48 protein-coding genes (2 of these 48 cut by a window edge) are annotated in these 57,671 nt (G+C 43.3%); 18 read left to right on the top strand and 30 right to left on the bottom strand.

The window, feature by feature from the left end:
- Nucleotides 1–89, top strand: the end of a protein-coding gene (locus JMX07_RS05175; protein ID WP_197707684.1) for a LysR family transcriptional regulator. The gene continues 817 nt to the left of window position 1, outside the view; 89 of the gene's 906 nt are visible here — the last part of the coding sequence; its start codon lies off the left edge, out of view; its stop codon occupies nucleotides 87–89.
- A 644-nt stretch (nucleotides 90–733) separates the two neighbouring features.
- Here JMX07_RS05175 and JMX07_RS05170 read toward each other — a convergent pair.
- From JMX07_RS05170 to JMX07_RS05155, 4 genes are all read right to left on the bottom strand, one after another.
- Nucleotides 734–1,828, bottom strand: coding sequence for an NADH:flavin oxidoreductase/NADH oxidase (locus JMX07_RS05170; RefSeq protein ID WP_201606693.1), 1,095 nt, complete (start codon nucleotides 1,826–1,828; stop codon nucleotides 734–736).
- A gap of 133 nt (nucleotides 1,829–1,961) precedes the next feature.
- The gene (locus JMX07_RS05165) at nucleotides 1,962–2,807 is read right to left on the bottom strand and encodes an IclR family transcriptional regulator (protein WP_102090618.1); all 846 of its coding nucleotides are present in this window, start codon (nucleotides 2,805–2,807) and stop codon (nucleotides 1,962–1,964) included.
- Between the two features lie 220 nt (nucleotides 2,808–3,027).
- Nucleotides 3,028–4,260 carry an MFS transporter gene (locus JMX07_RS05160; RefSeq protein WP_227511232.1) on the bottom strand — a complete coding sequence of 411 codons (1,233 nt, stop codon included), beginning with the start codon at nucleotides 4,258–4,260 and terminating at the stop codon, nucleotides 3,028–3,030.
- A gap of 161 nt (nucleotides 4,261–4,421) precedes the next feature.
- On the bottom strand, nucleotides 4,422–5,576 hold the full coding sequence (locus tag JMX07_RS05155) for an acyl-CoA dehydrogenase family protein (protein WP_101204502.1): 1,155 nt from the start codon (nucleotides 5,574–5,576) through the stop codon (nucleotides 4,422–4,424).
- 329 nt (nucleotides 5,577–5,905) lie between these two features.
- Between JMX07_RS05155 and JMX07_RS05150 the strand changes: the two genes are divergently transcribed.
- From JMX07_RS05150 to JMX07_RS05125, 6 genes are all read left to right on the top strand, one after another.
- The gene (locus tag JMX07_RS05150) at nucleotides 5,906–6,682 is read left to right on the top strand and encodes an enoyl-CoA hydratase (RefSeq protein ID WP_057759956.1); all 777 of its coding nucleotides are present in this window, start codon (nucleotides 5,906–5,908) and stop codon (nucleotides 6,680–6,682) included.
- A 131-nt stretch (nucleotides 6,683–6,813) separates the two neighbouring features.
- Nucleotides 6,814–8,379, top strand: a complete 1,566-nt coding sequence (locus JMX07_RS05145) for a 3-hydroxyacyl-CoA dehydrogenase (RefSeq protein WP_101204503.1) — start codon at nucleotides 6,814–6,816, stop codon at nucleotides 8,377–8,379.
- A 73-nt stretch (nucleotides 8,380–8,452) separates the two neighbouring features.
- Nucleotides 8,453–9,655: a 3-oxoadipyl-CoA thiolase gene (locus JMX07_RS05140; RefSeq protein WP_101204504.1), complete on the top strand. Its 1,203-nt coding sequence runs from the start codon at nucleotides 8,453–8,455 to the stop codon at nucleotides 9,653–9,655.
- 169 nt (nucleotides 9,656–9,824) lie between these two features.
- Nucleotides 9,825–11,513, top strand: coding sequence for a fatty acid--CoA ligase (locus tag JMX07_RS05135; protein WP_101204505.1), 1,689 nt, complete (start codon nucleotides 9,825–9,827; stop codon nucleotides 11,511–11,513).
- A 166-nt stretch (nucleotides 11,514–11,679) separates the two neighbouring features.
- On the top strand, nucleotides 11,680–12,159 hold the full coding sequence (locus tag JMX07_RS05130; protein ID WP_101204506.1) for an acyl-CoA thioesterase: 480 nt from the start codon (nucleotides 11,680–11,682) through the stop codon (nucleotides 12,157–12,159).
- Between the two features lie 204 nt (nucleotides 12,160–12,363).
- Nucleotides 12,364–13,359 (top strand): hypothetical protein, encoded by a 996-nt coding sequence (locus tag JMX07_RS05125; protein WP_227522873.1) that lies wholly within the window; start codon nucleotides 12,364–12,366, stop codon nucleotides 13,357–13,359.
- Nucleotides 13,360–13,620: 261 nt separating this feature from the next.
- Here JMX07_RS05125 and JMX07_RS05120 read toward each other — a convergent pair whose 3' ends face one another.
- From JMX07_RS05120 to JMX07_RS05060, 13 genes are all read right to left on the bottom strand, one after another.
- The gene (locus JMX07_RS05120; protein WP_101204507.1) at nucleotides 13,621–14,982 is read right to left on the bottom strand and encodes an MFS transporter; all 1,362 of its coding nucleotides are present in this window, start codon (nucleotides 14,980–14,982) and stop codon (nucleotides 13,621–13,623) included.
- A 392-nt stretch (nucleotides 14,983–15,374) separates the two neighbouring features.
- Nucleotides 15,375–16,151 (bottom strand): 3-oxoadipate enol-lactonase, encoded by a 777-nt coding sequence (gene pcaD / locus JMX07_RS05115; RefSeq protein ID WP_201606692.1) that lies wholly within the window; start codon nucleotides 16,149–16,151, stop codon nucleotides 15,375–15,377.
- 91 nt (nucleotides 16,152–16,242) lie between these two features.
- Entirely contained in the window at nucleotides 16,243–17,463 is a 1,221-nt protein-coding gene (gene pcaF / locus JMX07_RS05110; RefSeq protein ID WP_102092707.1) for a 3-oxoadipyl-CoA thiolase, read from the bottom strand.
- Nucleotides 17,464–17,483: 20 nt separating this feature from the next.
- Nucleotides 17,484–18,149 carry a 3-oxoacid CoA-transferase subunit B gene (locus JMX07_RS05105; protein ID WP_101204510.1) on the bottom strand — a complete coding sequence of 222 codons (666 nt, stop codon included), beginning with the start codon at nucleotides 18,147–18,149 and terminating at the stop codon, nucleotides 17,484–17,486.
- Nucleotides 18,150–18,175: 26 nt separating this feature from the next.
- Nucleotides 18,176–18,898, bottom strand: a complete 723-nt coding sequence (locus JMX07_RS05100) for a 3-oxoacid CoA-transferase subunit A (protein ID WP_101204511.1) — start codon at nucleotides 18,896–18,898, stop codon at nucleotides 18,176–18,178.
- 112 nt (nucleotides 18,899–19,010) lie between these two features.
- A complete protein-coding gene (gene benE / locus JMX07_RS05095) occupies nucleotides 19,011–20,240 on the bottom strand; it encodes a benzoate/H(+) symporter BenE (RefSeq protein WP_201606691.1) in 1,230 nt (409 codons plus the stop codon).
- A 75-nt stretch (nucleotides 20,241–20,315) separates the two neighbouring features.
- Complete coding sequence (locus tag JMX07_RS05090; RefSeq protein WP_101204513.1) at nucleotides 20,316–21,095, bottom strand: 1,6-dihydroxycyclohexa-2,4-diene-1-carboxylate dehydrogenase; 780 nt, start codon at nucleotides 21,093–21,095, stop codon at nucleotides 20,316–20,318.
- 59 nt (nucleotides 21,096–21,154) lie between these two features.
- Entirely contained in the window at nucleotides 21,155–22,171 is a 1,017-nt protein-coding gene (gene benC / locus JMX07_RS05085; protein WP_025643602.1) for a benzoate 1,2-dioxygenase electron transfer component BenC, read from the bottom strand.
- Nucleotides 22,172–22,236: 65 nt separating this feature from the next.
- The gene (gene benB, locus JMX07_RS05080) at nucleotides 22,237–22,734 is read right to left on the bottom strand and encodes a benzoate 1,2-dioxygenase small subunit (protein WP_025643600.1); all 498 of its coding nucleotides are present in this window, start codon (nucleotides 22,732–22,734) and stop codon (nucleotides 22,237–22,239) included.
- Nucleotides 22,735–22,795: 61 nt separating this feature from the next.
- Complete coding sequence (gene benA / locus JMX07_RS05075) at nucleotides 22,796–24,181, bottom strand: benzoate 1,2-dioxygenase large subunit (protein WP_025643599.1); 1,386 nt, start codon at nucleotides 24,179–24,181, stop codon at nucleotides 22,796–22,798.
- Between the two features lie 132 nt (nucleotides 24,182–24,313).
- Nucleotides 24,314–25,237 carry a catechol 1,2-dioxygenase gene (catA, locus tag JMX07_RS05070; protein ID WP_025643597.1) on the bottom strand — a complete coding sequence of 308 codons (924 nt, stop codon included), beginning with the start codon at nucleotides 25,235–25,237 and terminating at the stop codon, nucleotides 24,314–24,316.
- A gap of 99 nt (nucleotides 25,238–25,336) precedes the next feature.
- Entirely contained in the window at nucleotides 25,337–25,627 is a 291-nt protein-coding gene (catC, locus tag JMX07_RS05065) for a muconolactone Delta-isomerase (RefSeq protein WP_101204514.1), read from the bottom strand.
- Nucleotides 25,628–25,702: 75 nt separating this feature from the next.
- Nucleotides 25,703–26,842: a muconate/chloromuconate family cycloisomerase gene (locus JMX07_RS05060; protein ID WP_101204515.1), complete on the bottom strand. Its 1,140-nt coding sequence runs from the start codon at nucleotides 26,840–26,842 to the stop codon at nucleotides 25,703–25,705.
- A 244-nt stretch (nucleotides 26,843–27,086) separates the two neighbouring features.
- Here JMX07_RS05060 and JMX07_RS05055 point away from each other — a divergent pair, with 244 nt between their 5' ends.
- Together JMX07_RS05055 and JMX07_RS05050 are read left to right on the top strand one after the other, a co-directional pair.
- Nucleotides 27,087–28,004 carry a LysR family transcriptional regulator gene (locus JMX07_RS05055; protein WP_101204516.1) on the top strand — a complete coding sequence of 306 codons (918 nt, stop codon included), beginning with the start codon at nucleotides 27,087–27,089 and terminating at the stop codon, nucleotides 28,002–28,004.
- A 132-nt stretch (nucleotides 28,005–28,136) separates the two neighbouring features.
- Nucleotides 28,137–28,964, top strand: a complete 828-nt coding sequence (locus JMX07_RS05050) for a hypothetical protein (RefSeq protein ID WP_102092706.1) — start codon at nucleotides 28,137–28,139, stop codon at nucleotides 28,962–28,964.
- A gap of 47 nt (nucleotides 28,965–29,011) precedes the next feature.
- Here the strand turns inward: JMX07_RS05050 and JMX07_RS05045 are convergent, their stop codons facing one another.
- From JMX07_RS05045 to JMX07_RS05010, 8 genes are all read right to left on the bottom strand, one after another.
- Nucleotides 29,012–29,956, bottom strand: a complete 945-nt coding sequence (locus JMX07_RS05045; protein ID WP_201606689.1) for a glycosyltransferase family 2 protein — start codon at nucleotides 29,954–29,956, stop codon at nucleotides 29,012–29,014.
- Between the two features lie 112 nt (nucleotides 29,957–30,068).
- Nucleotides 30,069–31,367, bottom strand: coding sequence for a hypothetical protein (locus JMX07_RS05040; RefSeq protein WP_201606688.1), 1,299 nt, complete (start codon nucleotides 31,365–31,367; stop codon nucleotides 30,069–30,071).
- 2 nt (nucleotides 31,368–31,369) lie between these two features.
- Entirely contained in the window at nucleotides 31,370–32,683 is a 1,314-nt protein-coding gene (locus JMX07_RS05035) for a glycosyltransferase (RefSeq protein WP_201606687.1), read from the bottom strand.
- Between the two features lie 190 nt (nucleotides 32,684–32,873).
- The gene (locus JMX07_RS05030; protein WP_201606686.1) at nucleotides 32,874–34,385 is read right to left on the bottom strand and encodes a glycosyltransferase family 2 protein; all 1,512 of its coding nucleotides are present in this window, start codon (nucleotides 34,383–34,385) and stop codon (nucleotides 32,874–32,876) included.
- A 978-nt stretch (nucleotides 34,386–35,363) separates the two neighbouring features.
- Entirely contained in the window at nucleotides 35,364–36,689 is a 1,326-nt protein-coding gene (locus tag JMX07_RS05025; RefSeq protein WP_201606685.1) for a basic amino acid/polyamine antiporter, read from the bottom strand.
- Nucleotides 36,690–36,699: 10 nt separating this feature from the next.
- Nucleotides 36,700–37,626: a homocysteine S-methyltransferase family protein gene (locus JMX07_RS05020; RefSeq protein ID WP_265088345.1), complete on the bottom strand. Its 927-nt coding sequence runs from the start codon at nucleotides 37,624–37,626 to the stop codon at nucleotides 36,700–36,702.
- A gap of 442 nt (nucleotides 37,627–38,068) precedes the next feature.
- Nucleotides 38,069–39,196 (bottom strand): zinc-binding dehydrogenase, encoded by a 1,128-nt coding sequence (locus JMX07_RS05015; RefSeq protein ID WP_201606683.1) that lies wholly within the window; start codon nucleotides 39,194–39,196, stop codon nucleotides 38,069–38,071.
- A 127-nt stretch (nucleotides 39,197–39,323) separates the two neighbouring features.
- Nucleotides 39,324–40,001 (bottom strand): glutathione S-transferase family protein, encoded by a 678-nt coding sequence (locus JMX07_RS05010; RefSeq protein ID WP_201606681.1) that lies wholly within the window; start codon nucleotides 39,999–40,001, stop codon nucleotides 39,324–39,326.
- Between the two features lie 464 nt (nucleotides 40,002–40,465).
- Between JMX07_RS05010 and JMX07_RS05005 the strand changes: the two genes are divergently transcribed.
- From JMX07_RS05005 to JMX07_RS04995, 3 genes are all read left to right on the top strand, one after another.
- The gene (locus JMX07_RS05005; RefSeq protein WP_101204528.1) at nucleotides 40,466–41,377 is read left to right on the top strand and encodes a LysR family transcriptional regulator; all 912 of its coding nucleotides are present in this window, start codon (nucleotides 40,466–40,468) and stop codon (nucleotides 41,375–41,377) included.
- Between the two features lie 315 nt (nucleotides 41,378–41,692).
- Nucleotides 41,693–42,001 carry a DUF1272 domain-containing protein gene (locus tag JMX07_RS05000; RefSeq protein WP_101204529.1) on the top strand — a complete coding sequence of 103 codons (309 nt, stop codon included), beginning with the start codon at nucleotides 41,693–41,695 and terminating at the stop codon, nucleotides 41,999–42,001.
- A 123-nt stretch (nucleotides 42,002–42,124) separates the two neighbouring features.
- Nucleotides 42,125–42,706 (top strand): hypothetical protein, encoded by a 582-nt coding sequence (locus tag JMX07_RS04995; protein WP_101204530.1) that lies wholly within the window; start codon nucleotides 42,125–42,127, stop codon nucleotides 42,704–42,706.
- Nucleotides 42,707–42,933: 227 nt separating this feature from the next.
- On the opposite strand, the gene cueR is transcribed toward JMX07_RS04995, so the two are convergent.
- A complete protein-coding gene (gene cueR / locus JMX07_RS04990) occupies nucleotides 42,934–43,326 on the bottom strand; it encodes a Cu(I)-responsive transcriptional regulator (RefSeq protein WP_101204531.1) in 393 nt (130 codons plus the stop codon).
- Between the two features lie 106 nt (nucleotides 43,327–43,432).
- Complete coding sequence (locus tag JMX07_RS04985) at nucleotides 43,433–45,895, bottom strand: heavy metal translocating P-type ATPase (protein ID WP_101204532.1); 2,463 nt, start codon at nucleotides 45,893–45,895, stop codon at nucleotides 43,433–43,435.
- Nucleotides 45,896–46,331: 436 nt separating this feature from the next.
- On the opposite strand from JMX07_RS04985, the gene JMX07_RS04980 reads away from it, so the two are divergent.
- Nucleotides 46,332–47,045, top strand: a complete 714-nt coding sequence (locus JMX07_RS04980) for a DUF6977 family protein (protein WP_101204533.1) — start codon at nucleotides 46,332–46,334, stop codon at nucleotides 47,043–47,045.
- A gap of 87 nt (nucleotides 47,046–47,132) precedes the next feature.
- On the opposite strand, the gene JMX07_RS04975 is transcribed toward JMX07_RS04980, so the two are convergent.
- Nucleotides 47,133–48,041: a LysR family transcriptional regulator gene (locus JMX07_RS04975; protein WP_201606679.1), complete on the bottom strand. Its 909-nt coding sequence runs from the start codon at nucleotides 48,039–48,041 to the stop codon at nucleotides 47,133–47,135.
- A 161-nt stretch (nucleotides 48,042–48,202) separates the two neighbouring features.
- Between JMX07_RS04975 and JMX07_RS04970 the strand changes: the two genes are divergently transcribed.
- Both JMX07_RS04970 and JMX07_RS04965 read left to right on the top strand, forming a co-directional pair.
- Nucleotides 48,203–48,649: a DoxX family protein gene (locus JMX07_RS04970; protein ID WP_101204535.1), complete on the top strand. Its 447-nt coding sequence runs from the start codon at nucleotides 48,203–48,205 to the stop codon at nucleotides 48,647–48,649.
- 88 nt (nucleotides 48,650–48,737) lie between these two features.
- Nucleotides 48,738–49,565, top strand: a complete 828-nt coding sequence (locus JMX07_RS04965) for a DODA-type extradiol aromatic ring-opening family dioxygenase (protein WP_101204536.1) — start codon at nucleotides 48,738–48,740, stop codon at nucleotides 49,563–49,565.
- A gap of 139 nt (nucleotides 49,566–49,704) precedes the next feature.
- Here JMX07_RS04965 and nirD read toward each other — a convergent pair whose 3' ends face one another.
- Both nirD and nirB read right to left on the bottom strand, forming a co-directional pair.
- Nucleotides 49,705–50,055: a nitrite reductase small subunit NirD gene (gene nirD / locus JMX07_RS04960; protein WP_101204537.1), complete on the bottom strand. Its 351-nt coding sequence runs from the start codon at nucleotides 50,053–50,055 to the stop codon at nucleotides 49,705–49,707.
- Nucleotides 50,056–50,234: 179 nt separating this feature from the next.
- Nucleotides 50,235–52,835, bottom strand: coding sequence for a nitrite reductase large subunit NirB (gene nirB, locus JMX07_RS04955; RefSeq protein WP_201606677.1), 2,601 nt, complete (start codon nucleotides 52,833–52,835; stop codon nucleotides 50,235–50,237).
- A 641-nt stretch (nucleotides 52,836–53,476) separates the two neighbouring features.
- Between nirB and JMX07_RS04950 the strand changes: the two genes are divergently transcribed.
- The 3 genes in view from JMX07_RS04950 to JMX07_RS04940 are tightly spaced (at most 52 nt apart) and all read left to right on the top strand, a layout consistent with a single transcriptional unit that may run on beyond the window.
- Nucleotides 53,477–54,985 (top strand): NarK family nitrate/nitrite MFS transporter, encoded by a 1,509-nt coding sequence (locus JMX07_RS04950; protein WP_102094138.1) that lies wholly within the window; start codon nucleotides 53,477–53,479, stop codon nucleotides 54,983–54,985.
- Between the two features lie 16 nt (nucleotides 54,986–55,001).
- Nucleotides 55,002–57,212, top strand: coding sequence for a protein kinase domain-containing protein (locus JMX07_RS04945; protein WP_320157999.1), 2,211 nt, complete (start codon nucleotides 55,002–55,004; stop codon nucleotides 57,210–57,212).
- Between the two features lie 52 nt (nucleotides 57,213–57,264).
- Nucleotides 57,265–57,671, top strand: the start of a protein-coding gene (locus JMX07_RS04940; protein ID WP_227522874.1) for an NAD(P)/FAD-dependent oxidoreductase. The gene runs 1,072 nt beyond the window's last position; only the first 407 of its 1,479 coding nucleotides appear in the window; the start codon lies at nucleotides 57,265–57,267; the stop codon falls past the right edge of the window.

The raw sequence follows: 57,671 nt of genomic DNA, 5'->3' as shown, positions 1-57,671 counted from the left end.
GGATTTATTTGGTGTATCCGCCCACTAGCCGTAATGTGGTAAAAATTGGCGTGTTGGTGAATTTTTTAGCACAGCGTTTGATAGGTTAAACTGTAGATGGTGATATTGTGAAAAGCAGTAGAATATTATGCGTATCTAATTTAGGAAAGGCTTTCTTCATCATACTATTCTGATTTAAGTAACTGAACAAATTTAAATTATAAAAAACCGTTCGTGGTGAGCTTGTCGAACCATAACGGTTTTCCTACTCTTCAACAGGCTCAGGGTGAACGGAAAACCATATATAATTTTGTTTCATTACTTACTAGAATAATAGCTTAATACTTTTGTTTGTGCGGTGTGTAGTGGTCATATCTTCTCTCCAGTCTTGGTGATAGTATAACCTCTTATCTACTGTCCTATTTCATTATGCCACTACAATGACACCTGCTGAGTACAGGCAGGTGGCTTAATTATTCTACGATGATGTTGTGTTAAGAATGGGGTATTTACAATGAGGTAATTCCGCTTATGGAACATTTAGCAGGCCTAACAAGACCATAAGTTGACCTCCCTGCGCTACACTTCAGCCGGTAAATTATGGCAGCGTTGATATCACTACCACTTGTCAAGTTGAATACACTGATGACTATCTAACTTTTAAGCCATAATTACTTTAGTTTGAATTAAAGTGAGTTAATGCATAGACTGAAGCAAGTAATGTCTTCAGTCTATGTTCGTAGTTCGATTACACTTATTCTATCGGAGACGGCTTGCCATGTGGGCTTGAGCGCAGATATTGTTTAGGCGCTTTGACGGTTGCGCCAAGCTCGGCCGCCGCGTGCCACGGCCAGTGCGGGTCGTAAAGTATGCCGCGTGCCAATGCAACCGCGTCCGCTTGCTGCTCGGTGATGATGCTTTCTGCCTGCTCGGCCTCGGTGATTAGGCCCACGGCAATGACAGGTATATTGACCGCTTCTTTTATCGCGGCAGCAAAAGGCACTTGATAGCTCGCTTCCACAGGGATTTGCTGCTCTGGGCTCAGTCCTGCGGTGCTCACATGGATATAATCACAGCCTAACGCCTCCAATGCTTTAGCCAGCTCGATCGTTTGGGTAAGGTCCCAGCCGCCTTCGACCCAATCGGTTGCAGAAACCCGCACGCCCACTGGCTTGTCACTTGAAAACTCAGCCCGAACCGCTGTAAACACGTCAAGTAACAAGCGCATTCTGTTTTCAAGACTGCCGCCGTATTGATCATCACGCTTGTTAGAAAGCGGCGATAAAAACTGATGCAATAGATAGCCGTGCGCACCATGAAGCTCAATCAGGTCAAGACCCAGCGCATCGGCACGTCTTGCCGCATCGACAAAATCGCTGATGAGCGAATCAATGTTTTTTTGGTCCATGGCTGTGGGTACAGTAGAGTTTTCGTCATACGCAAGCGCTGATGGTGCCACCGTTTGCCACCCATTTACCTCATCAGGGGCAATCGAACCGCCGCCGTCCCATGGCTTTTCGGTTGACGCTTTACGTCCAGCATGGGCCAGTTGTAGGCCTATTGGCATAGGACTGTACTGTCTGATTGCTGTTAGCGTTTTATCTAGTGCAGCTTGAGTCCTGTCATCCCATAAACCTAAATCAGCATAGCTGATACGTCCTTGTGGATTGACCGCTGTTGCTTCTAAAATAAGTAGTCCTGCGCCGCTCAAACTCATTTGGCCCAAATGGATCATATGCCAATCACTTGCCGCTCCATCGTTGGCAGAGTATTGGCACATGGGTGCGATGATAATACGGTTATCTAATGTGAGTTGCCCAAGTTTCAAAGGCGAAAAAAGCTGGCTCATGGTGAATCCTCAAAAAACACGGCTAAAGGCACTGAAAATAAAATGCCAAAACGATATGAATGACTTATATGACTATCGCTTGAATAGTTGGTGGAGATGAATCGTTATTTTCATGGGGCACACTTAAGTGATGCTAGCTAATATATAGATTACTCTCAATCATATTTTTCATATGTAGTAGGCGAGGGGCAATATCTTCTTCTAGTTTGGTACGACTAAGGATAAAACTTGGTGCGCCGCAGTTAAAAGTGAGCAAGCCTTCTGTGGGGTGCATCAGCGCAATGGCTACCGCGTTGACATCCTTTTGCCATTCACTAATTGAAAAACAATAACCGTAGTCTTCATAGTCTTGAAAGGCTTTATCTAATCCTCGTCTAATCTTTAGCCAATCATCTTTATACTTACTACGAATGGCATTAAGGATAAACTCTTGCTCAGCAGGTGGCATACTTGCCAAGCAAGCTCTCCCCATCGAACTTAAATGAATAGGTAGATAAGAGCCGACATTGCGTTGCATAGTCGTAGTTCCTTGGCCTTGCACAACGTTGAGATACACCATCATTAGTCGATCACGAGTAGCCATGGCAACGGCACTATTGGCATAGTCTGCCAGCTCTTCCATATAAGGAGTCGCAAGGTTATTGATAGAGATATTAGTCATCATCGTATAACCAAAACTTAGTACCCCTGTCGAAAGCTGGTACTTACTACTATTGGTCGATTGTTTTAAATATCCCAATTTGACCAACGTATAGGTCAGACGAGTAATGGTGCCTTTAGGAAGTCCTGTCAGCTGACTTAGATCTTGGTTGCCTAGATAAGGCCGCTGCGGGGTAAAACAACGCAGCAGCTCTAACCCTCGAGCCAATGCTGTGACAAACTGTCTGTCGTTTTTATCTCTCATCTCTGCAATGGGTTCTAACAATTCAATATGCATCTCGTTGTTAGCGTCTTCATCGGCAAGGGTATCATTAGTCATATGTCGTCTATTATCCCCAATCAAATTCATACAAGCGTTATAAAATCACAAAACTTTATTATTCATAGCATTCTGTGAGCTAATATCAGCCCACAGTTACGCACTGTCTCTTTAACTATATTATATCAACTTACTTTCATATTCTCAGCATAGCATAACGAGAAACTATTGTTTCGCTATGCGGTATGAACGGTAGCGATAGTCGTTATAAGAGGTATGGTTAGGCTTCTTGTGGATCATACTGCTTTTCTTTAATGAATAAAGTAGGAATAAGACCACATAAGAAGTATGCACCTGCCATAAGTAATAAACCTGCGCCGATAGAATTATGCATGGCCATATAACCAATGGCAACAGGAGCAATCACAGAGCCAAGCCGTCCAATATTAAATGCACCACCAATCGCAGTACCTCGGATAGCAGTAGGGAAACTTTCGGTTAGATAGGTGGCATTAATGGCATAGGGAATACCATATAAGAAACCAAAGGTGATCATTAACCAACCAATATTTTCTGGAGTGTGCATATACACTAGAATGGGAATAAACAATGCGGTACCCATCGTACCAAAAGCAAATACTATTTTGCGTCCGATTTTGTCAGCCATGAATCCAGCCACGACTTTGGCAAACATCATAGTCAGGTACGTTCCCGCCATATACAGTGCCATTTCTTTGAACTTGATACCCAATTCAGTTTCTAGATAAGAAGGTAGCCAGTTGCTGACACCAAAATAGCCGAATAACAAAAGTCCTGAGCTCATTGACCATAGGATAAACATAATACGGTGTTTCGGATTTTCCATTATCGCTTTGTATGGGTTCTCTGCTTTTTTGAGAGTATCTAGTGCGCCGCTCAGTTTTAGTGCTCGAGCGTCTTTCCAAGACTGGGGTTCGGGGACTAAAAAGTACATAGATACTGCCAAAAGTATCGGCAAAAACGTCAGTAGATATAGTGTACGCCAACCATAGCTAGGGATAATCCAAGCGGATACACTGGTGATAACCAATGAGCCTAAAGTAAATCCAGTCATTAATGCAGCAAGTACAGTGGTTCGATGCTTGGTAGGTACCATCTCTGACATAAGCGTATTGGTAGCGATATAAAGACTACCAAGCCCCAAGCAGGCAATAACCCGTAGCGTGACAAACTGCTCATAGCTCTGCACCAATCCACTAAAACCAGACAATATAGAGAACATGCCAGTCGCAAGAACGATGACACGTACTCGGCCAAAGCGATCGCAAGCCCAACCACCAAAAAACCCACCGATTGCCATCCCAAATAACGACCAACTGCCTAGAGCGCCAGCTTGTACATTGGTCAGTGCAAACTCTAGTTTTAGGCTGGATAAGGTAAAGGCAAGAATACCGATATCAGCCCCATCACATAGTAAAACTAAAAAACAAAAAACAAAGGCCAGTTTCCAAGGTTGTTTTTGGGTGGAGCTCATACTTGGATCTGCAGTTATAGCGACACTTTTCACAATTTATATCCTTAACGTTGTGAGAATGAAAAACTAATTTGATGCGTAGTGGTAAAAATAGAGGGGAACGGTATCAGCATCCTAGCAAATACCGCCGTGCATTCTGGTGGATAAAAAAGTGGTAGGGATTACTCGCTGGCTTCTTTAATCATATTGCGGGCAATGATGACTTGCTGAATTTGTGTGGTACCTTCATACAAACGATATAGACGTACATCACGATAAAAACGCTCAATACCGTAGTCTGCGATATAACCGGCACCGCCATGGATTTGTACCGCTCTATCAGCAACACGGCCACACATCTCAGTGGCAAACATTTTAGCGCATGAGGATTCAGTAACGACGTCTTTGCCTTCGTCACGCAGACGTGCAGCGTCTAGCACCATGGATTTGGCGGCATAGATTTCTGCTTTTGAGTCAGCGAGCATGCCTTGAATCAGCTGAAAACTGGCAATCGGTTGACCAAATTGCTTACGCTCGACAGCATAGTTCAGTGCATCGTTCAGCATGCGAGTGGCGGCTCCAGTACTGGCTGCTGCAATATGCAAGCGCCCTTTATCAAGAACTTTCATGGCCGTTTTAAAGCCAACACCCTCAACACCGCCGATGAGAGCGTCCGCTGGTACGACGCAATTATCAAAGATCACATCACAGGTATGCGCGCCTTTTTGACCCATTTTTTTATCAATTTTGCCCAGAGTAATACCAGGCGTGTCGCTTTCGACAATAAATGCTGAAATACCGCCAGAGCGTTTGTTTTGTGGGTCAGTACGTGCCATGACAGTGAATACACCAGCCTGCGGGGCGTTGGTGATATAGCGCTTGGTACCATTGATGATATAAGTATCACCATCCTTAATAGCCGTCGTTTTCAATGAGGCGGCATCTGATCCTGACTCCGGCTCGGTCAAACAGAATGAACCGATGATTTCACCACTGGCCAACCGAGGTAGGTACTTCTGCTTTTGTGCTTCAGTGCCATCAATCACTAGGCCAGATGAGCCAATACCATTATTTGTCCCTATTAATGAGCGAAACGCAGGGGAGGTACGTCCTAACTCAAATGCCAGCGTGACCTCTTCTTCCATAGTGACACCAAGTCCGCCGTACTCTTCAGGTATGGTCAATCCGAAGAGCCCTAATTCTCGCATTTGCTCAATGATCTCTTCTGGAAGGCGGTCATTTTCGGCAACCCAATGTTCCATAGGGATAAGTTGATCATTAACGAAGTTACGAATAGTCTGAGTGATGTGGTCGAGGGTCTCTTTATCTCTAATCATATGAATCTTCCTTGTTTGATTGATGCCTGATATCAATATCGGCACTGTGACAGTACTAAATAATGTGACGTCCTTGGATAAACAGCATAATCGATGAATTATTAAATTACAATAGTTTTGGTTTAAAAAACCGCATTGCGGTATTTATATAATTTAATACAACCTTTTATCCCGATTTTATTCTAAATTATCTATTTTTTCTACTTCACAAACCAAAATAAACAGTATATATTGATATTAAATACCGCATAGCGATATTTAATATTTAAAATAAATGCTTTGCTAGAGTGTTTGTACTTTATACAAAAATGATGTTTAAGGAGTCGATCATGGAAGAGCCGCTCATTATTTGTGAGAAAAAAGGAGAGGGCGTGAGTGTCGTTAGACTTAATCGCCCCAAAGTGCGCAATGCACTAAACAGTGAGCTACGCCAACAAATGGCAGACCTGTTCATTCAATTAAATGATGACTCACAAACCAAAGCGATCGTCCTTACTGGTGGTGACAAGGTGTTTGCCGCTGGTGCGGATATCAACGATTTTTTGACTACTAGCACAGTGGATATGTACTTGCGTCATAGTGAACGCTATTGGAATGCCATCACTAACTGCCGAAAGCCTATTATTGCTGCCGTCAATGGTTACGCTCTGGGCGGTGGCTGTGAGTTGGCCATGCATGCTGACATCATCATCGCAGGTAAGTCTGCCAAATTTGGTCAACCCGAAATCAAGATAGGACTCATGCCAGGTGCTGGCGGAACGCAGCGTTTGTTTCGCGCGATTGGCAAACATAAGGCCATGAAAATGGTACTAACGGGCGATATGATCAGCGCTGATGAGGCGGACACAATGGGGCTGGTATCTGAAGTCGTTGAAGATGAGGCTACTATCACACGCGCCATTGAGATTGCTGAGCAGCTATCACATTACTCTCCCATTGCCTTAGCGCAAATCAAAGAAGTGGCAAATCTAGGTGTTGATATGCCCTTAGAAGGTGCATTGGCTTTAGAGCGTAAGGCTTTCCAGATTTTGTTCAATACTCACGACCAAAAAGAAGGCGCTAAAGCCTTCTTAGAAAAGCGTCCTGCGGAGTACAAAGGGCATTAATCCCTAGCCGCGTTAATTCATAAGCACGTGAATTCATAGGCACGTGAATTCAGAGCCACATTGTGATTGCTTTTGAAGCAAGTTATCACCTTTGAACCAAAATTTCATAGCACACTATGTAGAGAGTTATTATGACTGTGAACACAATTGCCATTATCGGCACTGGTATTATGGGCATGGGTATTGCTCAAATTGCTGCTCAAGCTGGCATCCAAGTACTCTTGTATGACGCTAAGTCAGGCGCTGCTGAACAAGGACGACAATCCTTGCAAAGTACCCTAGAAAAACTAACTGCTAAAGGTAAGTTTACCGATGCGCAGTTACAGGATACTTTAAGTAATTTGACGGTACTACAGGAGCTTAACCAAATTGCGACTGCTGAGATAGTGGTTGAAGCCATTATCGAAAATCTAGACATCAAAAAACAGCTTTTTGCCCAGTTAGAAGGTGTGGTCACTGCCGATACTATTTTGGCGACCAATACCTCATCCTTATCAGTGACCGCAATTGCTGCTGACTGTGATCATCCGGAGCGCGTGGCAGGATTTCACTTCTTTAATCCAGTCCCCTTAATGAAAATTGTAGAGGTCATTCCAGGTCTGTCTACTCAGCAATCAGTGATTGACGTTCTCTCCGATTTGGCCAAACGTATGGGTCATCTAGGTGTGGTAGCAAAAGACACACCGGGTTTTATCGTCAATCATGGCGGTAGAGCGTACGGCACAGAAGCGTTAAAAATATTGGGTGAAGGGGTAACCACGTTTGAGAATATTGACCAAATTTTGCGTGAAGGCGCAGGATTTCGCATGGGGCCGTTTGAGCTATTAGACCTCACTGGTATCGATGTATCGCACCCCGTGATGGAGTCGATTTACAACCAGTTCTATCACGAAGCGCGTTATCGCCCGCATCCATTGACCCGTCAAATGCTAGTAGGTAAAAAGCTTGGTCGTAAGGTTGGTGCAGGGTTCTATCACTATGAAAACGGTCAGAAGTTGTCAGCAGCTACTGCTCAAGATCGGTCGTCCGAAGCACTCATATCTGATGCCGTTATTACCTCAGTTTGGGTTGGCGCTGATCTGGCAGAAGACAAAACTCAACTGGTCGATTACCTAAAGTCTCAGGGTGTCGCGATCGATGACAACGACAAGCCAAACCCTGATAGTTTGGTGCTGCTCGCACCCTATGGCGAAGATACGACCAATGCTGCCATTCGTTATCAAGTTAATCCTAAGCAAGCCGTTGCCATTGATATGCTCACTGGACTAGCAAAGCATCGTACTTTGATGCCAAGTCTCGTCACGCAGGAAACATTTATCGCACAAGCTTATGCATTATTCAGTAAGGGCTTGGATGACAGTGAAGCAACCACGCAATCCGCTGTCGGTGCCACGCTAATTACAGAAAGCATCGGCTTTGTGGCACAACGTGTGGTCGCTATGGTGATTAACCTTGGTTGTGACATTGCTATGCAAGGGATTGCTTCACCTGAGGACATCGATAATGCTGTCAAGCTTGGGTTAGGTTATCCATATGGTCCTATCTCTTGGGGCGACCATCTTGGGGCCTCGCGTGTGCTGCTTATTTTAGGGCGCATCTACGGGCTGACAGGTGACCCACGTTATCGTCCAAGCTCTTGGCTGCAACGCCGTGCCAAGCTTGACATGTCATTGTTTACTCAGCAAAACACTTACTAATTTGAACGACAAGATATGGTTATTAAACCATAAAACCATTATTTAGAGTTAAAAAATACGACAAGGAAACGTTATGTTAGATGCTTATATTTATGACGGATTAAGAAGTCCATTTGGTCGCTATGTTGGCGCATTAGCAACCGTACGTGCTGATGATTTGGTTGCTACCGTGATGAAAGCATTGGTCGAAAAACACCAACTATCTGCTGATATCTTTGATGAAGTGTTGCTAGGTAGTGCCAACCAAGCAGGCGAGGACTCTCGCAATATCGCGCGTAACGCGGCTCTATTAGCAGGGTTGGATGTAACAACTCCAGGTCAGACAGTAAACCGTCTATGTGCATCAGGTCTGTCTACTGTTGTCGATGCTGCTCGCAGTATTACGTGCAATGAAGGGGATATTATTTTAGCAGGTGGGGTCGAGTCGATGACGCGTGCGCCGTTTGTATTTGCCAAGACAGAACAGCCTTTTAGCCGTGACTTTAAAGTTTTTGATACCACCATTGGTAGCCGTTTTCCCAACCCAAAAATTATTGAGCAGTTCGGCAGTGATACCATGCCGCAGACGGGCGATAATGTCGCGCAGAAGTATGGTATTACGCGCGAGGAAGCCGATAAATTTGCAGCCGCATCGCAAGCCAAGTACCAAGCCGCCAAGCAAGCAGGGTTTTTTGACGATGAGATAACACCTATTACTGTATCCCAAGGTAAGAAATTGCCTGCAAAAGTAGTCATAGATGATGAGCATCCGCGTGCCAGCTCTAATATTGAAGCACTACAAAAACTCAAACCGTTGAATCAAGATGGAGTCGTCACCGCAGGTAATGCGTCTGGCATCAATGATGGTGCTGCCGCGCTCATCATTGGTTCAAAGCAAGCAGAGAAAAAGCTAGGCTTTAAACCGATTGCCAAGATCTTATCATCAGGTGCAATGGGTGTTGAACCCAATATCATGGGCGTGGGTCCTGTTGAAGCGATTAAGCTAGCACTAAAGCGTGCGGATCTGACCCTTGAGGACATGTCTGTCATTGAGATCAATGAAGCTTTTGCCTCACAGGTACTGGGTTGTCTAAAAGGGTTAGATATTGATTTTGATGATAAGCGTGTCAATCCCAATGGTGGGGCCATCGCTGTCGGTCATCCGCTTGGCGCATCAGGTGCCAGAATCGCCTTGAGTACTGCTCGAGAGCTACAGCGTACGGGCGGCAAATATGCCGTGGTCAGCTTGTGTATTGGTATTGGGCAAGGGCTTGCCATGGTGATAGAACGCGTTTGAGACTCAAAAGCATGCTCGCCCCATTATTGATTATAGTTGATTCAGTTTAGAAGAGAGACAAGGCAACCGATCGCAGATGTAACTGTGATACTTCAAGTGAGGGTAACGCTGTCACTCTTTTATAGAGAATTGACTATATCAAGGACAATTTATTATCAAGGAAGATACCATGACAACCATACTCAACGAACACGATAATTACCATCAAGCCGAAGACGCGTATGGTTTCCCATTAATTATCAAACAGCTACTAAACCGCGCCAAGATTGCTTCCACTAACCAAACCATTAGCTATGCCGACAAAGTCACTTATACCTATGCTGAGTTTTTTAAACGTATCAATCGCTTGGCCAATGTATTAAAAAATATGGGCTTGCAGGCAGGTGATGTGGTCGCGGTCATGGACTGGGATAGTCATCGTTACCTTGAGGCCTACTTTGCAGTACCAATGTCGGGCATGATTTTGCAAACCGTTAATGTGCGCCTGTCTGAAGAAAAAGTGCTATATACCGTCAATCATGCTGCGCCAAAAGCCTTATTGTTGAATGCTGAATTTGCGCCGATGATTAAAGATTATCGTGACGATGCGCCTTCTATCGAGCATGTAATGTGGGCTGATGATGAAGATGACAATAAAGCAGAAAGTGATAAAGCTGAGCTGCCAGACTATGTCGATGGCGAATATGAGGCGCTATTAGCAGCTGCTAGTGACGAGTTTGACTTCCCAGATTTTGATGAAAACACTATTGCTACGACATTCTACACCAGTGGCACGACAGGCGATCCAAAAGGGGTTTTCTTTACTCATCGCCAGATCGTACTACAGACGATGGCAAGCACTTTGGCGTCAGCCCTCAATGCCGAAGGTCAAGGTGCGCGCTACAACGATGTCTATATGCCAATGACGCCTTTGTTTCATGTACATGCGTGGTGCTGGCCATATGGCGCAACCATGATAGGGCTCAAGCAAGTATATCCCGGGAGATATCTGGCACCAAAATTGGTCGACTTGATCGAGCAGCATAAAGTCACGCTATCACATGGTGTCCCTGCAATACTACAGATGCTTCTCAAAGAAATGGCAGAACGTGGCCGAAAATTTGAGGATCTTAAACTGTTACTAGGTGGCTCAAAGCTCAATGAGGGCTTAGCCAAAGCGGCAATCGAATGTGGCATAGAATTTATGTCAGGGTTTGGTATGTCAGAATCATGCCCTGTACTGTCTCGAGCAGTATTCGATGACAAAACAGAGTCGATGACGCTAGAGGATAACCTTAACTATCGTTGTCTGTCAGGTTCACCCATTATGTTAGTGTCGATGGAAATTTGGGATGAAAATGGTAAACCACAACCCATGGATGGCAAATCGACAGGTGAGCTTGTGATACGCGCGCCGTGGTTGACCCAAAGCTATTTTAAAAATCCTGACGCAGGTAATGAGTTATGGAAAGGCGGCTGGATGCATACGCAAGACATCGCCTGTATGACTGCTGATGGCACGCTAAGCATTACAGACAGACTCAAAGATGTCATTAAATCCGGCGGCGAATGGGTATCCTCGCTTGAGGTCGAAACCATTTTGTCCTTTCATCCTAGCGTCGCTGATATCGCGGTGATTGGTGTGCCAGATGAGCGTTGGGGTGAGCGTCCCTTGGCGTTGATCGTGCTAAAACCAGACCATGTCGACACAAAAATGGAAGATATTTTGGCATTGGGTCATCAAGCAGTAGAGAGAGGCCATTTGCCAAAATACGGTGTACCAAGTGAAGTGAGGTTTTTGCCAGACATGCCAAAAACCAGCGTCGGTAAACTCGATAAAAAACGCATGCGTTCGATGTACTCAGAAAATCTCATCTAGTCAAACAATCCGGTCACCATCAAATCGACTCTGACAAAAGTGAAAACTTGCATAAACCCTAGTGCTTGACTAAATGCTAGGGATAGGGAGGTGTGTGAGTCACGAGCACCCTGAGTCACATTCATCCTCTATATAACAAAACCTGTCTAATAAAAAGAGAGAAACTATGGAAGCTGCGCCTACGTTCCCAGAAATACAAGAGATTGTCACAAGCGATGAAAATCACCCATTGCATGACTTTACAGTTATCTACCCTCAGCAAGTGGAATGGGGTGATATGGACTCCTTTGGTCATGTCAATAATGTGGTTTATTACGAATATGCTCAAAATGCTCGTATCTACTACAACAGGCGGCTTGGTTTATTTAACGAACAAACGTCTTCGGTGATGGCAGCCTCATCATGTCGTTACCTCAAATCGGTTGCCTATCCCGATGAGTTATGGATTGGCGTCAAGGTCAAAAAAATCGGTAATTCAAGTCTGATTCATGAATATACCTATTACAGTACGGTGCAGAAAACAGTCGTTGCAATCGGTGAGTCGGTGTTGGTATACCTCGATAAATTGAGTGGGCAAAAAAAGCCTATCAGTGAGTCGAAAAAAGAGGCGATTGCTGCGTTAGAGAATATTGACCAAGAAGCGTAACACCCAATATATCGGTCAAATTATGATTGGGGTTTTTAATTGAACAGTAGTTATTAAGTAGCAGTTGGTTTTCATCTAAAAGGATTATTTATTTTTATGGATTAAAGAAAACGTAGTAGCAATTGGGATTGATAAGGATATCAACATAAAACAGGGAAGAAATGAATGATGCTTTATATAAAAAGGCTATCTGTAGGTTTTGCTATGGTTGTAACATGCGTATCTGCACAAGCAATAGATCTTGTGACAACAGGTGACACGACTTTGAGTATCGGTGGTTACATCAAAGCAGAAGGTGCTTTTAACTTTCCTGATGAAGGCGAGTCGGAATTTAAGGGTAATTTACGCCAGTCTCGTATCAATGTGAAAACGACTAAGTCGGTAGATGATAAAAAACTCACGGGGTTTATCGAAGGTGATTTTTATGGCGATTACGCCAAGGGCGGCTCAAATCTGCGTTTGCGTCATGCTTATGTTCAGGTTGATGATTTGACAGTGGGTAAGACTTGGAACGGTCAATTTTTGGCAGTGGCACCTCTGTCTACGGAGCAGCTTGATTTTTGGGGCACTGGTTTGGGCACGGCCTCTGGTGGTGGTTCTTATATTCGTCCAGATTTGACGTTGCACTATACTTATAAGGGGCTACGTTTTACGGCGCAAGACCCTGTTTACGATAATGCGAGCTTACCTGATATGGTGGTAAGCTACAAAGATAAGATATCTAACTTTGACTATAACGTGGCTGTCACGGCTCGTGATGCTGAGAACGGAGATGGTTCAGATGTGGGTATCGGTGTTTCTTTAGCTGGCAAGCTAACATTGGGTAAAGATTCGCTCCATGCCAGTATATATAATGGTAAAGGCATGGGTGCCTATTCTGCCATCTGTGTTGGAGGACCGCTAATTATGAATGGCGGCGTAGACTGTGATGCCGAGGATGGGAAGCTGATCTCGCAAACTGGCTATAGCGTAGGATATAAGCATCAGTTTACCCAAAAGCTGCGTGGCAACTTGCGTTATGGTGAAGTAAATGTAAACGATGCGGCAGACACTTCTGCTAATGTAAAAAGCGCAAACCTTATCTATGAGTATCTACCAGATCTAGATTTGGGTATTGAGTGGAGAAATCAGGACGTAACGACATTCCCATGGATGCCAGCAGGTCAGCAAATTGAAATAATGGCAAAATATGATTTTTGAGTTGAAGTGTTGAGAGGAGTAAGCGATACGATGGCGCATCTTCATAGTTATAGTGGGGATGTATTATCTTGATTAATGATTTTTTATTGATACTTATCATGTTATTCAGGTATTAGAATATATACTAGGAGCTTTTTTATAAATATAACTGACGTTGCAATTGTAAGAATCGAAACGCCAGTTATATTAGTTTATAAAAAGATAAGGTACTATGTGTTTTCTACGGTAACAGAAATACGATTTTTAAAGTCAATATTACTTTTACGCTGCTGAAGTATCTAATCTTGTTGGTTGCAGTTTGCTTTCTTTGCTGTCGACCGCTGCGCTCAGATTTACTAAGAAGATAGCGATGGCTGCGATAATACCTGGTATAGCGATAAATAAGAAGTTCATCTGATGGGTCAGCTCTAAGGTGAGAAGCGCACCAGTTAGGATTGGACCTACGATAGCACCAATACGTCCAATCCCTGACGCCCAACCCATAGCAGTCGTACGTACAGCGGTAGGATAATATTGAGCCACAAAAGTATAGAGCAGAATTTGTGAGCCGATGGTTGTAGCACCTGCAATCGCAATGAGCGTATATAGTACAATCTGAGGACTGTTGTAGCCAAGCAAAATTAATGCTATTGCCCCAGCGACAAACATAATAGTTAGTACAGGTTTTAAATGGAATTTATCAGCTAGGACACCACCGCCAATAGCCCCAATCATCCCACCAATATTAAGTGCAAATAGAAATAACATACTAGCACCTAATGAGTAACCGGCTTGAATCATTAGCTTTGGTAACCAGCTTGCTAAAGCGTAAACCATCAGCAAACACATAAAAAATGCTACCCAAAACATAATAGTAGTGAATCCACGTCTGTTCAGAAATAACGCTTTAATTGGTGCATCATCACCTTTGGTGGGTTCGTCTAGTACTAACGTAGTAGAGGGTGTAACTTTTTCTTGAGGAGCCAATTTTTGAACGATATTTTTAGCTTCGTCTTCTCGCTTTTCTTTGACCAAATACATCAAGGATTCAGGTAGCATCTTCCAGATAATTGGCAATAGCAAAGTAGGGATGCCCGCAATATAAAACATAATTTCCCAGCCAAAATCTAGCACCAAAAAAGATCCTAATAATGCTGACGTCATACCACCAATTGCATAACCGCTGAACATAATAGCGACTAAAGTACTACGCATACGTTTCGGTGCGTATTCAGATGTTAGTGCCACGCAGATTGGCATCACGCCGCCAATACCTAGACCTGCAATGAAGCGCAAAGCCGCAAACTGCATAGGCCCGCTAGCGAAAGCACCAAAAAAAGTAAAGCTACTGAATAGAGCGACACAAATCATAATTGTTTTTTTACGACCGATTTTGTCAGATAAAGTGCCAAAAATCATGGCACCAAACATCATACCGAATAGTGCTGCGCTAGCAAGAAAACCTGCTTGTACCGAAGTCAATGACCACTCCTCCATAAGTAATGGCAGGGCCACGCCGTAAATAATGAGGTCGTAGCCGTCAAAGATAATAATCAGTAAGCACCAAAACAGGACTTTCCAATGAAAAGGTGAAAATTTGGCTTCATCAATAACTTTATTGATGTTTAAGGTTTGAGATTCCATTCATATTCTCCGTTGATGATATCCTTATACGTGCTTTACAAGTTAGGGTTTTACAGGTGCTAAGTCAAAAACTATCTAGGTATCAATCGATACCTAAAAGGTATATTTTTCTATATAACATTCTATTGAAACAATGTTGACTTTTATCTTTATTAGAGTATTCGGTACTCTTATAAAGTATTAGATACGAAGAATGATGCTTGCAGTGAGTGTGTGTAAGACAACTAACGCCAAGAAGTTTCATTAATTTCTATTATGAAAATACTGAATACGCAGAAAATCATCCATATACTAAAAAAATATATAGATGATTAAAAATATAAGATAAATAGATAAAATTAGCCTAATTAATCAACGCTAATGAATGTGTTTTTTAAAAGCATTTATTGGCGTTATTGCAGGTAATATTTAATATACTCATTAAATGCTTCAGGTTGTTCAATATTTGAGATATGCGAGGCATTGATAGTGGCGAGCTTAGCACTAGGAATATGATCGACTATATATTGACCATCGGCAACCGTTGTCACTGGATCCTCGATACCTGCAACTACTGTGACGGGTACACGAATATTTTGTAACTGCTCGCGAGTATCAGCGATAGATAACGCCTCGCAGCAGCTTGCGTAGCCCTCTGCACTGCCAGCCGCAAGAGCGCTAGACAATGCCGCGACTACATCTGGGTAATGATCGATAAAATCTGCTGTAAACCAACGCGGAGCAGCTGTAGCTGCGATAGGCGCTAGACCTTTCTCACGTACCAACCTTGCACGCTCCGTCCATGCTGTTTCGTTACCAATTTTCGCGGCGGTATTACATAACATCAAGTGGTGGAAGCGATCGGGATGATTGATAGCTAACCATTGACCTGTTATGCCGCCCATAGAAATGCCACAAAAAAATGCCTTATCAAGATGCAGGTGATCTAACAAATCAATCACATCTTGCCCCAGCTGGTTTAAATTATAAGGGCCTCTGGGTGCTGATGATTTACCATGACCACGAGTGTCATAGCAGATAATAAAATAATCATCTTGCAAGGTATCGATTTGTGGTTGCCACATACGATAGCTAGTACCTAAAGAGTTGGAAAATATTAGGGCGAGGTTGCTGCTATCACCAAAGGTGGCATAATTTAGCGTTACGTCTTTATTTTCAAATACAGGCATGATGAATGTCCTTATTTTGACTATCGTGTGATTGAAGTATTACTTTTGACCTATTGAGGTGGGTATTATTTATTTTATTTTGAACGATTAATCAGCCTTCAACGCGCTCAATAATCATTGCGATGCCTTGTCCAACACCGATACACATTGAGCAGATTGCATAACGCTTACTCGTTTTTTCAAGTTGATTGAGGGCAGTTAAGATCAAACGGGCACCTGAGGCGCCGAGTGGATGACCAAGGGCAATCGCACCGCCATTAGGATTGACGCGCTCGCTATCATCAGCTAACTCCAAGTCACGCGTACAAGCTAGAGCTTGCGCGGCAAAAGCTTCGTTTAATTCAATGACATCCATCTCATCAAGCGTTAGTCCCGTATGCTCAAGCAATTTTTTCATCGCTGGTGCTGGGGCGAAACCCATAATACGTGGCTCAACGCCTACCGTAGTTGAGGCCACAATACGCGCACGCGGCTTTAGATTAAATTCTCTAACCGCTTGCTCTGACGCTACTAGGAAGGCTGCTGCACCATCATTAATTCCAGAGGCATTACCAGCAGTCACCGTACCATCTGCGGTGACGATAGGACGCAGTTTAGTCAACTTCTCAAGGGTGGTGTCAGCACGAGGATGCTCATCAGTATCGACGGTGACAGGCTCGCCTTTACGCTGCGGGATGACGACAGGGGTCATCTCGTCTTTAAAGAATCCTGACGCTTGCGCCGCTGCGGTACGTTGTTGGCTACGTAGCGCAAATGCATCTTGGTCAGCTCGATTGACATTGAATTGCTCTGCGACATTTTCAGCGGTTTGCGGCATAGTCTCTGTGCCATATAGCTCATCAAGCTTTGGATTGATAAAGCGCCAGCCCATAGTAGTATCTTCCAGCTTTTGACTACGACCAAATGCCTGACCTGATTTGCCCATCACAAATGGCGCACGGCTCATGCTCTCAACACCACCTGCGATAATTAAATTGGCTTCACCAGCTTTAATCGCACGAGCAGCTATCGCTAACGCATCCATCGACGAGCCGCACAAGCGGTTAACAGTTGTCGCAGGCACTTGATAAGGTAGGCCGGCTAGCAATGACGACATACGTCCGACGTTGCGATTGTCTTCGCCGCTTTGGTTGGCACAGCCATAGATGACGTCATCTACTTGTACCCAGTCGACATTAGCATTACGTTCTATTAACGCCTTGATAGGGATAGCGCCTAGGTCGTCTGCACGTACGGGTGCTAGACCGCCGCCGTAGCGTCCAAAAGGGGTGCGAATGGCGTCAATGATATAAGCGTTTGTTAAGTTATCCATTGTAGATATTATCCTTTTTATTATTTTACTGTAGTAGCGTCAGTCAGTGTGGCACCCGTCAAGGCCTGTAAGTCTTCGAAGCTAATGCCATCGACCATTTCGGTGACTACTAAGCCTTTATCGGTGACATTAATGACACATAAATCAGTATAAATGCGATCAACGCAGTTTTTGCCAGTCACAGGATAAGTAAGCTCGCTGACGATTTTAGGGTCGCCCGTCTTGGTGGTATGATTGGTCATGACAAAGACTTTTTTGGCACCGACGGCTAAGTCCATTGCGCCGCCAACGGCAGGTATTGCATCCTCTGCACCGGTACTCCAGTTGGCTAAGTCGCCATTGGCTGCCACTTGAAACGCGCCCAATACGCAAATGTCGATATGACCACCACGCATCATCGCAAAAGAGTCGCCATGATGGAAGAAGCTACCGCCATCGAGCATGGTGACGTATTCTTTGCCGGCATTAATCAGCTCGGGATCCTCTTCACCTTTAGCAGGTGGTGGTCCAAAAGCTAGTAAGCCATTTTCTGAATGTAAAAATACATCTTTATCATCCGGTAGGTATTGGGCAATTTTGGTCGGTAGTCCGATGCCTAAATTGACATAAGCACCATCTGGAATATCTTGTGCAGCGCGCTCGGCAATTTGATCGCGGGTCAAAACGGTGTAGGAAGTATGGCTCATGATGACGATCCTTATAATTGGCAGTATTAAGCGGTGGCTGTCGTTGCTGTGCTAGCATATTCATCACTAGCAGGTTCAGTACTAGTAGGCTGGATTTGCACCACATGCTGCACAAAGATACCCGGTGTAATAACATACTCAGGATCAAGTTCACCAAGATCCACCGTTTCAGAGACTTGGGCGATAGTTACTTCAGCTGCCATTGCCATGATTGGACCAAAGTTGCGTGCAGACTTGCGGTACACCAAGTTGCCCCAGCGATCGCCTTTATTGGCTTTAATTAAGGCAAAATCAGCCTTTATCGGATATTCAAGAACATAGTCTTTACCATCGATATGACGAGTCTCTTTACCTTCTGCGAGTAAAGTGCCAAAGCCTGTTGGCGTATATACTGCGCCGAGTCCCATACCTGCTGCTTGAATACGACAAGCCAAATTACCTTGTGGTACTAGCTCCAGTTCAATCTTGCCAGCATGATAAAGCTCATCAAATACCCAAGAGTCTGATTGACGGGGAAAAGAGCAAATTATCTTACGTACAGCACCTGTTTGTAAGAGTTTGGCAAGGCCATGGTCGCCGTTACCGGCATTATTATTAATGATGACCAAATCTTTTACGCCCAAATTAATAAGCCCGTCAATGAGTTCAGCGGGTTGACCTGCCGTGCCAAAGCCACCAATCATAATGGTGGCGCCATCTTTGATTTGACTAAGTACGTCAGTGATACCTTTATCAGCTTTGTTAATCATGTTTATATCCTATAAAAAGTCATATGAGGTAGTGTCTTTAAAATTAATAAGTGGTACATGGGTTAGACTCATTGCTCTGACACTACTTAAATTTTTTGTAAGAGACTTGCTTTTAATTGGCTTCATTATTAGAGGTCGTTAATGAGATAGATGATGTTGGTAGTAGGCGTTTTTTGGTCAGAATATAGTGAGCAATCATGCCAATAAGAATGCCCCAAAACACAGAGCTTAATCCCAAAAAGCTCATACCCGATGCTGTCGCCAAAAAGGTAATTAACGCTGCATCTCTTTGCTCATCATTTTTCATAGCAATGGTGATATTGGCAGAAATGGCACCGATTAACGCAAGGCCGGCCAGTGCCGCGACAAGCTCTTTTGGAAGCAAGCTAAATACCATCACGATACTGCCAGCAAATAAACCGCCAAATAAATAGAAGATGCCATTAGCGACACCTGCGATATAGCGCTTTTCCTTAAGTTCATGCGCATCTTTGCCAGTACAAAGCGCGGCTGTGATAGCGGCAAGTACGATAGTGATACCACCAACACATGCAACTGCTAAAGAGGCGAGGCTTGTAACACTCACAATAGGCTTGGCTGGCGTGTCATAGCCACTTAGATTTAAAATAGCCATGCCGGGTAAGAATTGACCAGTTAAGCTCACAAGGATGAGTGGTATAGCGAGGTTAAACGTTGAGTTCCACGACCATTCAGGTGCAATAAAATTAGGTATGGTAACGGCTAAATCGAAATGGACAGGGTTCATTTTGCCAAGTAAGACGCTTAAGATAACACCGCATATCAACACCCAGATCATCGTATAGCGCGGCGAAAAGCGTTTGGCTAATAAATAGCAACCGAGCATGCTAAAGACGATAAATGGCATGCTATCAGTGGCTTTAAATAATTCTAAGCCGAACTGAAATAGGATGCCTGCCATCATGCCAGCGGCAATACCGTTAGGAATCCATTTTAATATTTTGTCGAAGTAACCTGTCGCTCCAATAATAAATATGACAATCGCTGAGATGATATAACCGGCAACAGCTTCATTAATACTCATCTGTGGAAATAGGGTAACCAGTAAAGCGGTACCAGGTGCGGACCATGCTGTAATAACCGGTGTTTTATATTTAATAGATAAATAAATACCAGGAATGGCAGCACCAATGGAGACACCCCAAATCCAAGACGCCATCATGGCATCCGATACTTGTGCGGCTTGTGCGGCCTGAAAAAAAATAATCAAAGGACCTGCATAGGAAATAAGAACCGCTAAGAACCCTGCAACCGATGCAGAGAGCGACCAGTCGTTTTTTAAGATTTGGATTACAGAGGCCATATTGCTTCCTTGCAAATTAGCATTCGTTACGGGGTTGCAAATTAAGATGCATGCTACTGATTGACAGATTTATTATTAGCCTTCGTCGCCACCGCCTACAGGAATGGTACTACCAGTAATATAAGAAGACTCATCGGATGCTAAAAACAAGATGGCATTGACTTGCTCATCTATCGTGCCGTAGCGTTTCATAAAGGTGCGATCAATGGTCTGATCAACCACCGCATTCATCCATGATTTTTCATCATCAGTTAATGGTTTGGCGTTACGTGGAATCTTTCTGGGCGGCGCTTCAGTACCGCCAGTTGCCACGGCATTCACACGGATGCCATCGTTTGCATACTCAAAAGCGAGCGATGCGGTCATGGCGTTCACGCCGCCTTTCGCTGTCGAGTAGGGTATGCGGTTGATACCACGAGTAGCGATAGAGGACACATTAACAATAATGCCTGACTGCTGTTTGACCATGGTTGGTAATACCGCATGACAACACCATAATGTTGGAAATAATGAGCGACTGATTTCCTTTTGGATTTCTGCTTCAGAGAAGCAGGTAAAAGGTTTCATCCATATTGCGCCGCCGACATTGTTGACTAATATATCGATACGCCCATAGCTATCAAGTGCCTTATCAATAGCCTCTTTAGCACCTTGACGGGTTTCAAGGTCAGCTTGAATGGTAACGGCTTGTCCACCATTAGCAATGATTTCAGCCAGCACCTCTTCTACTAATGGAGAAAAGTCTGCCATGACGATTTTTCCGCCCTCACTTGCTAAGCGTAATGCGACTCCGCGCCCGATGCCTTGGGCGGCACCAGTAACGATACATACTTTATTATCAAATCTTTTACTCATGACAGTCTCCTAAAAATCTTGCTCATGCTTTGCTAGTAGAGTAATACGGCTAAGCTATGTTATTGTTCACTGGGCGTGAATTTTTCATAGTAAAAATTGCACGGTTTTAGATTACTGCTGTCTAACCAATTACTCACCGCATCCACCATCCCTAACGGACCACACAAGTACACATCGACGTCACCATCGTTCAGCCACTCATTATCAACATGACCGGTAACATAACCTTTACGCTCATGACTACTATCTTCTGTGGCGACACAGGTGCGGTAGTCAAACCAAGGGTGGTTTTGTTTTACTTCTTCTAGTTTCTCGACTTCTATCAGATCAAAATCGTTGGTGACGCCGTAGACCATCCTGACAGGATGATGAGCACCAGACACTTCTAAACTTTTTAGCATCGATAAAAAAGGCGCGATACCGGTACCGCCTGCTAGAAATAGGGTCGGGCGGATTAGAGGGCGCAGGTAAAAGCTACCAAATGGACCCTCAAAATTAATCTCTTGGCCTATAGTTGCAGTATCAGATAAAAAGGTGCTCATTTTGCCGTTAGGAATATTGCGGACGACAAATTCGGCCTGATTGGCACTAGGTATAGAGCTAAATGAATAGGAGCGTGTCTCGTTAGAATCAGGAATACTGACATTGACATACTGGCCTGGCAAAAATACTAGCGCATCTGGATTATCGACTTCGACGCCAAAGTGAATGGTAGACTCAGACAGTACATTCAGCTGCTGTAGTTTGCCTTTGAATACAGACTTGCCAACTTTGCAAGCTTCAGAGGAGGTTGGTACTTTGATCACGCAGTCGCTTTCAGGAATCATCTGACAGGTGAGTACATAACCTTCTTCAGCTTCAGCTTCTGTGAGTGCATCTTCGATATACATATCAGGGTGCATGTCATAGCTGCCAGATTCACAATGGCAACGGCAAGTACCGCAAGCACCATCTAGGCAGTCCACAGGGATATTAAATTTTTGACGATACGCTGCTTCGGCAACTGTTTCGTCGGCTTCACATTTGATGAAGCCCGTGACGCCGTCTTCGAACTGTAGAGCAATATTATATTCCATGAGAAATATCCCTTTTCAACACGTATTAATTAAAAGCTAGTGATTAAGTAATGAGTGAATAATGATTAGACGTGATAGACATCCATGATTTGATGCACATAGTCGTCTTTTAAGACCACATACTTATCCAAAATTTTTGGTTGGTCTTGAGTCATGTCTATTTTGTACTGAGAGTAACCCCAATAGGTATTGGTCTCGTGATAGCGAAAGGACTTGTTGATCCAGTTGAAACGTACCGTCACAATACCGTCATTGTTTTCGAGTAATTCAATATTTGATAAATTGTGCGTGGTACGTGTATCAGGTATGGTCGCTGATGAGCGCTCAGTCTCGATGCGGAAGATACGATCTTCAAGACCACGGCGGTCCGGATAATAAATCAGCGAAATTTCTCGTTGTGGGTCGCTGATGAGCTGACCATCATCATCCCAACTTGGCATCCAGAAAGGGCAGTCTTCATCGTAATAAGTGAGCCATTCTTCCCATTTTTTCTCATCCAATAAACGCGCTTCACGGTATAGAAACTGTCTAATGTCTTCAATGTTAACAGTTGTGTTTTTCATGATTGATATCCTTATTTTTTGTCAGTTCTACAATAAATAGCAGAGTAATAATAAAAATGTATTAGTCGCTATTAGCACCGTGTAGCTGCTGCTCTTGCTCTAGAGCTTTTTTCATCTCTTCATGCCAGTAGCGATGTTGGACGGTATATAGCCCTTCATCTTCAGTCTTAACACCGCTCATTAAAGGTTTTAAGTCAATAGCGGCAGCGCCTTCATCTGCTCCTTGAATCCAGTGCTCGGAGCCTCGGCACATATCATTCCATTCAAGTTTGATACCGTTATAACCTTCTTGGCATGAGCGGAACTCTTCTAAGTCATCAGGTGTTGCCATACCAGTAACGTTAAAGAAATCTTCATACTGACGGATACGGCGTGCACGTGACTCATCGCTTTCGCCTTTTGGTGCGATACACCATATGCTGACTTCAGTTTTGTCAACCGCGATAGGGCGGAGCATACGAATTTGTGAGCTGAACTGATCCATAATGTAGACGTTTGGATATAGGCATAAGTTACGTGAACGTCCAATCATCCAGTCCGCCATTGCTTCACCGTATTTAGCGACATAATCATCGCGATAGGCATAGTTTGGACGGTCCTGTGGGTTTTCCCACTGTGTCCATAACAGCATGTGTCCGTTTTCAAAAGAGTAGAAACCGCCACCTTGACGTCCCCATTTTCCAGCGTTCATGGCTTTGATGTTGTCTTCTTTGACTGCTTCTTGTTCTTTACGACGTGCAGTGGTAGCCGCATAATTCCAATGCACAGCTGATACGTGATAGCCATCAGCACCGTTTTCAGCTTGCAGTTTCCAGTTACCATCAAAAGTATAGGTTGATGTGCCGCGTAGAACTTCTAGACCTTCTGGCGACTGATTGACAATCATGTCAAGAATTTTGGTAGAACCACCAAGCCAGTCTTCAATTGACTGAACATCATCATTTAAGCTAGCAAAGATAAAGCCTTTATAATTGGCCATTTTCACTTGTTTTAGGTCGTGTGAACCTTCTTTATTGAAACATTCTGGGTAGCCGGCGTGTCTTGGGTCTTTAACTTTAAGCAGCTTACCTGAGTTGTTAAAAGTCCAACCGTGAAAAGGGCAAGTGTAAGTGGCTTTATTGCCTTTCTTATGACGGCAGAGCTGTGCACCACGATGTGAGCATGAGTTAATCATGCAATGCAGCTCGCCTTCTTTATTGCGGGCAAGAATCACGGGCTGACGACCGATGTATGAGGTGTAGTAGTCATTGTTATCAGGAACTTGAGACTCATGAGCCAAATAGACCCAGTTGCTCTCAAAGATGTACTTCATCTCAAGCTCGAACAGCTCTTCGTTAGTGAAGGCGCTACGATGCAGACGATAAATCCCTTTTTCACTGTTCTCTTCTAAAAAATCATCAATAGTGATGTCTGATCCTTCAGGTACTAAATTGATACGCTCGCTCATGGCTGCCTTCCTTGTATAATGACGGTATAAAATGAGATTAGAATTTTACGTTTGATACGGCAACTGAGGGCATATCAAACGTAAGTCGCTAGTAGTGATCAATTAATTAATGCTATTTAATATGAGTGCTCATTAACCTTGAGCACGGCGGCGTTCTACTTCGCTGCCTTGTACAGCTTGGTCAATGTCTTTTACTAAATGAAAGTCAAAGTCGATACTTGCGTAAGGCTTATCCAGCGCTTTTTCTTTTAGCTTGTCCGCATCTTCGACCATCGTTACCTCTGGTACCAAACCTTCGCGGCTTGCAAAAGCAAAGTCATCCCATAGGTACTCATCGCCATCGATGTTAATCTGCGTGGTCAGTTTGCGATGACCGTCAGCACTGGCGAAGAAATGAATGTGAGCTGGGCGATGACCATGACGTCCTAGCGCGCCCAATACTTTTTGCGTCATTCCTTCTGGTGGTACCGAGTAACCTAGCGGAACGATGCTGCGGAATGCATAATTGCCGTTCTCATCTGTAATGATGCTACGACGCAAGTTGAAGTGAGACTGTGATTCATCAAAGAAAGAGTAGTTACCTAAGCTGTTGGCATGCCATACTTCTACCTTTGCGTTTGGAAGAGGTTTTCCATTTTCACCATAAACAGTGCCTTGCATAAATAGCACCGTGCCATTATCAATATCTGTACCGTCATCAAGACGTGCAAACCCTTTTTCTTCTGGTGCGCCAGCGACATAGAGAGGGCCTTCAATAGTACGTACAGTCCCGCCATCCAATCCTGCTTCTTTTAAATCTTCTTCAATCATTAAATCCATGAAGTGATCAAAACCAAGACCTGGTGATAACAAACCGGCTTCTTTGCCTAAATCACCAATGAACTCAACCCCAGACCAATACTCATCGGCGGTTATTTTTAAGTCATTAATGGTTTGCATAAGGTCGGTCACAATACGTAATACAATCTCTTGTACACGTGGATTTACTTGTTCAGGGAAGTCGATTTTGCCTTTGATGAACTGAGTGGCTAATGCTTCAATTTGGCTGCGTTCCATGTCTCTCTCCTTGTTGAGGACTGTTTTATTAAGGGGTAACTACAGTGAGTATTCTTACCCACCTTTTATAGATTCTGATTACAGATTTAATGCCTTGATTTAACTGTCATCACTACGAACAGATGATGGGTGACGCAATAACGGTGTCACTTCAACCTTCATGTACGGATAAAGTGGTAATGACATCATAATATCGTGTAGCTCTTCATTACTCTCAACATCAAAGATACTGAAGTTAGAATACTGACCTGCTATACGCCAAATATGACGCCATTTACCTTGCTCTTGCAGCTTCTGTGACAGTGCTTTCTCAGTTGCCTTAAGCTCGTTGACTTTATCGGTATCCATATCTGTTGGGATTAAGACATCCATTCTGACGTGGTATAACATAATTATTTCCTTATACGTGATGAAAGATAATTTGGCTGACTTTTACAGCGTTTCAGTTTGAGCGTTGGTAGAGAATTATGGATTTGATGGTTTAGGTAACGTAGGGACTGCTTGTTTGGCGTAGTGATAGACTTTATCGCTATCTACTTCGATACCAAGGCCTGCGCCCGTAGGTACACTCAATCCAAAATTTTGATAATCAAGAGGCTGTGCTAAAACGTCGTCAGTTAATAACAAAGGACCAAAGAGTTCAGTGTCGAAGTTGAGACTTGGATATGTCGAGAACACATGGGCGGATGCTGCCGTACCGATAGGTCCTTCAAGCATCGTCCCGCCATAAAGCTCGATACCTGCTAGATGTGCCATTTGTCCGATTAAGCATGCAGCTTTTAATCCACCAGCTTGATTGATTTTTACAGCAAAGACATCGGCACAATGATCCGTTGCCAATTGGAACGCATTATGTGGATCTTGCACGACTTCGTCAGCCATAATAGCCACGTCAAAGTGTTCAGTTAAACGCTTTAGCGCTGATTTATTACGCATCGATACTGGTTGCTCGATTAAATCAACACCGCCATTTTGCAACAGACTAATACCTTTCATAGCTTCAAGCTCTGTCCATGCTTGATTAACATCAACGGTGATGCGGCAATCAGGTAAAGCTTGTTTAATAGCTAACACATGGGCGACATCATCAAGGATAGGGTTGCTACCTATTTTTAATTTAAAAATCCGATGCTTTCTCTGTTCAATCATCTGATGAGCTTCAGCGATATCGGTATCAGTATTTCCGCTAGCAAGCGTCCATGCCACTTCGATACGATCACGGACGCGACCACCGATGAGCTCGCTGATAGGTAGATTGAGTCTTTTGCCTTCGATGTCGAGTAGAGCAGTTTCAATCGCGCATTTTGCAAAACGATTGCCGCTGATGTGGGTATTCAATAGCTGCATTGCTTTTGCTGTGCTTGTAGGCTTTTCTTTCATCAAGAGAGGGGTAAAGTAAGTATCGATATTAGTTTTGATACTATGAGGACTTTCTTCAGCATAACTTAAGCCGCCAATCGTCGTTGCTTCGCCCCAACCTTCGTAGCCATCTTCGGTTTGGATATGCACCAGAACCAATACTTGTTCATTCATCACGGTACAAGCCAGTTTATGCGCTCGAATAGTAGGTATTGGTACTAGTAAAGTATTAATTGAACGAATCATATCTATCCTTAGTATAAAATTTTGGCTTCCTTATGCTTAATAAGAACTATAAGTGTTAAATATCGACATGTCTAAGACCTATTTAGTCTTTTTTTAATACTTTTTAGGTATTTTGTCGAAAGGTAGGTGGTATGTTATGTTCTTTAGGTATGGATGTTTTGTATATGAAGTAGGTGATGGATAAAAGGGAAGAAATTAGAACGACTTAGGATAGAAACAATAGGAAGTCAATCAAGGAAGAATAATGGAACTCAGGCATTTACGCTATTTCATAGCCGTGGCAGAAGAAAAAAGCTTCAATAAAGCAGCTGCTCGTTTATACATCTCGCAGCCACCACTTAGCCGGCAGATAAAACAGTTGGAAGAAGAGATTGGCGTTACGCTTATCGATAGGGAGAATCGTCCCTTGAAACTCACTGAGGCTGGCGAATTTTTTTATGATCATGCTATTCAAATTTTAAAAAAATCAGACGATCTGCGTACTATGACTATTCGTAAGGGAAATTTTGATAATTCGCTCTCAATAGGCTTTGTATCATCTATATTGTATGGCATATTGCCGAGAGTAATATCCCGTTTCAGAGAAGTTCATCCGAATATCGAAGTTAAATTGTATGAGCTAAACTCTTGGCAACAAATGCAAGCATTGACAGAAGGTAAGATAGATGTAGGTTTTGGCAGGTTATTATTTGAAGATGCTTCTATTAGGCGAATGGTGCTTAGAGAGGAAGATTTAGTAGTTGCTGTTCCTATCGAACACCCATTATCAAAAGAAAAACGCGACAGTTTAAGCTTGATCGATTTAACAAATGAAAACCTCTTACTTTATCCAACAGCACCGAGGCCCAGTTTCATTGATTACGTATTAGAACTATTTGAAAATCGTAATTTGAAGGCGAATTATTTCATGGAAGTACGTGAATTGCATATTGCCCTAGGGTTAGTAGCAGCAGGAGAAGGGTTGACTATCGTACCAAAGACACTTGAGCATTTACGTCATCAAGAGATAACCTATATCCCATTTGAAGAGGGGATATTAACTTCGCCAATCGTGATGAGTGTTAGACATTTTGATAAGTCTGGATTACTGGAAACGTTATTAGATGTTACTTATCAAATTTATGACGAAGAAGGCTTCATATATAAGCGTGAAAAAATTTGATCAAGTATAAGTTTTAAGGGCTTTACTTATTTAAGGCAAAAGCAATAGGCATACTAACATCGTCAATTTTTCTATAAAAATCGCTAATAATGCTAAAGTAGCAATAAAAAGTTCACATTAACTAAGGTTGCTATGTCTAATATAGAGTCCAATACAGAAAAACCAATATTCAAACAGAGTATCGCGCTGTCAAAGAATAGCGAATATATATCTAATGACATAAATACAGCGCAATCTGCTTTCTTAACACTACCAGTCGTTATACAGACTGCACTAGAGCAAGCTAAACGAGTTGTTCTAATTGCAAATAATCCTGCTGTAACCACGACGCAGCTTGAGATGTTGTTACAGCCCGATGATGTCTTAGTGTTATTTAATCACTTTATTCACGCTGATTTTTTTGCTAGCCATCAGCTAGCTAGTTTACTGCCTAAGCTGTTGTTTTTTCGTCAGATTGGTGACAGTAAACTGCATTTTGGCCTACCGCCTAGAAGCAATCATATATCAGTGGTGGAGCAAATGGCAGAGACCGCGCCATTAGGGATATTGACGAGCAACCAGCCTTATCAGTTTCCAACATTAGCTGATGATCCAAGCCCTAATGACGATCCTATCACTGCTCATCGCATCTTAGATATTCCCTCGAACATGCAAAAACTATTATCAAGCCCTACCTATCACAGTGTGCTATCAGAGCATCATAAAGTCGTTGCTGACTATCCATGCTTTACCGAGATTCATTCGTCAGCACCCTCATCAGGTTTTCTGTTATATCGGCTGATGCTGGTAGCTCGAGCATACTTACACCATATTCAAAAGACAAAACTACCATTAGAGATATTAATGATCGGCTTCAATGACAATGATAAAACTGCTCACTTTTGGCATGGTCATAATTGGGATTTTGAACGTCAGGAAATGAGTCGACTACCTAAAGGAGTGACTATTCATCGGTACTAGAATATTGATTAGCTAAGTTTTCGTTAGCTAAAAATTGCTAGAAATAGTTAAACATAAGGAGCGTCTGGGCAATGAGCGCGCTTTATCTCGTTATCGTCAGGCTCTCGTCGGACGGCTATCAATGATGACTGTTCTTCTTTCCAATCAATCAGATCCATATCGGAAAATTGGGACAGCCATCCTGTCATGGGCCAACAGTGCCATTTTTGATAGAAGCGATTGGCATTGACAATGATACTGTCCAGATGATTAAGAGGTGGCCGGTAGACACTGTGCTGCTGATGATAAGCGATATCAGCAGTAAGGTAAAAATTGATACCTAATCGACGTGCTGTAAAGGCAAAATCGGTATCTTCTGCACCATAACCTGTATATTGGGTGTCAAAACCGCCAATTTTATCAAAAGTCTGCCGCTTGATAGCGAAGCATAGGCTCCAAAATGCACCGTAATCATCAGTTTGTTTGATGGCTGTTTGCTCTGTTTCAGTAGGATATGAGTCAGCTTCATCAAAATTATAACGATAAGGGTTATAGACAGACAGCTCGTCTAAAAGAGACAAAGGCAGATGATTGATTTTTAATTGTGCATTTTCTTCTACTGATAATGGTCGCGTTAGATAGCGCGGTTGACCCATCAAAAGCGCACTAGGATATTGTAGAAGCTTCTTATACATTTGCTCAATAAACGTAGGCGCTACGATACAATCAACATCCAAAAAAATCAGCATATCGTGAGTTGCCTGCAACGCTCCAAGATTGCGATTATGTCCGATATCAAACTCTGTAGTTGTAGTATCACCACCATCATTTACAGCTGATTTAACCGTAGTTGGTAATTTCACGATATTTAGTGAAAATTCAGCTAACCGATTGGGATCGGCATCGTCATTGACGATAATGACTTCGGCTGGCTTTACACTACTATTTTCTAGACTGCTGAGTAGGTTATAGAGATGACGATTACGACCATAGCAAGTCGTAATGACGGTCATCGATACAGTATCAGAAGTCGTACTCGCGTTACTCGTTGGCTGAATGGTGATCGCTTGTCTTTACCTCGTTATCGTATTGCCTGTTACTTTTAATAAATCAGTATTTAATAAGTCAGTATTTAATTGTTGATTCGGGTGTTAAGTTGAGTCGAGGGAGTAACCAGTTTTCAAACCAAAGCTTAGTTGTAGGATAATCAGTGGTGCTATGCATAAACGCTTGAGCAGCTGTTAGCATAGCTATGTTGGTTTCCTCGCTGCTATCTTCCTCACTGTTATTTTTTTCAATGCTATCAACTGAAGTAGTGGGGTGTGGTTTATTTCGGCCATGAATGGTTTGGGCAATAGATTCAGGTTGATCATCATTGACGCGCATTAAGGTTTTAAACTGCTGCCAATTTAGCGCTTTATTTTGAGCGACTAACGCTTCAGCCATGACGGCTTGTTCATTATGTGGTCTGTCATCAGGCACTACTATGAGCGGCGTATCATAATGATACGCTTGCGCAACAGCGTTTAGGCCACAAGCCATCATTAGATAATCGCTATGACAAATAAATGGTGTGACGTCATCTACCTCAGCTGAGATATCGACATAACATCGTTTGTCATCGTCTATAGGCCCGAGAGAGACAATTAATGCATTGGGTAGCAGTGAGCGCAATTCCGGTAATTTTTCGTCAATCGCTTTATGTCCACCATAGCCTTTAATAACGGTGATAATAGGTGTTGTAGTTTCGGACTTGTCTATTAATTTAGCCTCGATAGATAGTAGGTTTGTAGACTTAAGATCAGAAGTTTCATTATCCACGCTCAATTTTGCCAAAATATCTATAAAGTTTTCATAAGTATATGGCTCAGCTTTTTGAGAGTAGATAAAGTTAAGATAGAGCGTTTTGTCACAGACCCATTCAGATGTATGGGCAGACTCTAACACTTTAGGATAAGGCGCCAGTAAGGCAAGCGCGCCAGAAAATGCACCCAAATGTGGCGCATCATCGCGAATGCCCGGAAGCCTAACGTAAAGATAAGGAATGCTTGCCGCACGGCAGAGCATTGCCACCTCAACGCTGACATCGATAATCATTAGATCGATCTTACATTGAAAGATAGTGTCTAGTATTTGGTGACTGCGTTTTTGAATGTCACCATTGCCTACGGGCGAGTAGTGTAGGCTGGCTGGTTGCCAATATTCTCCTGCACGACCTGCTAGTATGTCATCCGGGCGTTCATCTTCTGCATTTAAACGTACGATTTGTTGTTCATCAATAGCGGTAAAACGATAGCTAGCTATATCTAAGCTCGTAAATACCGTTAATTGTGCTCTTGTATCATTAGGCAGCAATGCAGCCAGTTTGTCTGCCTGTCGGCAATGTCCTGAGCCATGATGATGAGCATAATATCCGATACGCATCGTTACGATCCCTCAGACAAGCTAACAAGATTATTCTCAGTTTCAACTGGTGCTTGAATGGCTTGATTAAAAAAACGAAGGGAGTCTTTTGTTAAATCAGACAGCTCATAGCTGTTGATACTGTTAATACTGTTGAGGTAGCTTTCTGAATTGTCTTCTATCAACACCGTTCTATTTTTTAACGCTGCTTTATACAATGCCAGATAGCCGTCTACCATGGCCGATACTGAACAAAACTGTAAAGCACGGTCACGGCAGGCTTGGCGTGATATGTTTTTAATCGTAGAAAAACCATTGATAAAGGCGGCTTTGTCTTTTTTAGGTACGATGACTCCTGTCTCTGGAGTAATAATTTCTGCACTGGCTCCAGCATCGAAACCAATGACTGGTGTGCCACATGCCAGACTCTCAGCTAAGGTCAATCCGTATGGCTCGTCCCAAGTACTGGTAAATAGCATGGCAGTTGCTTGGCACAAGTAATTGTTAATCTCGCCCTTGGTGACATGACCTACGTAACTGAATAGTTTGTCATCGCCACTCTTACTGTCTTTAAATAATAAAGGGGCTACTTTTTGATTGAAGTAGTCTTCGTTGCTTTTAGGTCCTGCAATGATAAGTTTTTTTCCAGCTTCCATGCAGTACCGCATGGCTAAATGAGTGCCTTTTTCAGGGCAAATACGTCCATACCAAAAATATACCTCGTCATCGCTACCATTAGTATTATTAAGCGATTCTGTATTGGCAATAAAGGATTCGACATCGATGCCGTTATACACCACTTGTGAAGGGACAAACTCAGCGAATAACTGCTGTTGGTGCTTACTAATCGCTGTAAATTGAGTGGTTGTACCAGAGCGCAGTGTTAAAAGCGCCAAACGTAACTGTGGAAAAATAGGTGTATGAAAAGTGGTAAAAAATCTTTCGCCAAACGCTTGGCCTGTCATCATCGGAATATGATGCAAACTATGGTTATGTACGATATCAATCTCACCGCGCTCATCACGTTCGATAATATCTCGTAAGGCTATCTGATAGGTGAGATATTGATACATCTCTTCACGGCCCATGGCGACCGTTTCATGCTCATTATCATAGACCATCTTGTTAAACTCATGACGAGTCAATAATGGAACTAATGTTGCCTTCGTCTCGCTATCTTTATGAGCGTAAAGCAATACCTCATGACCTTGTGCCACCAATTCATCACAAATCAATTGGGTAATCATTTCTAGACCACCTGCATAAGGCTGGGCAATGGGGTACAGTGAATGCGCAATAATGGCAATACGTAGCGGTGAATTCGAAGACCTAATCATGTTTTTAAGACCTTTATAGTTATAAGCATCATGGTTATAAGCGTTTTGGTTAGTAGAGTGTTGTATAGGGGACCTAGTATAGAAACGATAAAAGACAATAGAATGACCTTGTTTCAAAATTGGCTTATATAAATCGCAAGTTTGTACGAATCGATATGCCTATAAGCACTAATTTTATAAGTACTGAATTTTATGAATCGATGGTTTTTTTATCTTTAAATAAAGATGTCGCATAAGATGTCGTGATAGTCGTCTTTTTTTCATGGGCTACCTTTAAAGTCTGTTTTAGAACCTTACTCATACTTGGTATGTCTGCTCGAGCATCAGAGAAATTATCCATTGCTACTTTGGCTGCGCTTAGTTTGAGAATACAAACTGCCGCTGCACACATAAATAATACTGGCGAATAGAACGGTGAAAACGGTGCTACAACTAGAGCTGTAATGATATTTAGCACCAACAGCAGTTTTGGTAACGCTGCTATATTCTTAAGGAATAATGACTGACGACTTTGGATATAGTTTTGTTTTGGCGTACAGACAAAAGGTTTTTCTCGTCCCCATAGCACCGGAAGCCATGATAAGGCACCAATCTCCCAAAAGTTTAAGTGCATCAACCATGCACGTATTTTTCTACCAAAACGTGGTTGATGGTTTTCATCTACTTGTTGATTGAGAGGCGATTGATCACGGCAATAAGCCCACAACCGTCTAAGGATAAAAAATGCATAGCCTGTATAAACCACATATAGAGAGGTAAGCATCGACACGTTAGCGTTATTTACTAAAAGCATATCAACCATTACCAGTAATGAGCAGATATGCAAAAGGATAAAGAACCCTGTGAAATTTACCCAAGCACTCAGCTGAGACAGATGAGCGCGTATATAGGCTAGACGTTCTCTCATACTTTTAGATTGCGAGATATGTTGAACTGGAGAGTTGTACGGGACTGACAAGTAATCCGTGAGCACTTGCATATTGCCGTAGATCCAGCGTCGGCGTTGACATATTAGGTCATCTAGTGTGTTAGGTAGTAAACCTGTGGCAATGACTTCTGGCACAAACTGACTGCGAAAACCTTGTCGATGCATAAGCACGCCCATCTGAGCATCTTCAGTGATAGAAGCGCCTGACCAGCCTCCTATGCTCAAAAGGTCTGAGCGTCGAATGACTGCGTAAGTACCCGTTGATAAAGCACGATTGCGATTAAAAGGACGATACAAATGATGATTAAAATAGTGATTTAGCTCGCTATGCGCATCTAGCTGTCCTTCATTACGATAAAACTGCGGAAACTGCAGTAGGGTATGCTCAGGATATTGGGCGATAGCCTGCATAATAGAGGCTCTAGCATGTGGTAACGCTTGGTAATCACTATCGACCACTACAATGTGACTACAGTCTGGACTCATTAACCCAAGTGCCAAGTTCAAAGCACCCGCTTTAAATCCTTCGACACGATCAATGTGATAAAAATGAACATTCAACTCAGCGTCTAAACTTTGGCAAAATGCTGCTAACGGCTCATATAACGACGTCTCTTTATTATTATTATCGATAATTAATATCTCGTCACACGCTTTTTTTACTGCTAATAACGACTTTATTGTGGCAATAACTAACTCTGGAGGCTCAGCTCGCGTCATTAATTGAAAACTGAGTGCTGCGCTAGTTAGAGCTTCTTGTGTGTTAGCAGTCATGTCTGGTCCTTATGCAGGTACAACAAGTAAAATCGTGTAAGGGGCTGGCGTGCTTGTAAGAAAAGACGGCTCTCTTAATCAGCTGGTTGATACCTATGAATACTAATACAAAATTGAGTAATAATTTAGTCGATAATTGTTTATGATGAATTAACTGTGTAAGTCTACGTAATGTGACATAGAAACTTAGTATTTTAATCACGTAAAAATAGGGTGTTTTTTGATTGAGAAGGGGGTAGGTAACTGTGTTTTATTTTTGAGTTAGGGTAGGTAGTAAAAGGATAAAACGAGGAGAAAAAATGAGAAGCAAAAAAGTAGGCAAGCAAGTCTATATCAGTAGGTTGAAGCACGACTGTAGTAGGATAGAAAAACACGACTGAAATCGTAGTTAGTTTCAGAAGCTAATTACGTTAATCAATTTGAGATTAGATTATTTATATTGACGCTTAACTTAATGCTTAGCTAGCCCTAGCTAAATAAAGCCAGTGCTAAGTCTGTACTAAATGAGTGACACACCAGTTCCAGACAGCGTCGATAATTGGTGTTGATGACGAATTCTTTTTGCGAACGAGATAATAGTCTGGATCGACTGTTAGTGTTGACTCGCATAATAAATCAACTTTATCTATTCGGTCACGGTCACGGTCACGGTCACGGTCACGGTCACGGTCACGGTCACGGTCAAAGTCTACAATATATTAGATGGTTACCAGTATGCCAATGATTATCCTGAGACGATCATATTAAAGTATCGGCAATAAAATATATCTTTTTATAGGATTTTGAAGCGTTATTGACTAAGTTTTAGCTATGGCAAGAAGGCGATGAGGTTGTGGTTTTCCCTACTTAATACTTAATATTTGCGGTTGTTTATATGACTGGCTTTGCTCTGAAGCCTTGATCACCACTAAAAAAGGTCCAAAAAATGATGATTTTTTGGACCTTTTACATTATTAAAATAGCTATCGATCAGCTAGATTATGTTAACTGCTGACGCGATTGATAGCGGCTGTAATAAAAAATCGCTAAGCCAGGGATATAGAGCAGTAAGGATAACAGCAAGTTATCCACGCCAGCAGCATAAATTAGCCAGATACCGTAGACACTCGCACCCAAACCGATGGCTTTGATGCTCCAGCGTTCTGATTGTGCAAATGATACTTTGACCAAATACGCCCCAACCAAAAAGTAAGGAATCAAAATCATCGAGGTGGAGATAATCACCAAGGTGTTATAGCCTTTACCGGTCAAAAATATCATCAGTAAGCATAGCTGCACGGTCAAACTGGTTAGTAGTAATGATGCCGTTGGGGTGCCTTGTGCGTTTTGCTTGGTAAATATACGTGGAAACGCATTGTACTTCGCCGCGGTAAACGGTACTTCAGCCGAGTAGAGAATCCAGCTCAGGTAAGATGCTAATACCGAGATGATAAGACCAATACTGATAACCCATTTACCCACATCGCCCGTCATCTGCGCCATGATGCCCGCCATTGATGGGTTGCTAAGCGCTGCCACATCCACACGGCTCATGACCCCGAGAGAGAGCAGGGTAATGGCAATATACAACACCAGTGCGAACAATACCCCGATATAAGTAGCGCGGCCAATATCAGCGCGTTTCTTGGCACGTTGCGATAAGACAATCGCGCCCTCGATACCCGTAAATACCCATAGGGTGATCAGCATCGTTCCTTTGACCTGCTCCATAAAGGGCACGTCCAACGTCGTACCTGCGCGGTCAGCATTAAAGGTCTGCATATCAAAGGCATAATAGGCAAACACAATAAAAGCAATGAGCGGTAGGCTTTTTGCCAAGGTTGCCAGTAGGTTAATAAAGGCGGCTTGCTTAACGCCGCGCAGTACTAAATAATGTACCAGCCATAAAATGATAGACTCACCGACCAGTGCCCACAGCGTGTTGCCTTCACCAAAAACAATACTGGTTGGTGTATCAATAAAGCTACCCAGTGCGGCAAACGCCACGACCAAGTAACCGACCACGCCAATGGTCGCACACAGCCAGTAACCCCATGCTGAAAAGAAGCCTGCCAAATCGCCAAACCCTGTTTTGGCATAGGTATAAATACCGCCATCCAGCTCAGGCTTTAAGCGTGATAAATGCAAAAAGCAGCCCGCGAGGAACAAAATACCCACGCCGGTGATGATCCATGCTGTAATGATGGCGTTCACGCCTGCCACTTCGGCCATGTTCTGCGGTAGGCTAAAAATACCTGCGCCGACCATCGAGCTGAACACGATGGCAGTGAGCATGGTTAGCCCAATTTTTTGTCCATTTTGCATCGTGCGATCTCTATTTTGTCGAGGTACCTGTTGTCAAAGTGCTTGTGAAATGCTGGCTCAATGCCTGAATATGCTCTGGGCCAATACCGCAGCAACCGCCGATCAGTGACGCGCCTTGGGTTTGCCATTTTTTTGCCCAGACCAGATAGGCAGGCGGGGTTAGGTCATCGCGCACTTCGTCGAGGCCATCATTAGCGGTGGCGTCTTTTGGCTGTGGTGGAAAGGCGTTGGCATACGCGCCAAGTTTGATGTGCTGCGCTTGTTTTGCTTGCAGTACAGTTTGTGCGACATCTAGTGCTTGCTCGATGACATCAGGTTGGCAGCAGTTAAAGAGTATCGCCTCGACATCGAGAGCAGCCATCGTTGCCACAGCTTCCTCGACGGTTTCTCCTGAACGCAGACGTGGTACATCGATATCCATACTGTCTTCTAAAGTAAAAGCTACCCATAGCGGTTTATTGTCTGTATCTAGCGTACTAAGTAGCTCACGAACAGCGACAGATTCAGCGATTAGGCTTTGGGTTTCTGCGAGCCAAAAGTCCACATATTCGCTCAAACCTTTGATAAGCGGCGTGGCGATATCTTCCACGTGATCCGCGTCAAACAAGTCGGCACGGTATGAGCCAAATAGCGGCGGGATTGAACCTGCAATCTTAGTATCGCTACCTTCCATGTCGATAGCGGCACGTGCCATTTCGCCTGCTGAGGTAGCCAACGCTTGCGCTTGATTGGCAAAACGCTCTTCGCCAATATGAAAGGGTACGAGCGCATAGCTGTTGGTGGTGATGACCGCTGCGCCGCTTTGGATAAAAGCACGATGCACGTCACGGACGATCTCAGGCGCTTCGATCATTGCCAGCGCCGACCACTCAGGCTGACGAAATGGTGCGCCACGTTTGGCTAGCTCTCGACCCAAGCCGCCGTCAATAATTGTGATTGCGTCAATTGACATAATAAATCCCTCTTTATAGTGAATAGGTACATCTACTAAGACTCTATAGTCAATCCTCTATAAAAGAGTGACAGTGTTAACCTCACTTGAAGTATCACAGTTACATCTGTGCTCGGTTGCCTTGTCTCTTTTTCAAACTGGATCAGCTATATTTTGAGAAATAGCGTTATTTAAAGGGACGAAATACTAGGCGTAATAAGGAGTAGATGCAACCAAAAGTTTAGTAATAATGTTAATTGATTACTTTTGGCATCTGGTTGCCTTGTTCGAGTATAGGTATTGCATGGTTTTTCTGATGAAGTTTATGCAAATTGTGAGTAAATACGAAGTGACGATGACTTTTAGTCAGACATAAAAAAGCAGACATCATAGATATCTGCTTTTCTATTATTGCAAAGCTGCTTTTAAGTAACGCTTCAAGCAACCATTAGCCTTGAGGCTTGATTAAGTACTTCTCACCAGTCGCCTGTTTGCCATAAGCGGCGATTGATTTTAACTGTAGCGCTTCTTCTAGCGTCACTTCATGCGTATAGCTGCTCGCAAAGGTAGTGGTGATTTCTTCTGCCACGCGTTTGCGCATGGACTGAACCGTTTCACTACCAAGTTTGCCAAGTGCATTGAACAATAAGAATCCATTCACACCCCACGCAAAACCAAAGTTACGGTTTAAGGTGATCGGACCACGGTCTAAGGCGCCATAAATATAAGCTTGTTTAAAGGTATTTGAGCCATAGACGCTGTATTCTTCTACGTCACGAGTGATAGCGGCTTCCATACAGTTTAGAATATCGCTGGTGAGCTTACCGCCACCGATAGGGTCAAACGAAATCGTAGCGCCTGTTTCAGTAATCGCGGCGGTCAAATCAGCAAGGAACGTCTCGCTGCTTGAGTTCACCACATACTTTGCGCCCATATCGCGCAATAGCTTTTCTTGCGAGTCTTTACGTACGATATTCACCAAATCAACACCGTCTGCCATACAGATACGGTTTAGCATTTGACCAAGGCTAGAAGCGGCTGCTGCATGTACGATGGCTTTGTGGCCTTCAGCGCGCATGGTTTCGACCATTGCCAGTGAAGTGAGCGGGTTTACAAAAGACGATGCAGCCTCGGTAGCTGTCGTGCCGTCTTGCATTTCTATGCAGCTCCTTACATTGACACAGTGGTATTGACGATATGTACCGCCACCAATCACCGCAACCATTTTGCCCATGAGTGCTTGTGCGGCTTCTGATGAGCCTGCGGCGACGACTGTACCAGCGCCTTCATTGCCGACAGGCGTGTCTTTATTTACCCGAGTTTTGAGTGATGGCATGAATTTCGCAGGCACATCAGCAGTAATGATCGGGTTGTCATCAGTGCCTGATTGTACAGCGGTTGACATATCAGCGGCGCTGAACATCACACCAAAGTCAGAAGGGTTCAATGGCATGGCTTCCATGCGAACGACAATTTCGTCAGCACCGGGTTGCGGCATCTCGATATCTTTTAAAGACAGGGTTAATTTGTTGTCATCACTGATGGTTGAAACCAGTTGTTTATTTTTATCGGTCATAAGATTTGCTCCTGCAAATAGTTAGATTTTTAGACCAATCCCTTTACGGCATTGGTCGTTCTTTAGGTTATTGAATTTTAGTAATTTTCTTAATGTGGCTCATTTTTAGTAGCCACATTGCCACAAGTTATTTAGCGTTTGCGGCTTGGATTAGAGACTTAACGTGTTGCATAAACTCAGGCATGTTTGCTTGACTATCTGCCTGAACACTTTTTGCAATCTCGGTTTCACTCATGGCTTTGTTCCATTCTTTCATGCCGTCCACTTCTGCCAGTACATCCCACTCAAGCTGAGTCGCGCCAAAAGCGTTGACAATAGTATTGACGTAATGCACGTAAATATCAGCCATGGTGAATTGCTCGCCTGCAATCCAAGGCGAAAATTGACATAAGCGATTCATAGCAATAATGCCGCGGCCCAATACTTGACGAACTTCCTCTTTGATTGCGTTAGGTGCTTGAGTACCAGAAAATACATATGGAATTAGACGACGACTTGGTAGCTCAAAATATAGCTCTGCTATTTTCATAATCTGACGTACAGACGCGCGTTTTGCTGCATCGGCAGGATATAGTGGCTTTTCAGGATACGTTTCTTCAAGGAAGTCACAAATCACGTTAGATTCCGACAGATTAAAACCGTCCGGCATGGTGATCGCAGGTACTTTACCCACTGGACTGACGGTGAGTAGATCATCACTACCAGCGTACAAAAGGTCCTCTTGGAATGGGATGCCTTTATATAAAAGAGCGTGTTTTACGATGTTGTAATAGTTGCTTGCAGCAAAGCCGTGCAAAGTAATCATAAGTCATTCTTCCATTGTTGACGTAAAAGTTATTTTTAATCGTGTTTTCATTGCAACGTTTAGGGCGTGTTTGATATTCACAAATAGGCACTGCTGATTGCTAAAACGGTTCCAGACAAGGCGTAAAACGACGGTAATGCTCGTGCCTTAACTAGATTTACAACACAGTATGGGGCAGTTTTAGCATCAGCTCCAATATAAACAGAAGGAGACAGGACTATTTTTTAGACAGTTCGACGTTAAAAATAGTAAGTTTAGTCATTCTAAGCGTCTATGTTTTAACAATGAAGTGGCAAAAAATAGTCTCTGTCAGTGCCATGGTCGAATATCAAGCACGCCCTAAGTTAAACACATTATTACTGGTTTTAATGTGGTTATATATAAGGAATAACGTGAATCACTATTGCTTTTAAGACAATAATAAAGCGAAAATGCTCACATATTCATCTAAATGGAGAGGTCAGTTGGATCAATTACGTGCCATTAAGTATTTTAGCAAAGTCGTAGAAACGGGCAGTTTTACTAAAGCAGCAAATGCATTCAAAGTGCCACCATCCTCACTGTCAAGACGAGTATCTGATTTAGAAAAGAGCTTGGGCGCGACACTGTTAAAGCGCTCGACTCGAATCGTTAAATTGACCGAAGTAGGGCAGGTTTATTATGACGATATGCAGCAAATATTGGATCGGCTCGAGCAAAGCAAAGAAACAGTACGCAGTTATCAAACGACGCCGATGGGACGGTTACGCGTCAGCTCTATGGTGGGTTTTGGTGAAAAAATACTGCTACCACTGTTGGATGAGTTTGGTGAGTTGTATCCAGAGATTGTGCTAGATGTCAGTCTCAGTGATGAATTATCCGCATTGGGACGTGACGATGTCGATATTGCGATTCGCGGTGGTTATGCGCCAAATGAGCACGTGATTGCTATTAGGCTCATGGACAATGGCTTTATACCGGTTGCGTCGCCCAGTTATTTAAAGATGCATGGCGAACCTAGTCATGTGATGGCATTAAAGGAACATAAAGGCCTGTATTTCAAAGCACCAAACGGGCCAACGCCTTGGCTCTGCTATGTGGACGATCAGTGGCATGATGTCTCAGGGCCAGCAGTGGCAATTTCAAACAATGGACCATGGCTAGCCAAAAAGGCTTGTGATGGTGAAGGGATTTTGATGTCAACAAGGTGGGCACTATCCTCATATCTTGAGTCAGGGGCATTGCAAGAGATTAAATTTGAGCATCCATTAGCAATCACGCAGCATGCTGATATGGCCGTATATCTGCTGTATCAAAAGCAGCGCTATCTAGTGCCTAAGGTAAAAGCCGCCGTCGATTTCTTGGTTGAGAGGATAAAAGTAGGAAGTATAAAATAATAGCCTAAGCAGAAATTTTATAATCAATTCATACTAGTTAGATTTTCTGCTAGTCTAATCCGCATAGGCGCGGGCTAAAATTCTCGAAATACTATACGTACGTGATAGTAAAGAATCGAATAATGGGCTAGCAAGAAAGTTGAGATCTCCTGATAATAAGCGTAGTGGATTATCTGAAGACTTACGACCAGTTTTGCCATTAATCATTAATTGGTAGGCATCAAAATATGACAAGTAACTGCTATGGGCTGCAACACGAATTGCGCTCTGCAACCCAAGAATTAAGCCCTAGGTGAATTAAAATGGAGTTGATATATGCTGGAAATTAGACCTAATTGTGAATGTTGTGATAAAGACTTAGTACCAGATTCTACCGAAGCAATGATTTGCACATACGAATGCACTTTTTGCGTCACATGTGTAAATGAAATACTAGAAAATGTATGCCCAAATTGTGGCGGTGGTTTTGTTCCTCGACCTATTCGACCTAAAATGGCTAGACGTATAGGTTTAAGTATCAACCATCAGCCTCCTTCAATTGAAAGAGTACATACCAAATATAGCATTGAAGAACTTAAAGAGTTCTCAGCAAAAGTTAAACACACAAAACCTGAAGATCGATGATTAATACATTTATATAACAAGCAGTTTAAACGGAAATAAAAAAGTTGGTTCGGCTTCGCTCAAAATGCTAACACACGTTTTTTGCAGTTTAACCCGGCGTTATGTTTCTAGGAGTTCTCTTTCATGAATTTGCGACCTACATCACAAGAAGAAGTTTTTTTAAGCCTTGCTTACAATAGGTTTTATGATCTTGCCGATGAAATAATTGAAGACTCATTTTGGGAACAAGAAGACTGGTATCGTTTTAGCAAAGTGATTAACCTATTTTCAGTTTATGCAGAGTTACTAGCTTATGAGCCCTTTAAGTATGTTCTTGAGGCAATTAAGAAACAAAGACCTCCAATGGAATCTGAAATTGGTGGCCCATTGTTTAAATTTATTAGAAATACTTTTGCTCACTTTCCCTTGTTTGAGAGTTGGAATGAGGTTTGGTTAACAAAAGGCTTAGTAAATTGGCAAAAAGAAGGGTTAACCATTGATCGCTTTCTCCAAAAGTACGCTGGTCATACCGAAATAAAGTATAGATTCTGGGAAGCTGAGAAGAAAAAAATGACATATATAAGTATCAATTTTCCAGAACAATATGATGATAAAAAAATATATTTAAGCGAGATTCTTTCCGAAAAAGATGGCGTAAAGTTCTCGCTTATAATGATGCGGAATATATTAAACACACAAGTAGAGTCTATTAAAAACGGGATATAACAAGCATTTGAAGCGGAACTGCTAACAGTTTTCTCGGTTCTGCTCCACTACACATTTGAGCCAGATAATACTCACAACTTATGACTGTGTTACCACCGACTACTATGGGCACTAAGCTGACCGTCAATACTTGAACAGTATGAATATTTACTTTTATTTTAGTTGTGCAAAACAGCATGACCTGACATTTTAACGCCTTCTACATTAGGAGATGCTCGTTAAGAGCTCTATTTAGCTTGCCCAAGATCATCCAGAATAGCGCAGTCTGCATTATCATCGCCTGCACAATGATCAAAAGAGTTCTGTAGCGAATTGACCATCTCTTGCAATTGGGCAATTTTTTGGTTTAGCGTTTCAATATGCTCTTGTGTCAGTTGCTTAACATCTGCACTCTGACGGTTGGCATTTTTGCGCAAATACAGTAACTCTTTCATTTGCTTGGATGAGAATCCCAAGTCACGAGAATGTCTTAAAAAGCATAAGTCGTCTATATCGTCTTTAGAATACAAGCGATAACCTGAGTTCGACCGATTGACTGTTTCTAGCAAGCCAATCTGTTCATAGTAGCGAATCATTTTGGTAGAGATGCCGGATTTTTTGGATGCTTGACCAATATTCATATTTTTCCTCCTAACCTAGAAAGGGCTTAAGCATTAATGTTTAAACCCTATATGGATATCCTTTACGATTCTATATTTACTCTGTAGCGGTTTAGTAGTTCGCTGACTATACTTTAAAGTACTTGAGGCGTAACGCATTACCCAATACGAAAATAGAAGACAGTGCCATGGCGCCTGCCGCAAAAATGGGTGAGAGCAGGATACCAAATGCGGGATACAAGACACCTGCGGCAATCGGAATCAAGGCAATATTATAAATAAATGCCCAAGCCAGATTTTGTTTGATATTACTGATGGTAGCTTTACTCAAGGCAATCGCAGTAGGAACGCCTTGCAGACTACCTGACATTAGCACCACTTCAGCCGCCTCAATCGCCACGTCTGTGCCTGTACCAATGGCCAATCCAACATCAGATTGAGCCAATGCAGGGGCATCATTGATACCGTCACCAACAAATGCCACTCGGCCATATTGCTCTTGCAACTGGCGTATTGCATCCACTTTTCCTTCAGGTAATACTTCTGCTACTACCTGATCGATATTCAATTTTGTGGCAATCGCTTGGGCGGTATGGCGATTATCACCTGTAATCATGGCCACTTTTAAGCCCAACTGATGTAGTGCGGCGATGGCGGCATGAGTCGTCTCTTTAATAGGGTCGGCAACGGCGATGATAGCAGCCAATTGCTGGTCAATCGATACATAGAGTGGGGTTTTACCTTCTTGTCCCAAACGTAGCGCATCTTGTGCAAAAGGCGCAACATCAAGCCCCAATTGTTGCATATAACGATCCGCGCCAATATGAATCACTTGGCCTGCCACGTTTGCTTGGATACCCAAACCTGTCATCGCCTCAAAGTCAGTGATAGGCAGCAGTTGAATATTCTGTTGTTCTGCGGCTTGTACAATGGCTAAGGCAATTGGATGCTCAGATTTTGCTTCAACCGATGCCACCACACGTAGGACTTGTTCTTTCTCAAACCCTTTTTGGACTTGGAAATCCGTTAACGTAGGTTTGCCTTCAGTCAATGTGCCTGTTTTATCAACGGCAACCACGCTCACGTCCTGAAGCATTTGTAGCGCTTCACCTTTACGGAATAGCACACCCAATTCGGCGCCACGACCCGTACCGACCATAATAGAGGTGGGAGTGGCCAATCCCATTGCACAAGGGCAGGCCACAATGAGCACGGCAACCGCATTGATTAAGCCAAAGGTCAAGGCAGGGTCAGGGCCAAAAATCAACCAAACTATAAAGGTCAATGCTGATAAAAACATCACCGCTGGTACAAACCACAGGGTGACTTTATCCACCAATGCTTGAATTGGTAATTTAGAGCCTTGGGCTTGTTCTACCATACGAATGATTTGCGCCAATACCGAATCTTCACCAATGGCCGTTGCTCGAATATTCACGGTACCGTTTTGATTGATAGTACCGCCGACCACTTGATCGCCTGCTTGTTTTTTCACAGGAACAGGTTCACCAGTAATCATAGATTCATCAATATAACTGTGACCGTCAACCACCTCGCCATCGATAGGCACACGCTCTCCTGGGCGAATCTCAACGATCATTTGTGCGGTGACATCTTCTACAGGGACCTCAATGACTTTGCCATCTTGATGTACACGGGCCGTTTTTGCCTGCATGCCCACTAAATGCTGAATGGCCCCAGAAGTACGACCTTTAGCCTTTGCTTCAAAATAGCGTCCTAATAAAATCAAGCTCACAATCATAGCAGCGGCTTCGTAATAGACGTGCACCGTGCCTTCAGGTAACGCTTGCGGGATAAAGGTCGCTATGAGAGAAAAGCCATATGCTGCGACGGTACCAATCGCCACTAGCGAATTCATATCTGGCGCAAAACGCAATAAGGCTGGCACGCCTTTTTGATAAAAGCGTTGACCTGGAAAGAGTAGTACCAGTGTGGTCAAGACAAACTGTATCAGCCAACTTTGCTGAGTGCCGAGGTTATTCACTACCCACATATGAAAGGCTGGAATCATATGCGAGCCCATTGCTAGAATGAATACGGGCAGTGACAACAGCGCAGAAAGCCCTAAATCTCGTTTAAGCTGATTTTGCTCTGAGGCTTTTTTATCTTGTCGATCACTTTGATCTTGTTCTACCAGTTTGGCCTCGTAGCCCGCTTTTTTAACGGCCTCAATTAAGTCGCTCGTTTGTATTTGAGCATCGCCTTTAATCCAAGCGCGTTCAGTCGCAAGGTTTACAGTAGCTTGTTGCACGCCAGCGACTTTGGCCAAGGATTTTTCTACTCGTCCAACGCAAGAGGCACAGCTCATGCCTTCTATAGATAGCTCGATAGGCTTGGTTTCAGTCACCTTATAACCTGCGCGCTCTACCGCTTTGTTTAACTGGGCTACATCTAAAGGCTGAGATGAGTAAACAGTCGCCTGTTCAGTGGCAAGGTTTACCTCGGCATTTTCAACATGCTCAATATTTTTTAATTGTTTTTCGATACGCCCAACACAAGACGCGCAACTCATGCCTTCAATGCTCAGTATTTCTTGATAAATAGGGGCTTTAGTATTTTTTGTTTTCATAACAACCTCTGTCGTTTTTAACTATATTTTTAATCTTATTTTCAAATCTATAGTGACAGCATATAGGTTGACATCATGGTAAGGTCAAGCAGATTTCTTTAAATACTTTTAAACCCGTTTATAGTAGCGTCTTATATTTATCGTTGAATACAAAATAGCTCGATTATGGTTTATTGTTGAAGGTATGGCGGCATTAATTCTAAAATAGGGCAGGATAAATGACTGATAATAAGATAAACTGCCCAGCGAGCGCTGATAGGGTTCGATAACTCTCGATAGCTCTAGATCAATTCACTGTATTTGACTGCTAGCGAAGAAAATACCAATAATAAGAAATGCTGCTAGCAATGACAGAGTACAACGTCAATAGCAGGTGATATCAGCACCGTTAACATAAAACATTTATACAAGACCATTGATATTAAGGCACATCACTATGGAAGAAGTACCAAATACGATAGAACAAAGACCTGTATTCATGCCCAAAGTCAACAGTGACAATTTGGTAAAAACGGATATGGTTATGTTTGAGCGGCATGTGGGATTTGCGACCAGACAAAAGAAAAAATCCATCAATGACTTACAACAAGTCATTCGTAAAAAGTATGGGTTTAAGCATGTGTTAGAGCTGTCTAGCAAATCTGGTAATAAGCTGAGTTTTCCATTAAGCCCGTTTAGCTTAAAAATTACTGATGAGCATGATGACAATCCATATAGTGTCGAAAATGCTTTTCAAGCCAGTATGGTTTTTGAAGATGGTGGTCCTTACACGGATTTGCTGACTGCGCCGCCAAGACAAGCCCGAAAGGATGAGCGATTGATGACTTCGGGCGAGCTCATTGGCTACAATTACTTTGGAATGGAATGGGGCGTAGAGCCCTTAACGACATTTTATGATTGGCTGTACGTGAATGCGCTCAAGCAAAATCCTCAGCTGCATGAAGAAGTGATTCAATATCAGGGCTTCACTGATATTACCTTTAATCCTAAAAAATCTATTCATAGCGCGGCGTATGCGTTAGCGTTATTTGTGGCGCTGCATAAACGAGAATTGCTCGATAATGTTGAAGACCCAATGGCATTCTATGACTTATGCAATAATTTTAAAATCAGCAATACTGAGCACCTATTAGAAGAAGGTTGGATCTAATCGTCAAATTAGATCGCTTAAGTTTGCTTGAACCGAAAGCTACGATACATAATGTGTCGTGGCTTTTTTATTTCTCTATATTTAGAGCTATATATTCTCATCCCAATACGGCGGCGTGCGATAGTAGTTGGTCATAAAGTCGATAAAGCATCTGACTTTGTGAGGTAGTAGTTTTCTATGGGCATAGACTGCATACAACCCCAAAGGGCTAGGTTCATATTCTGGCAACACTACAACCAACTTACCAGTACTTAATGCTTCGCTAGCAATAAAAGTTGGCTGTAATATCAATCCTCCGCCTGCAATAGCTGCTTCAACGAGTACGTCACCATTATTACTATGGAAAACGCTACGTTCTTTGAATTGTTTGGTCTTTAGGTATTTGTAGATTTGACCCTTAGTTTCTACATTCATATAGCTATAATGCAAATAGCGATGCGACTCTAAATCCTCAAGTTGCTTAGGGGTGCCATGAGCTTTGAGGTACTCAGGCGAGGCGCATAGCACCACGCGAATCGGAGCAATCTGCTTGGCGATAAGCGATGAGCTTTGGAGCTGTCCGATACGCAGGGCAATATCAAACCCTTCTTCAACGATATCTACTTTTCGATCACTCAACTGCAGATCAACGGTAACTGACGGATAGCGCTCCTGAAAATCAGTGATGAGTTTTGCCATATGCTTTAAGGCAAAGGAGACGGGCGCACTGATGCGCAGGACGCCTTTGGGATGCTGCTGTAAGCCGCCTAACTGCGATGCCATCTCATCAATACTCAATAAAATCTGCTGCGCGTGTGTAAAGTATTGACTGCCAGCTTCTGTCAGGCTGACTTTGCGTGTAGTACGGTTGAGCAGGCGAGTATGTAGTTCCTCCTCTAGCTTTGCTACATACTTGCTTACTAGCTGCGGCGAGAGCTGCATCGTAATTGCCGCCTTACTAAAGCTGCCTTCTGTCACTACCGCGACAAAAGCACGCATGGCATCGATTCTATCCATATCTGTCCCTATAATTCTCTCGATATCAAATCCATTATAAACAGTATGTTGATAATTATTCAATATAACTGATCTTACTCTTTTATAGCGTTGATAGTAAAGTGTGCCTATATCATTTTCGACACTATTTATTCTAATCATACGTTATGGAGTGAGCATCAATGAAATCATCACTATTAAATACTATTTTGACATCAAAAGCTGGAGCAGCGGCCTTAGTTCTTCGTGTACCCGTTGGCCTAATTTTAGCAGCCCATGGCGCCCAAAAATTATTTGGTTGGTTCGGTGGTAACGGACTGGCAGGTACGGCTCAATGGTTAAGCAGTATGGGTATGGAGCCTGGCTACCTGATGGCAATACTCGCAGGCGGTGCTGAGTTCTTCGGTGGTCTGGCTATGGTATTAGGTTTGCTAACCAGACCGGCCGCTTTAGCCGCAGCTTTTACCATGTTGGTGGCTATTTTTTCTGTCCATATCAGTAATGGGCTGTTCGCTGATAATGGTGGTTATGAATACGCGCTAACATTGATGGTGGCTTCGCTTGCTCTAGCCATCCAAGGTGGCGGTTCCTTCAGTATGGATAAGGTATTGTCAGAAAAATTAGGATAGGTTTTATAGTTGTAAATAGCTTTATTCAATTTTCGTGAATAAAGCTGTTTAATTAGAGCCATTTAAGAAAAGCAACAAGGGGAAAGCCATGATAACACTTCTATCTAATGAGTCAGTTAGCCAGCCTGTATTGTTTATACCGCATGGTGCAGGGCCGTGCTTTTTCATGGATTGGCAACCAGCGGATACGTGGTATGAGATGGCAACGTTTTTAAAGAGCATTTCTGCTCGTTTGCCTGAGCGACCAAAGGCTATCTTAATCATTAGTGCACATTGGCAGACAGCTGAATTTAGTATCACCGCTAGTAAGCAACCTGATCTCATTTATGATTATTATGGCTTTCCTGAACATACTTACAGTTTGACTTATCCAGCCTCAGGCGCACCAGCATTGGCGGAGAAAGTCAGTAGTCTACTGACAGAGGCAGGGGTAAGCAATAAACAAGATGCGGAGCGTGGGTTTGATCACGGGGTATTTATACCGCTCAAGCTAATGTTCCCTGAGGCGGATATTCCAGTGGTCCAACTATCCCTGCGTCATGATTTAGACCCACAAGCGCATTTGGCTGCTGGTCAGGCATTGGCGTCATTGCGTACAGAGGGTGTGCTAATCATCGGTAGCGGCATGAGCTTTCATAATATGCGCGGTTATGGCGATACCAGTTTTACTGAACCGTCAGAGCGTTTTGATGAATGGCTAACGAACACTGTAGAATCAGCAGATTCGAATAAACGACTCACGGCCTTGGCTAATTGGAAAAATGCTCCTCATGCGCTTGACTCACATCCGTTAGGGGCAGAAGAGCATTTGTTACCGCTTATGATAGCGGTGGGTGCAGCAGGACGTGATAAAGGCCAAAAGACTTACTCCCAGCAAGTGCTAAAAACGCAATTGTCAGCTTTTCAGTTTGGGTAAGTATTTTGAAAATCATAGATCACGGTGTTTCAGCGTAATTGTCAAAAATAAAACATCCTTTGAATCTCAGAATCAAAGGATGTCTTAGATTAATACAGCAATTATTAATGGCATATCAAATTAGAGATAACGTCGCTTATTATTCGTAGTTTGCCACCACATTATTCCCATCAAGTTTGAATTTATAAGTATTGAGCACAATACTCTCATCATCTAAACACTGGCCAGTAGCTAGGTTAAAGCGTTGTTTATAGATGGGCGAGGCCACATAAAGCACTTCTTTTGCTGTTCCTGTATCATCTGTAATCGTGGTTCCACCAATCAACCCCCGTGACAGTACATTGGCTTGACTGAATGGATCGTAGTTATCAAGAGCAAATAAATCGTTCTCTTTGGTACGAAAGATAGCAATTTGTTTGCCATCTATCAGGGCGCAGACACCGGTTTCAGGAATGATATCGTCAAGTGTACAAATAGTCTGTTGGTTCATGAGGCGGTATCCTTAGTGATGATAATATTGCTCTGTATGAATGATAAATCGTGAGTGATAAGCTGCAATTTGCAAAACATGATTTGAGAAAAATGAGTCGTAAAACTTGAGTCTAAAAACATGAGTGGAAAAAACAGCACCTTGCTTGTTGTGATAACAAACAAGGCACTCATCATTGGCTAGGCCAATTCAACCAGGTTGATGGTTGCTTTTTCCGCATCAGTCGCTGGGCGAATCTGCTCACGATCAGTCACGAAAACGACATTATCATCGCCTTTCTCACTGTTTACAAAATGACGGAAACGTTTGAGTTTTTCGGTGTCATTAATCGTCGCTGCCCACTCACACACGTAATTGTCGACCAATAATTGCATTTGTGCTTCGAGCTCATCTGCTATGCCCAAACTGTCTTCGATAATGACGGCTTTTAGATAATCAAGCCCGCCATCTAAGCTTTCACGCCACTTTGAGGTGCGCTGTAGCTTGTCCGCTGTTTTGATATAGAACATAATGATGCGGTCGATGTATTTGACCATGGTTTCGGTATCCAGATCGGTGGCGAACAGCTCACCATGACGCGGGGTAATACCGCCATTACCACAGACAAATAAATTCCAGCCGTTTTCAGTCGCAATCATGCCAAAGTCTTTACTTTGCGCCTCAGCACATTCGCGCATACAGCCTGACACACCCATCTTGATTTTGTGCGGCGAGCGCACGCCTTTGTAACGATCTTCTAATCTCAAGGCGAGGCCAATGCTGTCATCGACGCCGTAGCGGCACCAGTTATTACCGATACAAGATTTCACGGTACGTAAAGATTTACCATAGGCATGGCCAGTCTCAAAGCCTGCTTGCACCAGTTGCGTCCAAATATCAGGCAATTGCTCCATGCGTGCGCCAAACAGATCGACCCGCATCCCACCAGTGATTTTAGTGTATAAATTAAACTGCTTCGCCACTTGACCCAGTACGATGAGCTTGTCTGCAGTAATTTCACCGCCCGGCACACGCGGTACGACGGAATAAGTGCCGTCTTTTTGGATGTTACCTAAGTAGTAATCGTTACTGTCCTGTAGTGGTGTCAGCTCAGTCTTGAGTACGTAGTCATTCCAGCACGATGCCAAAATAGAGGCGACCGTTGGTTTACATATCTCACAACCATGACCGCTACCATGTTCAGTTAGTAATTCATCAAAGGTTTTGATACCGTGCACGCGAATCAAGCTATATAAATCTTGACGAGAGTAAGCAAAGTGCTCACACAAGTCATTGTTTACTTCAAAGCCCATGGCGGTGAGTTGATAGCTGACCGTATCTTTGACCATAGGGGCACAGCCGCCACAGCCACTACCAGCACTGGTCATGGTTTTTACATCGCTGACGGAGTATGCGCCGTTTTCGACGGCTGAGCAGATAGCACCTTTGGTCACGTTATAACAAGAACAAATCGTGGCGGTATCTGGCAGATTGTCGATGCCCATCACGGGTTTTTCGACATTGGGTAATATCAGGCTTTCTGGGTGTGCGGGTAGGTCAATGTCATTTAAATATAATTGCAATAGGTTGTTATAGTCTTCGGTGTCGCCTACCAATACAGCGCCAAGCAATCGTTTGTTATCTGGTGTGGTGACCAGTTTTTTATAAATTCCCTCAGCAGGGTTCTGATACAGGTAGCTTAAGCTGCCTTCACTTGAGCCATGTGCGTCGCCAATACTGCCTACATCCACACCCATCAGTTTTAACTTGGTGCTCATGTCAGCACCCGTAAATATCTGTTTGCTATCACCAGCGATTTGCGCGGCACAGATACTGGCCATGTTGTAACCGGGAGCTACCAGACCAAATACTTTATTGTCCCATACTGCGCATTCGCCTACGGCATAAACATGATCTACATTGGTGCGACATTGCTCATTGATCAAGATGCCACCACGCCCGCCCATTTCGATACCGCATTCGGGATTGTTTTTAATGAGACCGTCTTGCGGTCTAATACCAGCGCTAAACACAATCATATCAGTCGTTAGAGAGGTGCCATCTGTAAACTGCATGGTTAAATGTTGACCATCACTGCTAGTGTCATCAGAGTTGCGTGCAGTATTAGACAGAATCTCTTTGGTGTTTTTGCCTGTCAGTACTTTGACACCCAGTGCTTCTATTTTACGCTTTAAGATCTCACCACCAGCGGCATCAAGCTGAACGCCCATCAATTGCGGTGCGAACTCGACCACATAGGTATCAAGCCCTAGCGTCACGAGCGCTTTTGCGGCCTCAAGCCCCAGTAAGCCACCACCAACCACCACGCCTTTTTTGACAGTGGGTAGCTCAGCAATCGCTAGAATCTCATCTAAATCTGCAATGGTACGGTATACGTGGCAGTGCGGATGCTCGCGGCCTGGGATGGGCGGCACAAAAGGATATGAGCCCGTCGCTAGCACCAACTCAGAGTACTCAATAATCTCGCCTGCCTCAGTAGTAATACGCTGTCTGGCCGAATCGATATCTACAATGCACTGATTCAAATGCAAATTAACTTTTGATAATTCGTAAGCCGTTAAATCTACTAGGTTCAGCTTACTGGCATCTTTATGTTCAAAGTAGCTCGACAAATAAACACGGTCATAAGCAGGGCGGTCTTCTTCAGCAAATACATGAATGTCAAATTGCTGGTGCAGTCCTTGCTCAATTGCTCGTTCAATAAAGTGATGACCGACCATACCGTTGCCAATCACCACTAAATTGCCTTTGTTTTCTGTGTTCAATGCAGTGCTAATCATGCGTCTGTCCTTAGTAATGGGGCTGGTTGAATGCGGACATCGTTTATTTTTTTATCACGCTATAAACGGCTCCGTCTCTCAACAACAGCTGATAAACAGCATTTAATACCTACTATTACAGAGTATTCAATAATCATGCCAGAGCACTTCGATTAGCTAGGTTTTTGCGCGTTGCTATTAGGCATAAAGGTATGCCGTATCGAGACCAGTCGCTTATATACTAAGGTTTTTATGTCAGCATGATTAGCGTTGCTATTTGCCAAAAATCAGGGTGAGCACGATTGTTAATGACAGCGATATCAAAAATTAATGCACCAAAATAGTTACTGCTGTGCCCCAAGTTGGATGTTATTGCTGTTTATAAGGGAGGCTGATGGAGTGTTTTAAATCTGCTTTATTAATGCTTTATTAGCATAAGTGTCAGGTGTGGTGATGGTTATAGACCCACCAGTAAAGGCGCTTGGATAATTAACGAGTGCTGATCTTTATATGGATCTGGCAGCGTACACAAATAACTGGCATAACCATTGCACTGCTTGAAACATTGCTACTTATCATATTTGAATACTGCATTTTTTGAACACTTAGTACCTTTAGTACGTTGTCAGAACCCTGAAGTTAATCATTTGAGGAAGTTGCCTATGTCATCATCAGCCCCCGTTGCATCTAGTAAAGACAAGCTTAATGTTTTGTCATTTACGGGTAAAAATAAAATCCTTCATTTAGGTTGGATGGCATTTTTCCTTACCTTTTTTGTATGGTTTAACCATGCACCATTTTTATCAGCGATTGGAGAAACGCTCAATCTGAGTAAAGACCAAGTCAAAACACTACTCATTTTAAACGTGGCATTGACTATTCCGGCCCGCGTGATTATCGGGATGCTGACAGACCGTTTTGGCCCTCGTATTGTTTATACTGCCATTTTAGCCATTGGTGCTATTCCTTGTTTTACCTTTGCGTTCGCGCAGGATTACAACACCTTGGCACTGTCTCGGTTTTTACTGGGTTTTGTGGGTGCAGGCTTTGTGGTGGGTATCCGTTTGATGAGTGATTGGTTTCCAACCAATGAATTAGGGACGGCTGAGGGTATTTATGGGGGGTGGGGTAATTTCGGCTCAGCAGCAGCGGCACTGTTATTGCCGACTATCGCGATTGGTGCCGCAGCAGTGTTCGGTGGTGATGAAGGGTGGCGTTATGCAACAGCCACGTCAGGGGTAGTGATGGCGATTTATAGCATCATTTTTTATAAGATGGCGCGTAATACACCCAAAGGGGCTACTTATTTTAAACCCAAAAAATCAGGTGCCATGATGGTGACGTCATCAGGTGATTTTTGGTTAATGATGGTTTTTAAACTGCCTATGTATTTGGCATTGGCCCTATTGGCGTGGAAACTATCACCTGATGGTGTGAGCTTGCTGAGCCAGTCTAGTGTCACCATGGTCTATATCGGCCTTGCGATACTGTATGTTTACGAGTTTATTAGTAGCTACCGCTTTAATAAAGAGGTTTTCACCACGCCTGTACCAGTGGCGCATCGTTATGATTTTAAGCAAGTAGGTATTTTAAATATTTTGTATTTTGCTACGTTCGGCTCAGAGCTTGCCGTCGTGTCGATGCTTCCTTTGTTTTACCAAGAAACTTTTAGTTTATCGATTGTAATGGCAGGGGTATTGGCATCGAGCTATGCCTTTATGAATCTCATGTCACGCCCAGGTGGCGGTTGGCTCAGTGATAAGTTTGGTCGCAAAATTACTTTGTTGATTTTGACAGCTGGTTTGGCCATCGGGTATCTATTAATGGGCTTCCTTGACTCAACGTGGCCACTGGCATTAGCATTGTTAATCACAATGTTTTGCTCATTCTTTGTACAAGCAGGTGAGGGTGCTGTTTTTGCAGTGCTTCCTCTGATCAAACGCAGTATGACAGGGCAGTTTGCAGGGATGACAGGCGCGTATGGCAATGTTGGATCAGTGGTGTATTTAACGGTGTTGAGCCTGGTGTCTTATCAAGTGTTTTTCTTTGTAATTGCCGCGACAGCAGTGGTTGGATTCTTTGCATTGTTTCTCTTAAAAGAGCCAGAAGGCATCATTATTGAAGAGATGCCAGATGGCACATTTGCCGAAATACAAGTGAGTCATAGATAGTACGGGGTGAAGACAGATGACGATAGCACACGCCAATAGAAACAATAGTCAAAATGCGGATGGTGATATGTACCAAAACGCTGATGAGATGGCGGTTCATTTTAATACAGGCAATCCGTCATCTCTAATAGGCTCAGGTCAGTTTGTTACCAACGATGTCAGCCAGCGCATTGATAGCCACGCTATTGATAAGACTGGTGACAGTAAGGATATTGTTGATGCCAGTACTGCATTATGGTGGCTTGATTTTTTCACTATGGCAGGTCGCAAGACTGAAAACCAAGACAGCTTACTTATCACCACCTGCTTGCCCTATCAATGCTCAGGTGCAGAATCATCTAATGCTAATCGCTCAATGCCTCATGCAGTATCTCACCCGTCCTCATCAGCCCCATTATTGGTGCTGATGGCAGATGGGGTCAGCGCTTGTCAGTTTCCAAAACAGGCAAGTCGACTGGTAGTGAATACCATTGCTCACAAAATCACATTAGGGTTGACTGCACTGGCACAATCACAAGATGAGACGTCATCCATCAGTTTTGATGATGATCAAGTCGCCACTATCATCAAAACAGCAGTCAACAAAGCCAACGATATTCTATATTTTCCTCAATCGTATCAACGGGTACCGCCGTTGTTGTCTACGTTATCAGGCTTGCTCTGTATCGGTGACCGTATTCACCTGTTTCATACAGGCGACTCTCGAATATACCGCGTTGGGGTAGATTGTCTGACAGTATTGAGCAAAGATCATCGCGTGCACCGCGGCCAAGACAAAGGAGCGCTTGCTGCAGCTATCGGCGCAGATAGCCAGTTAGAGCTACAACAATCGGTATTTACCCTTCATCAAAACGAATGTTTGGCCATTATGACAGATGGGGTTTATGAGCATATAGAGCCCACAGAGTTGCAATTTGAGCTGTGCAGCAGTGCGACTGATATATTTCAGTTGATGGCCACCACGCACAAATTACCGCTAGGGTTTAACACCAGTCAAGCCGTGTGCGAGCAAGCCTTTAGTGCAGGCAGTCATGATAATCTAAGCATGGTCATGCTGAGTATGAACACACGATCAGCCCATTTTACTTCTATCAATGGCTCAAAGGGTATTGGTCATTTTGATGGCATTGACTTTGATAATCTGGATACGGTCATACATGATGTGAATCGCTACCAGCTGCCAACCGATTTACAGATAGGCGATCATATTGATGGTTTTACTGTGATTGGTATCATTGCTCGTACGGCTCGCAGTCACGTGTACTGGGTGCAAGATGAATACAATCATGACTTTGTTCTAAAATCACCCAGTTTAGACTCTGTTGCCGATGGTCACTATCTGCGTGATTTTCTAAAAGAACGTAAAATCGGTTTGAGCCTATCAAAACATCGCCGCGCAGGAGAGTCGGCTTACAATCAAGCTGATCCCAATCGATTGTCTGTCAATCCTGCATCCAACAATAGTGGTCATAATGTGGGTTCTGGGCTCAGTGAGTCGGGGCTGCTGCGTTACTATCCAGTACCAGCAAGTACCACATACTTATATCATTTGACTGAATATATCGCCGGTGAGAGTCTACGGGACTTTATGGATCGTCATGAGCCTTGTGATGTGTGGCAAACCTTTGATTTACTCACCAAAATTGGCATGGCGGTTCGAGTCATGCATCGCAACTATCTGTTGCATCAAGACATCAAACCCGAAAACATTCTTTTAACCAAATCAGGCGCCGTCAAACTGATTGATTTTGGTTCCGCCAGTTCCTCTATCTTAAAAGACAGCACCCGACCACCAAATGGTGATTTGCACTATGCTGCACCAGAATATTACACCGATGCACCAAAAGGCGTGCATTCTGACTTGTTCTCGATTGCAGTGATTGGTTATGAACTGCTGACGGGGCAATTGCCATTTAATACCCAAACACTAATGATGCCAAACCAAACACTAATGATGCCAAACCAAACACTAATGATGCCCGCGCAGCCGCTACGGCAACAGAACGTACCTGACACCAGCCAACAGGCACTCATGCGTGCGCTGCATGTCAATACTAACGCGCGCTATCAAGCCATTGGTGAGTTTTTACAAGATTTTAACCCCGATAATAAGGCGCACAGCCGCGACCCAGAGCCTCTCATTAAGCGTAACCCTCTACTAGTATGGCATGGCATTTGCTTCATAGAGTTTGTCATCATTTTATTGTTGTTGGCGTACTTTTCATGACACGCTGTTTTGCATTCAATGCTGCTCCGCGCGGCTAAGGAATTTTCTGTTTATGTCGCTATCTATGTCGCAAGCCTCCACTAGGGTAGATACTCATACCAACACTCACGCCTTAGCATCAGACCATCAAAAAAACGCTGGCATCGTTATTATCGGAGCGGGCATGGCAGGCAGTCGTTTTGCCATTGAGCTTGCTCGCACGCAATCAAATGATGACACCGCCCGTTTGCCAATTACGTTAATCAGTAAAGAGCCGCAAGTGGGCTATAACCGCATTATGCTGTCACCAGTATTGGCTGGCGACACAGCGTTTGAAGATACTTATTTATATGACAACTCAGAGTATGAGCAGCTGGGTATTACCGTGCTGGCTGGGGTTGCAGTAGAGACAATAGATACTAAGTGCCAGTGTATTGAGCTAGATGATGGGCAAACACTCAACTATGCCAAGTTAATAAT

It is taken from the genome of Psychrobacter immobilis (assembly GCF_904846235.1).
Classification (GTDB): domain Bacteria; phylum Pseudomonadota; class Gammaproteobacteria; order Pseudomonadales; family Moraxellaceae; genus Psychrobacter; species Psychrobacter immobilis_C.
This window is presented reverse-complemented; position numbering and strand designations above follow the sequence as displayed.

Excerpts from the sequence above, each read along its gene's own strand:
- JMX07_RS05050 (WP_102092706.1), top strand. The coding sequence starts at position 28,137 with ATGTCTAATATAGAGTCCAATACAGAAAAACCAATATTCAAACAGAGT.
- JMX07_RS05025 (WP_201606685.1), bottom strand. The coding sequence starts at position 36,689 with ATGCAAAATGGACAAAAAATTGGGCTAACCATGCTCACTGCCATCGTG.
- JMX07_RS05125 (WP_227522873.1), top strand. The coding sequence starts at position 12,364 with ATGGTTGTAACATGCGTATCTGCACAAGCAATAGATCTTGTGACAACA.
- JMX07_RS05030 (WP_201606686.1), bottom strand. The coding sequence starts at position 34,385 with ATGACTGCTAACACACAAGAAGCTCTAACTAGCGCAGCACTCAGTTTT.
- JMX07_RS05135 (WP_101204505.1), top strand. The coding sequence starts at position 9,825 with ATGACAACCATACTCAACGAACACGATAATTACCATCAAGCCGAAGAC.
- JMX07_RS04995 (WP_101204530.1), top strand. The coding sequence starts at position 42,125 with ATGAATTTGCGACCTACATCACAAGAAGAAGTTTTTTTAAGCCTTGCT.
- JMX07_RS05170 (WP_201606693.1), bottom strand. The coding sequence starts at position 1,828 with ATGAGCCAGCTTTTTTCGCCTTTGAAACTTGGGCAACTCACATTAGAT.
- JMX07_RS05000 (WP_101204529.1), top strand. The coding sequence starts at position 41,693 with ATGCTGGAAATTAGACCTAATTGTGAATGTTGTGATAAAGACTTAGTA.
- JMX07_RS05090 (WP_101204513.1), bottom strand. The coding sequence starts at position 21,095 with ATGAGTAAAAGATTTGATAATAAAGTATGTATCGTTACTGGTGCCGCC.
- benA (WP_025643599.1), bottom strand. The coding sequence starts at position 24,181 with ATGAGCGAGCGTATCAATTTAGTACCTGAAGGATCAGACATCACTATT.
- JMX07_RS04980 (WP_101204533.1), top strand. The coding sequence starts at position 46,332 with ATGGAAGAAGTACCAAATACGATAGAACAAAGACCTGTATTCATGCCC.
- benE (WP_201606691.1), bottom strand. The coding sequence starts at position 20,240 with ATGGCCTCTGTAATCCAAATCTTAAAAAACGACTGGTCGCTCTCTGCA.
- catC (WP_101204514.1), bottom strand. The coding sequence starts at position 25,627 with ATGTTATACCACGTCAGAATGGATGTCTTAATCCCAACAGATATGGAT.
- JMX07_RS05145 (WP_101204503.1), top strand. The coding sequence starts at position 6,814 with ATGACTGTGAACACAATTGCCATTATCGGCACTGGTATTATGGGCATG.
- nirB (WP_201606677.1), bottom strand. The coding sequence starts at position 52,835 with ATGATTAGCACTGCATTGAACACAGAAAACAAAGGCAATTTAGTGGTG.
- JMX07_RS05120 (WP_101204507.1), bottom strand. The coding sequence starts at position 14,982 with ATGGAATCTCAAACCTTAAACATCAATAAAGTTATTGATGAAGCCAAA.
- JMX07_RS05155 (WP_101204502.1), bottom strand. The coding sequence starts at position 5,576 with ATGATTAGAGATAAAGAGACCCTCGACCACATCACTCAGACTATTCGT.
- benC (WP_025643602.1), bottom strand. The coding sequence starts at position 22,171 with ATGGAATATAATATTGCTCTACAGTTCGAAGACGGCGTCACGGGCTTC.
- JMX07_RS05015 (WP_201606683.1), bottom strand. The coding sequence starts at position 39,196 with ATGACCGATAAAAATAAACAACTGGTTTCAACCATCAGTGATGACAAC.
- JMX07_RS05105 (WP_101204510.1), bottom strand. The coding sequence starts at position 18,149 with ATGAGCCATACTTCCTACACCGTTTTGACCCGCGATCAAATTGCCGAG.
- JMX07_RS05035 (WP_201606687.1), bottom strand. The coding sequence starts at position 32,683 with ATGATTAGGTCTTCGAATTCACCGCTACGTATTGCCATTATTGCGCAT.
- JMX07_RS05045 (WP_201606689.1), bottom strand. The coding sequence starts at position 29,956 with ATGACCGTCATTACGACTTGCTATGGTCGTAATCGTCATCTCTATAAC.
- JMX07_RS05010 (WP_201606681.1), bottom strand. The coding sequence starts at position 40,001 with ATGATTACTTTGCACGGCTTTGCTGCAAGCAACTATTACAACATCGTA.
- JMX07_RS04945 (WP_320157999.1), top strand. The coding sequence starts at position 55,002 with ATGACGATAGCACACGCCAATAGAAACAATAGTCAAAATGCGGATGGT.
- JMX07_RS05165 (WP_102090618.1), bottom strand. The coding sequence starts at position 2,807 with ATGACTAATGATACCCTTGCCGATGAAGACGCTAACAACGAGATGCAT.
- benB (WP_025643600.1), bottom strand. The coding sequence starts at position 22,734 with ATGAAAAACACAACTGTTAACATTGAAGACATTAGACAGTTTCTATAC.
- catA (WP_025643597.1), bottom strand. The coding sequence starts at position 25,237 with ATGGAACGCAGCCAAATTGAAGCATTAGCCACTCAGTTCATCAAAGGC.
- JMX07_RS04985 (WP_101204532.1), bottom strand. The coding sequence starts at position 45,895 with ATGAAAACAAAAAATACTAAAGCCCCTATTTATCAAGAAATACTGAGC.
- cueR (WP_101204531.1), bottom strand. The coding sequence starts at position 43,326 with ATGAATATTGGTCAAGCATCCAAAAAATCCGGCATCTCTACCAAAATG.
- JMX07_RS04965 (WP_101204536.1), top strand. The coding sequence starts at position 48,738 with ATGATAACACTTCTATCTAATGAGTCAGTTAGCCAGCCTGTATTGTTT.
- nirD (WP_101204537.1), bottom strand. The coding sequence starts at position 50,055 with ATGAACCAACAGACTATTTGTACACTTGACGATATCATTCCTGAAACC.
- JMX07_RS05060 (WP_101204515.1), bottom strand. The coding sequence starts at position 26,842 with ATGATTCGTTCAATTAATACTTTACTAGTACCAATACCTACTATTCGA.
- JMX07_RS04970 (WP_101204535.1), top strand. The coding sequence starts at position 48,203 with ATGAAATCATCACTATTAAATACTATTTTGACATCAAAAGCTGGAGCA.
- JMX07_RS05100 (WP_101204511.1), bottom strand. The coding sequence starts at position 18,898 with ATGATTAACAAAGCTGATAAAGGTATCACTGACGTACTTAGTCAAATC.
- JMX07_RS04950 (WP_102094138.1), top strand. The coding sequence starts at position 53,477 with ATGTCATCATCAGCCCCCGTTGCATCTAGTAAAGACAAGCTTAATGTT.
- JMX07_RS05160 (WP_227511232.1), bottom strand. The coding sequence starts at position 4,260 with ATGAGCTCCACCCAAAAACAACCTTGGAAACTGGCCTTTGTTTTTTGT.
- JMX07_RS05055 (WP_101204516.1), top strand. The coding sequence starts at position 27,087 with ATGGAACTCAGGCATTTACGCTATTTCATAGCCGTGGCAGAAGAAAAA.
- JMX07_RS04975 (WP_201606679.1), bottom strand. The coding sequence starts at position 48,041 with ATGGATAGAATCGATGCCATGCGTGCTTTTGTCGCGGTAGTGACAGAA.
- JMX07_RS05150 (WP_057759956.1), top strand. The coding sequence starts at position 5,906 with ATGGAAGAGCCGCTCATTATTTGTGAGAAAAAAGGAGAGGGCGTGAGT.
- pcaF (WP_102092707.1), bottom strand. The coding sequence starts at position 17,463 with ATGGATAACTTAACAAACGCTTATATCATTGACGCCATTCGCACCCCT.
- pcaD (WP_201606692.1), bottom strand. The coding sequence starts at position 16,151 with ATGCCTGTATTTGAAAATAAAGACGTAACGCTAAATTATGCCACCTTT.
- JMX07_RS05140 (WP_101204504.1), top strand. The coding sequence starts at position 8,453 with ATGTTAGATGCTTATATTTATGACGGATTAAGAAGTCCATTTGGTCGC.
- JMX07_RS05040 (WP_201606688.1), bottom strand. The coding sequence starts at position 31,367 with ATGCGTATCGGATATTATGCTCATCATCATGGCTCAGGACATTGCCGA.
- JMX07_RS05130 (WP_101204506.1), top strand. The coding sequence starts at position 11,680 with ATGGAAGCTGCGCCTACGTTCCCAGAAATACAAGAGATTGTCACAAGC.